This is a genomic window from Pseudonocardia sp. N23, assembly GCF_002583555.1.
Classification (GTDB): domain Bacteria; phylum Actinomycetota; class Actinomycetes; order Mycobacteriales; family Pseudonocardiaceae; genus Pseudonocardia.
The window spans coordinates 1-41,297 of record NZ_BEGX01000063.1 but is presented as its reverse complement, the minus strand read 5'-3'; the positions used below and the strand labels follow the sequence as shown (position 1 = coordinate 41,297).

General features: G+C 72.2%; 41 protein-coding genes, 1 tRNA gene and 2 pseudogenes. 15 read left to right on the top strand and 29 right to left on the bottom strand.

The window, feature by feature from the left end; genetic code table 11:
- From TOK_RS34240 to TOK_RS19315, 6 genes and pseudogenes are all read right to left on the bottom strand, one after another.
- Positions 1 to 448: pseudogene (locus TOK_RS34240) on the bottom strand (type IV secretion system protein VirD4); the annotation flags it as partial.
- Positions 445 to 807, bottom strand: coding sequence for a hypothetical protein (locus TOK_RS19335; RefSeq protein ID WP_098959407.1), 363 nt, complete (start codon positions 805 to 807; stop codon positions 445 to 447). The gene TOK_RS19335 and the pseudogene TOK_RS34240, both read right to left, overlap by 4 nt.
- Positions 804 to 1,232: a hypothetical protein gene (locus TOK_RS19330; RefSeq protein WP_098959406.1), complete on the bottom strand. Its 429-nt coding sequence runs from the start codon at positions 1,230 to 1,232 to the stop codon at positions 804 to 806. Before TOK_RS19330 ends, TOK_RS19335 begins: the two co-directional genes overlap by 4 nt.
- Positions 1,233 to 1,787, bottom strand: coding sequence for a WhiB family transcriptional regulator (locus TOK_RS19325; protein ID WP_098959405.1), 555 nt, complete (start codon positions 1,785 to 1,787; stop codon positions 1,233 to 1,235).
- Positions 1,784 to 2,008: a hypothetical protein gene (locus TOK_RS19320; RefSeq protein ID WP_098959404.1), complete on the bottom strand. Its 225-nt coding sequence runs from the start codon at positions 2,006 to 2,008 to the stop codon at positions 1,784 to 1,786. Before TOK_RS19320 ends, TOK_RS19325 begins: the two co-directional genes overlap by 4 nt.
- Positions 2,005 to 2,244 carry a helix-turn-helix domain-containing protein gene (locus TOK_RS19315; RefSeq protein ID WP_098959481.1) on the bottom strand — a complete coding sequence of 80 codons (240 nt, stop codon included), beginning with the start codon at positions 2,242 to 2,244 and terminating at the stop codon, positions 2,005 to 2,007. Before TOK_RS19315 ends, TOK_RS19320 begins: the two co-directional genes overlap by 4 nt.
- A 132-nt stretch (positions 2,245 to 2,376) precedes the next feature.
- Here TOK_RS19315 and TOK_RS19310 point away from each other — a divergent pair, with 132 nt between their 5' ends.
- Both TOK_RS19310 and TOK_RS19305 read left to right on the top strand, forming a co-directional pair.
- Positions 2,377 to 2,742, top strand: a complete 366-nt coding sequence (locus TOK_RS19310; RefSeq protein WP_098959403.1) for a GntR family transcriptional regulator — start codon at positions 2,377 to 2,379, stop codon at positions 2,740 to 2,742.
- Positions 2,743 to 2,905: 163 nt separating this feature from the next.
- A complete protein-coding gene (locus tag TOK_RS19305; protein WP_141566450.1) occupies positions 2,906 to 4,288 on the top strand; it encodes a hypothetical protein in 1,383 nt (460 codons plus the stop codon).
- On the opposite strand, the gene TOK_RS19300 is transcribed toward TOK_RS19305, so the two are convergent.
- The 3 genes from TOK_RS19300 to TOK_RS19290 form a co-directional block, all read right to left on the bottom strand.
- The gene (locus TOK_RS19300) at positions 4,285 to 5,190 is read right to left on the bottom strand and encodes a phosphotransferase family protein (protein WP_141566449.1); all 906 of its coding nucleotides are present in this window, start codon (positions 5,188 to 5,190) and stop codon (positions 4,285 to 4,287) included. The two genes, TOK_RS19305 and TOK_RS19300, sit on opposite strands and share 4 nt — an antisense overlap.
- Positions 5,191 to 5,223: 33 nt before the next feature.
- Positions 5,224 to 6,564: a site-specific integrase gene (locus TOK_RS19295; RefSeq protein WP_098959400.1), complete on the bottom strand. Its 1,341-nt coding sequence runs from the start codon at positions 6,562 to 6,564 to the stop codon at positions 5,224 to 5,226.
- Between the two features lie 92 nt (positions 6,565 to 6,656).
- Positions 6,657 to 6,733 (bottom strand) — tRNA-Thr (locus TOK_RS19290).
- Between the two features lie 155 nt (positions 6,734 to 6,888).
- Here TOK_RS19290 and TOK_RS31810 point away from each other — a divergent pair.
- Positions 6,889 to 7,134, top strand: a complete 246-nt coding sequence (locus TOK_RS31810; protein ID WP_141566448.1) for a hypothetical protein — start codon at positions 6,889 to 6,891, stop codon at positions 7,132 to 7,134.
- Positions 7,135 to 7,235: 101 nt separating this feature from the next.
- On the opposite strand, the gene TOK_RS19280 is transcribed toward TOK_RS31810, so the two are convergent.
- The 4 genes from TOK_RS19280 to TOK_RS19265 form a co-directional block, all read right to left on the bottom strand.
- On the bottom strand, positions 7,236 to 8,387 hold the full coding sequence (locus TOK_RS19280) for a DNA polymerase III subunit delta' (RefSeq protein ID WP_098959398.1): 1,152 nt from the start codon (positions 8,385 to 8,387) through the stop codon (positions 7,236 to 7,238).
- Positions 8,384 to 10,402: a bifunctional MFS transporter/dTMP kinase gene (locus TOK_RS19275; protein ID WP_374754912.1), complete on the bottom strand. Its 2,019-nt coding sequence runs from the start codon at positions 10,400 to 10,402 to the stop codon at positions 8,384 to 8,386. The genes TOK_RS19280 and TOK_RS19275 overlap by 4 nt, the downstream gene beginning before the upstream one ends.
- Positions 10,403 to 10,676: 274 nt before the next feature.
- On the bottom strand, positions 10,677 to 12,146 hold the full coding sequence (locus TOK_RS19270; RefSeq protein WP_098959396.1) for a hypothetical protein: 1,470 nt from the start codon (positions 12,144 to 12,146) through the stop codon (positions 10,677 to 10,679).
- A 430-nt stretch (positions 12,147 to 12,576) separates the two neighbouring features.
- The gene (locus tag TOK_RS19265; RefSeq protein ID WP_253258494.1) at positions 12,577 to 14,934 is read right to left on the bottom strand and encodes a transglycosylase domain-containing protein; all 2,358 of its coding nucleotides are present in this window, start codon (positions 14,932 to 14,934) and stop codon (positions 12,577 to 12,579) included.
- A gap of 169 nt (positions 14,935 to 15,103) precedes the next feature.
- On the opposite strand from TOK_RS19265, the pseudogene TOK_RS19260 reads away from it, so the two are divergent.
- A pseudogene (locus tag TOK_RS19260) lies at positions 15,104 to 15,391 on the top strand (WhiB family transcriptional regulator); the annotation flags it as partial.
- Between the two features lie 434 nt (positions 15,392 to 15,825).
- Here TOK_RS19260 and TOK_RS34730 read toward each other — a convergent pair.
- The 3 genes from TOK_RS34730 to TOK_RS19245 all read right to left on the bottom strand — a co-directional run bounded on the left by TOK_RS34730 (position 15,826) and on the right by TOK_RS19245 (position 18,726).
- A complete protein-coding gene (locus TOK_RS34730; RefSeq protein ID WP_098959394.1) occupies positions 15,826 to 16,305 on the bottom strand; it encodes an excalibur calcium-binding domain-containing protein in 480 nt (159 codons plus the stop codon).
- A gap of 241 nt (positions 16,306 to 16,546) precedes the next feature.
- Positions 16,547 to 17,725 carry an ArsA family ATPase gene (locus TOK_RS19250; protein ID WP_253258493.1) on the bottom strand — a complete coding sequence of 393 codons (1,179 nt, stop codon included), beginning with the start codon at positions 17,723 to 17,725 and terminating at the stop codon, positions 16,547 to 16,549.
- Complete coding sequence (locus TOK_RS19245) at positions 17,722 to 18,726, bottom strand: ArsA-related P-loop ATPase (RefSeq protein WP_098959479.1); 1,005 nt, start codon at positions 18,724 to 18,726, stop codon at positions 17,722 to 17,724. The genes TOK_RS19250 and TOK_RS19245 overlap by 4 nt, the downstream gene beginning before the upstream one ends.
- 133 nt (positions 18,727 to 18,859) lie before the next feature.
- Here TOK_RS19245 and TOK_RS19240 point away from each other — a divergent pair, with 133 nt between their 5' ends.
- From TOK_RS19240 to TOK_RS35410, 4 genes are all read left to right on the top strand, one after another.
- Positions 18,860 to 19,039 (top strand): DUF4177 domain-containing protein, encoded by a 180-nt coding sequence (locus TOK_RS19240; RefSeq protein ID WP_098959478.1) that lies wholly within the window; start codon positions 18,860 to 18,862, stop codon positions 19,037 to 19,039.
- A gap of 3 nt (positions 19,040 to 19,042) precedes the next feature.
- Positions 19,043 to 19,498, top strand: a complete 456-nt coding sequence (locus TOK_RS19235; protein ID WP_098959393.1) for a RidA family protein — start codon at positions 19,043 to 19,045, stop codon at positions 19,496 to 19,498.
- A 2-nt stretch (positions 19,499 to 19,500) separates the two neighbouring features.
- On the top strand, positions 19,501 to 20,109 hold the full coding sequence (locus tag TOK_RS19230; RefSeq protein WP_098959392.1) for a hypothetical protein: 609 nt from the start codon (positions 19,501 to 19,503) through the stop codon (positions 20,107 to 20,109).
- A 1,165-nt stretch (positions 20,110 to 21,274) separates the two neighbouring features.
- Positions 21,275 to 21,952 (top strand): pentapeptide repeat-containing protein, encoded by a 678-nt coding sequence (locus TOK_RS35410; protein WP_374754911.1) that lies wholly within the window; start codon positions 21,275 to 21,277, stop codon positions 21,950 to 21,952.
- A gap of 1,601 nt (positions 21,953 to 23,553) precedes the next feature.
- Here TOK_RS35410 and TOK_RS19220 read toward each other — a convergent pair.
- On the bottom strand, positions 23,554 to 24,447 hold the full coding sequence (locus tag TOK_RS19220; RefSeq protein ID WP_098959390.1) for a Gfo/Idh/MocA family protein: 894 nt from the start codon (positions 24,445 to 24,447) through the stop codon (positions 23,554 to 23,556).
- An 81-nt stretch (positions 24,448 to 24,528) separates the two neighbouring features.
- Between TOK_RS19220 and TOK_RS19215 the strand changes: the two genes are divergently transcribed.
- Positions 24,529 to 25,365, top strand: a complete 837-nt coding sequence (locus TOK_RS19215) for an NUDIX domain-containing protein (protein ID WP_098959389.1) — start codon at positions 24,529 to 24,531, stop codon at positions 25,363 to 25,365.
- Entirely contained in the window at positions 25,362 to 26,162 is an 801-nt protein-coding gene (locus TOK_RS19210) for an MBL fold metallo-hydrolase (RefSeq protein ID WP_098959388.1), read from the top strand. The genes TOK_RS19215 and TOK_RS19210 overlap by 4 nt, the downstream gene beginning before the upstream one ends.
- Here the strand turns inward: TOK_RS19210 and TOK_RS19205 are convergent.
- From TOK_RS19205 to TOK_RS19195, 3 genes are all read right to left on the bottom strand, one after another.
- Entirely contained in the window at positions 26,125 to 27,375 is a 1,251-nt protein-coding gene (locus tag TOK_RS19205) for an MFS transporter (protein ID WP_098959387.1), read from the bottom strand. The two genes, TOK_RS19210 and TOK_RS19205, sit on opposite strands and share 38 nt — an antisense overlap.
- A 41-nt stretch (positions 27,376 to 27,416) precedes the next feature.
- Positions 27,417 to 28,091, bottom strand: a complete 675-nt coding sequence (locus tag TOK_RS19200) for a Crp/Fnr family transcriptional regulator (protein ID WP_098959386.1) — start codon at positions 28,089 to 28,091, stop codon at positions 27,417 to 27,419.
- 142 nt (positions 28,092 to 28,233) lie between these two features.
- Positions 28,234 to 28,488: a hypothetical protein gene (locus TOK_RS19195; protein ID WP_098959477.1), complete on the bottom strand. Its 255-nt coding sequence runs from the start codon at positions 28,486 to 28,488 to the stop codon at positions 28,234 to 28,236.
- A 157-nt stretch (positions 28,489 to 28,645) separates the two neighbouring features.
- Here TOK_RS19195 and nth point away from each other — a divergent pair, with 157 nt between their 5' ends.
- The 4 genes from nth to TOK_RS19175 are packed head-to-tail and all read left to right on the top strand — an operon-like array spanning position 28,646 to position 32,019.
- Positions 28,646 to 29,470 carry an endonuclease III gene (gene nth, locus TOK_RS19190; protein WP_098959385.1) on the top strand — a complete coding sequence of 275 codons (825 nt, stop codon included), beginning with the start codon at positions 28,646 to 28,648 and terminating at the stop codon, positions 29,468 to 29,470.
- The gene (locus TOK_RS19185; protein ID WP_172457654.1) at positions 29,467 to 30,105 is read left to right on the top strand and encodes a TlpA disulfide reductase family protein; all 639 of its coding nucleotides are present in this window, start codon (positions 29,467 to 29,469) and stop codon (positions 30,103 to 30,105) included. The genes nth and TOK_RS19185 overlap by 4 nt, the downstream gene beginning before the upstream one ends.
- A complete protein-coding gene (locus TOK_RS19180) occupies positions 30,102 to 30,809 on the top strand; it encodes a CoA pyrophosphatase (protein ID WP_253258492.1) in 708 nt (235 codons plus the stop codon). The genes TOK_RS19185 and TOK_RS19180 overlap by 4 nt, the downstream gene beginning before the upstream one ends.
- Before the next feature lie 13 nt (positions 30,810 to 30,822).
- Positions 30,823 to 32,019: a MarP family serine protease gene (locus tag TOK_RS19175; RefSeq protein WP_098959384.1), complete on the top strand. Its 1,197-nt coding sequence runs from the start codon at positions 30,823 to 30,825 to the stop codon at positions 32,017 to 32,019.
- Between the two features lie 336 nt (positions 32,020 to 32,355).
- On the opposite strand, the gene TOK_RS19170 is transcribed toward TOK_RS19175, so the two are convergent.
- The gene (locus tag TOK_RS19170; RefSeq protein ID WP_098959383.1) at positions 32,356 to 33,636 is read right to left on the bottom strand and encodes an adenylosuccinate synthase; all 1,281 of its coding nucleotides are present in this window, start codon (positions 33,634 to 33,636) and stop codon (positions 32,356 to 32,358) included.
- A gap of 76 nt (positions 33,637 to 33,712) precedes the next feature.
- On the opposite strand from TOK_RS19170, the gene TOK_RS19165 reads away from it, so the two are divergent.
- The gene (locus tag TOK_RS19165) at positions 33,713 to 34,423 is read left to right on the top strand and encodes a hypothetical protein (protein ID WP_253258491.1); all 711 of its coding nucleotides are present in this window, start codon (positions 33,713 to 33,715) and stop codon (positions 34,421 to 34,423) included.
- Between the two features lie 5 nt (positions 34,424 to 34,428).
- Here TOK_RS19165 and TOK_RS19160 read toward each other — a convergent pair whose 3' ends face one another.
- From TOK_RS19160 to TOK_RS19125, 8 genes are all read right to left on the bottom strand, one after another.
- Complete coding sequence (locus TOK_RS19160; protein ID WP_098959382.1) at positions 34,429 to 34,917, bottom strand: DUF3830 family protein; 489 nt, start codon at positions 34,915 to 34,917, stop codon at positions 34,429 to 34,431.
- Positions 34,914 to 35,711, bottom strand: a complete 798-nt coding sequence (locus TOK_RS19155) for an MOSC domain-containing protein (RefSeq protein WP_172457653.1) — start codon at positions 35,709 to 35,711, stop codon at positions 34,914 to 34,916. The genes TOK_RS19160 and TOK_RS19155 overlap by 4 nt, the downstream gene beginning before the upstream one ends.
- On the bottom strand, positions 35,711 to 36,517 hold the full coding sequence (locus TOK_RS19150) for an MOSC domain-containing protein (protein WP_172457652.1): 807 nt from the start codon (positions 36,515 to 36,517) through the stop codon (positions 35,711 to 35,713). Before TOK_RS19150 ends, TOK_RS19155 begins: the two co-directional genes overlap by 1 nt.
- A 43-nt stretch (positions 36,518 to 36,560) precedes the next feature.
- The gene (locus tag TOK_RS19145; RefSeq protein WP_172457651.1) at positions 36,561 to 37,364 is read right to left on the bottom strand and encodes an ABC transporter substrate-binding protein; all 804 of its coding nucleotides are present in this window, start codon (positions 37,362 to 37,364) and stop codon (positions 36,561 to 36,563) included.
- A 170-nt stretch (positions 37,365 to 37,534) separates the two neighbouring features.
- Positions 37,535 to 38,356 carry an amino acid ABC transporter ATP-binding protein gene (locus TOK_RS19140; RefSeq protein ID WP_098959378.1) on the bottom strand — a complete coding sequence of 274 codons (822 nt, stop codon included), beginning with the start codon at positions 38,354 to 38,356 and terminating at the stop codon, positions 37,535 to 37,537.
- Positions 38,353 to 39,333 (bottom strand): amino acid ABC transporter permease, encoded by a 981-nt coding sequence (locus TOK_RS19135; RefSeq protein ID WP_172457650.1) that lies wholly within the window; start codon positions 39,331 to 39,333, stop codon positions 38,353 to 38,355. Before TOK_RS19135 ends, TOK_RS19140 begins: the two co-directional genes overlap by 4 nt.
- A 334-nt stretch (positions 39,334 to 39,667) precedes the next feature.
- On the bottom strand, positions 39,668 to 40,300 hold the full coding sequence (locus TOK_RS19130; RefSeq protein WP_374754910.1) for a lysophospholipid acyltransferase family protein: 633 nt from the start codon (positions 40,298 to 40,300) through the stop codon (positions 39,668 to 39,670).
- Between the two features lie 476 nt (positions 40,301 to 40,776).
- Positions 40,777 to 41,187 carry a DUF3151 domain-containing protein gene (locus TOK_RS19125; RefSeq protein WP_098959375.1) on the bottom strand — a complete coding sequence of 137 codons (411 nt, stop codon included), beginning with the start codon at positions 41,185 to 41,187 and terminating at the stop codon, positions 40,777 to 40,779.
- Between the last annotated feature and the right edge of the window lie 110 nt (positions 41,188 to 41,297).

The window sequence follows — 41,297 nt, the reverse complement described above, 5'->3', positions numbered from 1 at the left end:
TGAGGGTGACGTCCTCGACCGAGGACCACACCCACAACAACCCGCTGCGGCACAGGCGAACCGCGACTTCCGGCACAGGCAGGCGCCACCGGTTTCGTCGATCCATCCGAGCCAGCGACGGTCGGGCCGAACCGGCGCGGCGGCGCATCGCTACTGAGCCCGCGAAGCGCACGATGTCCAGACTCGAGGCAACCCCGGACTTGCGGCGCGAGCGGGAGCCCCACCGGTTCACCGTCGCCGACGACCTAGTCCACCGGTGCCACACCAACACGGCTCCGGCTGCGCCGACGACCAGCAGCAGCGGGAGCCCGACCGCCAACACCAACGCCGTGAGCGGGAGCAGGGCGAACAGGCCCAGCCCGGCCGCCAGCACCTTCGCCCCGCGCTTTGCTGCCATCACTGCACCGGCGACCGCGGCGAGTGGGAACAGGACTGTCCAGAGGCTCATCGGGCCACCCCCACCGCGGCGGCGACCGCGTCGGCGATCGCGCGGGCGTTGGCCGGGCCCATGCGGGACAGCCGGAACCGGTCCTCTCCAAGGGCGATCGCGAGGTCGAGCACCGCGATCTCGCTGGTCGATGCCCGAGCGAATGCGCCGGTGTCGAAGGCGGTGCGGGCGTCGGTCCAGTCGATCCAGCACGTCCCGTCGCGGTCGCGCTCGATGCAGGCGTCACGAAACTCCGGGCGGGCCGGCCAGGTGCCGTGGGCGATCAGCAATCCGACCGCTGCCGCGACCTGCGGGCTGTGCCCGCGCGCCCACCGCCGCAGGCCGACGACCGCCGAGGTAGCCGATGCCGGCGCGCTCACCGGGACACCTCGACGATCCCGCCGGACGTGACCTGCTGGTCGGTCGGGGTGTCGTGGACGCCGATGTGGCCGATCCGGGACCACAACGTATTTGCCACCCGATCCGCCGACCGCAGCCGCGCGGCGAGCTCGTGCAGGTCCAGTGCCGCGGTGTCGAGGCGCTCGCGGGGGTCGACCACGCCGCTGTCGTCGTAGACGGGGCGGGTGTCGCCGTAGTGGGCGACCTGCCAGGCCAGCACCTCAGCCAAACCCGTGACCGCGGCGAGGGTGTCGACCAGGTCCGCGGTCATCGCGTAGAAGTCCGCGTGGTCGGGCTCGGCAGTGCGCTGGGCGTGGACCGCGGTCCGCCAAGCCTTGGCGCCGGCCGCGGTGTGAACGACGGCCTCGGGCCGCGGTCCGTCATGATGTAGCGGATTGGGGTTCATCTAGTCTTCGTGTCCTTCCGGTGCTCGGTTGCCTGCCAGGGCCTCGATTGCTGTGGAGATTCGGAGGGGAGTTCCGGTAGCCGCCGGACTCCCCTCCTCCACGCCTGGGACGGACGTGCTCGGGTTGGGGTTTCGAGTAAGTCGCGCGTCGGCGTGCCAGCGGTGTGCCGTTCGGTGCGCCACCCCGAAACGGCGAACCAACTGCGAAGTGCTCGCGCCAGTCGCCGCCGCTTCACGGCCCGCCGCGGCGCGCTCCATAACCCCGACCCGCGGCATCAACTCGACGGGAACGAACTCCAAGTCGACGCCCTTTCCACGCCGCAGCTGTGCTCGCTCTCCGGGCGTCATGCCTCCGGCGATGCCGTCTGGCAGTGAACGCAGGGCGTGGTCCAGGCACCGCTGCCGGACTGCGCAGGCCGCGCATACCTGCTTCGCCGCGGCTACCTGCTCTTCGAATGCCCCACTGCGGTCGGTCTCGGGGAAGAAGAGTTCGGGGTCCACCTGCGCGCACAGAGCTTCGGTGCGCCAGTTAGCGGTCTCGTGTACGGCGGTCATCCGTCAGCTTCCGCTCCGTGCGTCAATGCGGGCGTCGCCGAGTCATCCACCGTTGACACGAACGACGCGATCGCATCCGGCAGACCGCGACCAGCCGGGGTGGCGACGAAGAGGACTAGGGCGACCAGCGAGAACACCACTGCACCTGTAGACACTCGACACCTGGCGCAGATCACCACACCAACGATCGCGAACAGGATCAGCACACCCGCACTGCTCACGCCGAGCTCCCTAGGGACGTCTCAGCGGATGGATCCGGGATTGCACTCGTTGCGCCCTCGACCAAGGCGTCGATGACGCGGGCAGGGACGAGCCACCGGCCCCTGATGCGCACCGCTGCAAGCTCGCCCGAGCTGATCGCTCGGTAGACCGTCATTCGGGACATCTTGAACATCTGGGCCACCTCCTGGACGTCGTAGAACGTCGGGGCGGCCGGTGCGGCCTGCTCAGCAGTCATGCCTTCCTCCTTAATCACCGTATGTACATGGTATTCCTTATGCATAAGGTGCACAAGGTCGTCTCGGGGGCTCGCGGCCTGCCGCCACAGTCAGACGGCGCCGACTGCGTACGCTCCGCTCGGGAGGGATAGATGACCGATCAGTCCGGCACGCCGAAGTACCAACAGGTCGCTGCTGAGCTCCGTCGCTCGATTCAGACCGGCACCTATCCGGTCGGCAGTGAGCTGCCGTCGACCGCGCGCCTCACGGAGGCATACAACGTGTCGACGACTGTCGTGAGGGCAGCCATTCGCGAACTGCGACAGGAAGGCCTGGTGCTCGGCCAGCCCGGTAAGGCCGTCTACGTCACCGCTAGGCCGGCTGACGATCCAGACGAGCCTGCGTCCGACTTGGCCCGCGAGCTTCGCGAGCTGTCGATGAGCGTCAACACCGCGATCCGCGAACTGAATGCGCGCGTTGCTGCATTGGAGCGACGGACGGACCTGTCCGACTCCTGAGAGTTGCCACGCGCCCGGCAGCCCCGAGGACCTGGTCACCGACAGGTTGATCTTCATGCAACACAGCAAACAGTGACGGGGCCGCGACTTACAGTGTGCTCATGGGGTGCATCTGTGCACAGGGGGTGCACAGGGGTGCATCGCGGCCCGCGGGAGGTCCTCCATGAGCCGATCGAATGCGCCGAACCTGGCATTTGCTCGGGCATTGGATCGGGCAGCGATCAGTCACAAGGGACTCGCGCGCCGAATTCGCGACCTCGCCGCACAGCACGGAGAGCGAAACGCTGCCGACCACGTGTCCGTCAAGCGCTGGCTGGACGGAACGCAACCTCGCACAGAGACGGCGCTGCTGATTGCGGCCGCACTGTCGGAGCGCCTGGGCCGCGCGCAAACGCCTGCCTCCCTGGGCTTCACGGCTGATGCCAACCGGCCCTCGACATCGAGTGTCGTCGATGTGTCAGCTCAGTACCCCCACGACGTCAACGACGCGTCGAGGTCTCTTGCGGTGGTCGCGACGGCCGACCTAGACAACCCGGACGATCCCGGCCTGATGTCCTGGGATGCCGATGCTGCACGCTCAGCGATCGGCTCCTACCTGTTCGGCCACGGGTCAGACGGCGAGAGCCTCGAGGCAGCCAAGAGCCCAGTCGATGCCGACGCCATCCGGCGGACGACGGCACATCTGATGGCTCTGGACTTCCAACTGGGAGGCGGCCATACCAGAAAGCTGCTCCTGTTCTACTTCAGAGATCAAGTCCTGCCGTTGTTCAATGCGTTGCCAGTCCGCCAACGTGGTGAACTGTTCGTTGCGACAGCCGAGCTCGCTCAAATGCTGGGATGGAGTGCGTACGACGCAGGACGCCACGGGGCGGCGCAGCGCTACTTCGCCTCTGGTCTCAGACTCGCCCGGGCATCCGGCGACACGGTGCTGGGCGCACGACTACTCGCAAACATGAGCCACCAGGCCAACTACCTCGGACGGTTTCATACAGCCGTCGAGCTGGCCAGGGCTGCCCAGCATGCCGCGAATGGATCTACGTCGTCCAGGACAACCGCGATGTTCCACGCCATGGAGGCTCGCGCACTCGCCTCGCTGAACGATGGCGTCGGCTGCGCCGCAGCGCTTCATCGCGCCGAAAGTCTGCTTGACCGTGCTGACATCGGCGACGATCCGGAATGGATCAGCTATTTCACCGAGGCTGAGCTGTCCGGCGAGGCCGCCCACTGTTTCCGCGATTTGCGCCGACCAGCGGAGACCGGCTACTTCGGCGGCCTTGCCGTGGCGCCTATTGAGACACCGCCTCGTACCCGCGCGTTCATCGATATGGTGATGGCCGCTGGAGCGCTACAAGGAAACGATCTCGACGAAGCCGTTGCACTGGCCCGAGGCGCGATTGAGCTGGCTGGACCACTCCAGTCAAGCCGGTATCAGCACTATGTTCGCGACTTTCTGCGTTCGGCTGCGGACGCACATCCGCGTTCACCCCTGGTCGTCGAGCTCACGGCCGTCGCGGCCCCGCTCCTCGCTCGACGGATGCCCGCTTAAAACGCATGCCACGCAAGACTGGGCCTACCTTCACGGATGACAGTCATCCTTCGGTCGAACTCGGCACGTATGGAGGGCTTCTCGTCGACATTCTGCATCAGCCAGGTCGTCATCTTCAACTCCTGGATGCGGCGCAGCACGCCGAAGCCAGCCCAATCTGTCACGTCGAACCCGTACTCATCGACGAAGGCTGTATACTCGGCAGCTGACCAGAACTTGGCTGTGACATACTCCGTAGCAGTGACAGAGAGATCCCATTCTGGCTGACCGAAGCCAAAGCGCTCGAAGTCGATGAGAACCGGATCGCCATCAACGATCATGAGGTTCTGAACGTGCGCGTCGCCATGCGTCACGCACGCGGCGAGAGGAAAAACGAGTTCGTCGAGGTGGCTTCGAAGAGTCGCAGCCAATCGGCGAAGATATGCCTTGTCGTCGTCGTCGACAGCCGCAAGTTCGATTCGTCGCTGAACTCGCTCAATCGGTGAGACTGATTCAAGCGAGAAGTCTGTTGGCTGCGGCAGAGAATGTAGTCGACGTAGGACAGTCGCCAGTTCTCGGACATCTCTATTCGCACCCCTCCGACCGTCGATGTTCTGCCAGAATGTTACGGGGTGGCCATGGACTTCAATGGGTTGCGCAACCTGCCAGGTCTGAGCTGCAGCGACACCACTTGACTCCAACCAGCTGGAAACAGCCACCTCTTTGGTTGCGTCGGCCCATCTGTCCATATCGCGCGCTATTCGCACGACGACCGGCGCGCCGGCGAGACGGAAGATTGCGTTCTCGCCTAGCCTGAGCAACTCTGCGTCGTCGTGTTGCTCGCCGATCAGGGCGCAGGCCTCGCGGAGGACGCCGGCCGCCACATCGCTGCTGAACACCGGTTGGGGCTTGCTACCGCTCACGCTCCAACCGTACGTACGACGCGGGTCTGCGCATCACCCACCGCTGAGTGATCTGCGTGGGCGCGGGCGTCGAGCTGCAAGCGCCGAGGCGGCACGCTGATCCGCCTCGAGTACGAACGCGGTATAGGTCCGCAGCGTCGTTGCCCCTCCGCCGGCGTGACCCAACCGACCTGCGACCGTCCGAATGTCAACGCCGGCGGCGATCAACTCGGTCGCCGAGTAATGCCGAAGACAGTGCAGGTGGGTGCGTATCCCGAGCCGAGTAGCCATCCGGCCGTACCGCTGCGTGACGGTGTCTGGACTGGTTTGGCGGCCGCAGTCCGGAACCGGCGAGAAGACGAAACCGTCGCGGCGGACCTTGGTGTCGACAGCTCGGGCACGGTCGTCGCACCGTCCACGGTGCTCGACGAGCACCTCGACCAGCTCCGGGTCGAGCGTCACTCGTCGGTGTTGATGCGTCTTCGGGTCCTTTTCCCATTGGACGCCCGCGATCTGCCCGATGCTGCTTCGGAAAGTTGCGACGCCTGAGCTCAGATCGAGGTCATTCCACCGCAGCCCGCAGACTTCACCTCTCCGAGCGCCTGTGGTCATCGTGAACCAGACGAATGTTCCCCAGTCAGGGTCCTTCCAGGCCTCCGTCAGCAGATCGGCGGCTTCATCAGCTGACGGAGGTGCTGGGTTGGGGCGTGGCACGGACGGCGCCTCGACCTGATCGATCGGGCTGGTCGAGATCCATCCCCAGCGGACACCGCGGCGGAACGCACCGCTGAGAATCGCGTGCACGACTCGGATGCTGCCCGCCGACAGCGGCGTGCAGACGTGCTGGCGACATACGCGCTCACACCATCGGCACGGTGCCGAGGACTCGCCGTCCTTCGCGCACCTGCGCCGAGAGCTGTGCTCGTCGCAGACGTGCTCACGCTCTGTCCGGTGCTGGACGAACTTTCGACCGCGGCAATGGTCGCGGCACCTCCGTAAGGACCCGTAGAGCCCCTCGACGGTCTCGACCTTCACTCTGCCGACCGCCAGCCGGCCGATCGTCGGCCGAACGTGTTTCTCGATCTTCGAGACGTAGCCGGCTCGTGTCTTGCGTTCGATGTCGAGGACGTCGAGCCACCGATCCAGAAGCTCGTTGACGGTCGCCTCAGTCCGCGGGCTTCGCCGGTCGTCGACCTGGTTCAGCAGCCGTGTTTGGACCTTCTGCGCCTCGCGCTCCGTCTCACGCCGGGTAGCTCGGGCAGCCACGGTCTCCCGGAGTCGAATCTGCTTACCCGTGAGCTGATCGACACCTGCATAGACGCTGACACGAGCAGACCCGCTGGACAGCCACGTGATGTTCCCACGAGCACGTCTACGAGGTCCGGTCGATGCCACGTGGCGGAGGTTAGCTCCCGCTCGTGCCACAAACCGTGCCACGCGACACGCCGACGAACGTACTGCGAAGGTCAGAAAAAGTCTCTGACCTGTGGAGCCGCCTTGGGGAGTCGAACCCCAGACCTACGCATTACGAGTGCGTCGCTCTAACCGACTGAGCTAAGGCGGCGTGGTGCGTGACCAGTCTACCGACCACCTCACCCCCTCCCGCAGCCCCCCGTCCATCACCTCCGACCTGCGGACATCGCCACGAAGGCAGCGGTGTCGTAGGAGGTGCGCAGGCCCGAGATACGGTCGTCGGACAGCGTCAGGAAGGTCGATCCGGTGTACGTGATGGGGGTGCCGTCGGCCAGCGTGCCGCGGGCCTCCCACTCCGGCCCGGCACCGGCCGGGTCCGTGCTCTCCACGGCGTTGTGGAAGACGGGTCCGCGCCTCGCTGAACTGGGCGCGGTGCTGCTCCCGGCACGCGCGGGGATCGTCGACGCCGCCACCGCCGTCGGACCGGTACAGGACGGCGCCGTCGGTGTGAACAGCTTCGCCAGCTCGTCGGCGGCACCGCTCTGCTCGTAGCTCCGCAGCTCGGCGACGAAGCGGCGGACGGTGCGTCGGCGATGTGGTTGTCCTCGAACTGCCCGGAGTCCATCGAGGCGTCCTATCCGGGGGGTTCGACGTCAACCCTTGTGCAGCGACAGCAGCATGTTCTCGACGGCGATCTCGGGTTTGACGTTGGCGTTCAGCGCCTCCCGGCACGCCAGCACGGCTTCGAGGCGTCGCAACGTCGCCTCGGGGGTCCACTCGCCGGCGGCGCGCCGGATGTCGGCGAGGCGGTCGGGGTTGGTCAGGGGGACCCGGGCGCCGCTGCGGGTGACGAGGACGTCGCGGAAGAAGCCGGCGAGGTCGATGATCGAGCGGTCGAGGGCGTCGCGCTGGTTCCGGGTGCTCCGCGACTTCTGCTTCTTCTCCAGCTCCCGCTCCGCGGCCTTCGCGCTGCGCGCGGCGGCGGCGACGCCCTTGCCGACACCACCCGCCCCCATGGCGACGGCGAGCTCCTCACGCTCGGCGACGTCGCGGGTCTCGGCGATCTCCGTGGCCTCGGCCTTGGCCGCGACGACGAGCTTGCTCGCGTAGGAGAACGCGTCACCGATGCCGCGGACCTTCAGCGGCAGGTCGAGCGCCTCCGCGCGGCGGCGGCGGGCCTCCTCGTCGCGGGCCAGCCAGCGGGCCCGCCCGACGTGCCCGCCCGACACGCTCGCAGCCCAGGTGGCGGCCTCCGGGTCGAGGCCGTCGCGGGTCGCGAGCACCTCCGCGATCGCCTCCACGGAGGGCGTGCGCAGTGGGATCGGGCGGCAGCGCGAGCGGATGGTGATGGGCACGTCGTCGGGGTGGTCCGAAGGCGCGCACAGCAGGAACACCGTGTCGGCGGCGGGCTCCTCGACGGCTTTGAGCAGGGCGTTCGCGGCGCGCTCACCGAGGCGGTCGGCGTCCTGGATGATCAGGATCTGCCAACGCCCGCTGCTGGGCCGCCGGGCGGCCAGCTGCACGAGCCGGCGCATCTCGGCCACCGAGATCGAGAGCCCCTCGGGGACGACCTCGCGGACGTCCGCGTGCGTGCCCGCCATGACCGTCCGGCACGACGCGCACTCCCCGCACCCATCCAGCGGGCACTGGAGCGCGGCCGCGAAGGCCCGGGCGGCCGTCGACCTGCCGGAGCCGGGCGGGCCGGTGAACAGCCACGCGTGGGTCATCGACGCGGGGTCGGTGACCGCCGTCGTCAGCTCGCCGACAGCCCAGGGCTGGCCGACGACGTCGTCCCAGACGCTCACGTCGGCGCCGGGTCGTCGTCCCTGGACGGGACCACGGTCCGGGTGGAGACGGGCTCGGTCGGCTGCTCCGCGGACGTCTTCTGCAAGGGCACGGTCGGGCCGTGGGCGGCGCCGGCGGGTGGGCGCATGAGGGGCCGGAGGCCGTCTATCACCCGGGCGGCGACGACATCGGCGGGCGCGTCGGCGTCGACGACCACGTAGTGGTGGGGCTCGGCGGCAGCCATGCGCGTCAACAACTTCTGTACCCGCACGTGCTCCTCGCCCGCCACACCGGCCGGGGGCGCCGAGCCGTCGGGGGCGCGGTCGAGCAGGACGGACACGTCGGGACGCAGCCGACCCGTCGCCCAGGCGACGATGTTCTCCAACTCGCTGCTGTCCAGCGCAGCGTCGTCGCGATCCGACTCCACCCCGTACTGCGCCAGCGGGCTGGCCAGGAACCGGTCCATGACCACGACCGCGCCGCTGCGGAGCGCGGGCCGCACGACGCGTTCCACCGTGTCGGCACGCACCGCCGCGACCGCCAGCGCCTTCGCCCGGGCGCTGGAGTGCTGCGTCTCGGCCTCGACGACGCGCAGCCGGTCGTCCCCCGGTTCGACGACGTCGTAGCCGTCGACCCGCAACGTCGCCACCAGGCGCTCGGTCTGCTCCGCGGTCTCCACGGGCGTGGCGCCCTCGACCGCGATCAGCACACCCGAACCGGTACGACGGTCGCCGCGGCGCAGGGCGGCAAGGAGATCGGGCAGCAGCGGCTCGGTGCGGCGGTCGTCCATCTGCCGGTACGCCAGCATGCCCACGACGGCCGCGACCAGGCCGCCCGCGAACATCACCGTGCGGGTGCCGTCGATGACGAAGGGGTAGCCGAAAAGGTCGATCCGCCGCGCGCTGACCAGCCCCACCAGCACCGGGACCAGCGACATCGAGCCGAGCAGGACGACCCGCACCAGCGACTGCACGAACGCGACCACGCGGCCGCGGACATCATCGGCGACCTGCGCCCCGATGATCGTCAGGCCGGTCAGGAACGCGATACCCGCGAACCCGCCGACGAGGCCGACGGCGACGATCGCGACGAACAGGTGCGGCGCGAGCGCCACCAGGGTGAGCGCGACGCCGGCCGCGACGATCGCGGCGCCGAACAGCCGGTTGTGCGGCAACCGGCGCGAGAGCCGCGGCGCGACGCCCATGCCACAGGCCAGCCCGACGAAGATCCCGCCGAACAGCACGCTGTACGCGGCGTCGCCACCGCCGAGGCTCGCCGAGTACAGCTTCGCCGATGCGATGACCGCACCCCCGGCCGCGAACGCGCCGATGATCCCGATGACGAGCCCGCGGATCAGCGGCGTGCTCCCCACGAAGGCGAACCCGCCCCGCAGCAGCGACAGCAGGCCGGCCGGGCTGTCCCCCTGCCGCTCCGCCGTGCGGCCGGAGATCTCCTTGATCCGGAACCACACCGTCGTCGCCGTCAGCAGGTAACCGCAGCCGTTGATGACCAGTGCGACGTAGACCGTCGTCAGCGGGGACGTCGTGTCGATCAACGAGCCCGCGCTGGAGATCACCGTGAACAGGCCGACAGCGGTGAGCACGGCCACGCCGTACGTCATGACCAGGGCCAGCTGGTTCGCCGTCTCCACCTGGTCCGGGCGGCGCAGCAGGTTCGGGACCGACGCGTCCTTCGACGGGATCCAGAACAGCGAGCAGATCTCGATCAGGAACGTCGCCGCGAACAGCCACCACAGCGAGCCGACCAGCGGGATCGAGATGAACAGGCCGAAACGCAGGATGTCGCACACGACCATGACGTGGCGTCGGTCGAACCGGTCGGCGAGCGCACCCGCGAGCGGACCGAAGACGAGCGCGGGCAGCAGCTTCGTCGCGACGACACCGCCCAGCGCGAAGCTCTGCGCCTGGTAGCCGGAGGTCAGCTGCGTCGCGAGCGAGGTCAGCGCGAGCAGCGAGAGCCAGTCACCCGTCGACGCGACCGCCGTGACCAGCCAGAGCCTGCGGAACGCGGGGATCGACAGGACGCTGCGGACACGATGCGACGTCGGGGCCGACAGCGCCGGGTCACCGGCCGGAGTGGCCTCGGAACCGATCGCTCCTCACCTCCTCGGCGAGCCCGTCCAGGCTGGCGGGACCTGAACCGACATCGGGGAGCGAATGCCGGCCATCCAGTGACCCGAGAGTAGACGGAACACCTGGCGGCGCGGCGCCCCGGTCGCGGTACGCGGCTCAGTGATCCCTCAGCGGTCACGGTCCGTCGCTCACCGTGCAAGCGACGACCGCTCGGCGTCACGGACTCAGCAACGCCACGATCAACTGCACGAGGATAAGCAGGAAGACGCCGACGAAGAACCACGTGAACAGCCGCGTCCCCAGCCTGCTCCGCGAGTGCCGCGTCAGGCCGAGGATGCTCGGCTCCTCCTCGATCGGCGGACGGTGCGGTTCGCGTGGCGCGGGCCCGCTGTCCGGACGAGTGGGCTGCGCGGTCTCGGGGTGGGCGCGACCCGGCGCGGTCTCGGGGTGGGCGCGACCCGGCGCGGTGTCGGCGCTGGGCGGCGTGTCTGGTGTCGACGCGAGAGCCTGCGACGTCGCGGCCAGCCGCGCCTCCGCGCGCGCCCGGAGCCGGGCCCTCGGACCGCCGCGGCGACGGTCCGCCGGGCCGCCTCCCAGCTCGTCGACGGGGTGTTCCTTCCGGCGGTCGGGCCGGCGGTCGTCCTGGTCATCGGCCGGGCGCTCCCGCAGGGCGTCGCCCGAACCGCCGCCGGGGCGGCCGCTCGCGGGCTCGCCCGGGCCGGAGCGGGGGGTCCGGTAGGGCGCCTCGTCGGGTCCGGCGGGGGCCCGATCCGACTCCTCGCCGGGAAGGCTCATCGGGGCGTCGGCCGACGGACTCCTCGTCGTCGGCGCGGTGCCCGCCGAGTCGGCAGGCCGGCGGGAGACGGAACCCGCCGGCACGGTGTCCGCCTCCGGGTCGGCGCGCGATGGACCGGCGCGGGTCGGGGTCGAGAGACCGGCACTCGGCCCGGGCGCGCTGTCCGGGTCCGGCGTGCTGTCCGGGTCGGGCGCGTCGACAGCTCGGCCGACGATGCCCGTTCCCGCCGCGCCTACCCTTGCCCGGCCGGCGCCGCTCGAACCGTCGACGACCCGGGAGCCGTCGACGAGGCCCGCCCGAGGGCTCGTCGTGCCGACATCCGTCGGCGCCGAACCGTCTCCAGGGCCCGACCTCGCCGGCATGCCCGGAGCGGCCGCACCCGTTCCGTCGACGGCCGGGGCGGTTCCGGTACCCGAACCGTTCGCGTCCGTTCCATCCGCGTGCGACGCGTTCCGCGCGCGGCCGGGTGCCACGGCGCCGCCCGTCGACGGAGCCTCCGCCGGGGGTACTCGCGTCGCGGATTCCTCCGACGCCGGCGCGGCCGGCCCCTGGCTGCGGGTTCCACCGGGTGCGCCCGGCCGACGGGCCCGGGCCTCCGCGCGGGCCGTGGCCCGGGCTTCGCGTGCGCGTTGCGCCACGAGCCAGGCGACGGTGCCGGCGGGGGGCATCGGGATGTCGGGACCGTCGTCCGGATCGAGGTCGTCGTCCAGGTCACCGAGGTCACCGAGGTCGATGTCGCCGCCGGCGAGGCCGGTGACGCGGCCGGCCGGATCGATGAACGGGAGATCGAGGGCGGGAAGCTCGAAGCCGGGCGGGTCGGGCTCGTGCGCGAACGGGACGTCGACGGTCCCGTCAGGGCCCCACAGCGGATCCGCAGCCCCCCTCACCATGTCGGGGAATGCTAGGTCGCGATCCGCCCTCGGTCGACGCGTGACGACGGCGCGTCGCACCCTGCGCCCCCTGCGGTGCGGCCGCACCGCCTGCAAACGGTGCAGCGGGTCCGAAACGGGTGCAGCTCCGCGGTCGCTGCGCGAGCTCCCTGGTCGCCAGGCGGCTCACTCGGTCGTCACGTCCCCTACAGGGCGTACGCCGCACCAGGAACCCGGGCGCGAGCCGTGAGCGCGGAGACTCGGCGGTACCCGCGCCGCACACCCACGGCCGGCGCAGGCTCCACGGTCGTCGACCGCCGCGCACGCAGGGTGCGCGCCGAACGGACTACCCGTGCGACGCCGACCCACGTCCGACACATGCACGGCGGGCCCGGTCGTTCCGACGGCCCCGACGGCTCCGACCGCGGCGACGGGCACCGACGTCCGAGCGTCAGCCGCCGGGTCCCGGTGGGGCGGTGGTCGGTGGGGGCGGCGGCTCGTCGCCGGGCGCGGGGGGCGCCTCGGGGACCGTGCCGCTCGACACCTGCAGGATGATCGTCTCGCCCGGCAGCGCGGTGCCACGCGGGCTCTGACCGACGACGGTGCCCCGCGGCGCGTTGTTGTCGACCACCCGCGCCGACACCCGCCAGTTGGCCCGCTGCAGGACGGCGGTGGCGTCGTTCTGGCTGCGGCCGACGACGTCGGGCACCCGGGTCTCGGCACCGCCGGTGAGATAGCGCTCGGCCGGCGGTGGAAGCGGGAGGACGGGCTGGCCCTCGAGGATCGGCGTCACGGCACCGAACCACGTCTCCGCCGGGGTCTTGCCACCGAAGATGTTGCCGCTGCGGCAGGCGAAGGGGGCGCCGGCACCGTCGCACAACGGCTTGGGCGCGCTGGAGTTGTCGAAGGTGATGACCGCCCCGGACAGCTGCGGGACCGCCCCGACGAAGGCCGCCGACTTGTGCTGCTGGGTGGTGCCGGTCTTGCCGAGCATGGGGCGGTTCCAGCCGACCTGTCGGGCGGCGGCCGCGGACGTACCGCTCTGGTCGTCCCTGCTCAGGGCGTTGACCAGGGTGTTCGCGAGCTCCGGCTCGACCGCCTGCTCGCAGCCGGCCTCCGTGACGGGGACGACCGTGCCCGCGGCGTCGGTGACCGACTCGATCGGGCTGGGCGGGCACCACTTGCCGGAGCTGTAGAGGGTGGCGCCGACGTTGGCCAGCTCCAGGACGCTGGTCGGCGTCACACCGAGGGTGAACGACGCCAGCTTCTGCGCCTTGGTGACCTCCGCGATGGAGCGGTCGGTCTTGCGGCGCGTGTTGGGGTCGACGAACGGCGTCGTGGCCAGGGATTTCATGCCCAGCCGCACCGACATGTCGACGACGTCGGGCACCCCGGTGAACTCCTCCAGCTTCACGAACGCGGTGTTCGGGGAGGTGGCGAGCGCGTCGGTGAGGGTCATGCGCTCGGGGTAGTTGCCCGCGTTGGCGACGGGGATGGGGCGGCCGCCGCCGTCGGTGTAGATCGGGGAGGCGTAGCCGCTCGGCGGCACGGCCAGGGTGTAGTTGATGCCGAGGCCCTTCTCCAGGGCGGTGGCCGCCGTGAAGATCTTGTAGACGGACCCCGCGCCGAGGTTGACCGGCTCGTACGGGAGGCCGTAGCTGGTCTGCTGCTCATCGGCCTTGAGGCCGAAGGTGCGGCTGGAGCCCATCGCGAGGACGCGGTGCTTGTCCTGACCGGGCTGCACCATGGCCATCACGTTGGCGACGTTGGGCTGCGACGGCGGCACCTCGGCGTCCAGGGACGCCTTCATCTTCTGCAGCATCCCGCGGTCGAGGGTGCTGCGGATCGTGTAGCCGCCGCGGTTGAGCTGGTCGACCGGGAAGCCCGCCTCGCTCAGGTACTCGACGACGTACTTGCAGAAGAAGCCGGCGTCACCCGCGCCGATGCAGCCGTTGGGCTGGACGTTCAGCGGCGACGCGAGCCCCAGCGGGCTGGCCAGGGCCAGCTTCGCCTGCGCGTCGTCGATCATTCCCTGGTCACGCATCTGGGCGATGACGAGGTTGCGACGGTCCGTCGCCGCCTGCGCGTTGGCTGCCGGGTCGAACGCCGTGGTGCTGCGGACCATGCCCGCCAGCAGCGCGGCCTGCGGAACGGTGAGCTGCGCGGCGGTGGTGCCGAAGTAGGTACGCGCCGCCGACTCGATGCCGTACGCCCCGTTGCCCCAGAACACGATGTTCAGGTAGCGGGTGAGGATCTCCTCCTTGGAGAGGGTGCGCTCCATCTGGAGCGCGATCCGCGCCTCCTTGAGCTTGCGTGCCGGCGTCTGCTCGGTGGCCTTGAGCCGCTCGCTCGTGGTCTGCGCCTCGACGTAGAGCATGTAGTTCTTGACGTACTGCTGCGTCAGCGTCGAGGCACCCTGCACGACGTCGCCCGACGCCGAGTTGGCGATGACCGCGCGCATCGTGCCCTGCCAGTCGACGCCCTGGTGCTGGTAGAAGCGCCGGTCCTCGATCGCGACGATCGCAGCCTTCATCGCCGGCGAGATCTGGTCGGCCGTGACCGACTGCCGGTTCTGGTCGAACAAGTAGGCCAGCGGCTGGCCTGTGGAGTCGAGGATCGTCGTCCGCAGGGGGAGCGCGCCGTCGAGAAGATCGGTCGAAGAATTGTTGACGCCGTCGCCCGCGTCGTTCGACAGCACTCCGAGGCCTGCCGCGAACGGGAAGGCCATGCCGGCGGCCACGACACCGGCCAGCAGGCACAGCCCGAGCAGCATGCCGATCGGCCGACGGACGTGGGGAGGCAACCTCACGAGAAGCACCCTACGCGGACACCCGTGACGCTCCCGTCAGGCGGCGCACCCCGAAAGTTGAGTAGAACTACTCACTTACCGGTGGAACCGGATCACCCGAGGATTCGTCTCAGCGAGGTCGTGCAGGACAGCACGGCCACGAACGACTGGACGATCGGGGGTCGCCGCGATGACCGTGACGACGGGTACGAGCAGCGGGAACAGCACGTGGAACTGGCGGGTGGCCGCCCGCTGCCGGACGACGGACGGCGACGAGCTGTTCGTCTCGGGCGCGGCTCAGCGGGAGGCTCGCGGGTTCTGCTTCGCGTGCCCGGTGCGCACCGAGTGCCTCGCGCACGCGCTCGACGAGCGGATCGAGTTCGGGGTGTGGGGCGGGGCGACGGAGCGCGAGCGCCGCGCGATGCTGCGTGCCCGCCCCGGTGTGCGGTCCTGGGCAGCGCTGCTCGGGGAGGCGAGGCTGGCGCACTACACCGCGGAGACGACGTCGATCCGCGCCGCCGCCGCTGCCGCGAGCACGGCTGGTGTCGGCACTGCCGACGCCGACGCCGCCGACGCGCGGCCGGGCCGGGGTCACGCTGTCGACGGGCGCGCAGGCCGGACCCGGGCGAGCGGCAGCCGGGTGGGCGGCTCCCGCGTCACCCGGAGCCGCACCACCTGCGCCCGGACCGCCGACACCCAGGCCACTGCGGCCGAGCCCGTCGCCAGTACGTGTCCTCCCCGGAAGCCGACACGCACGGCCTGACCGACGGCCGTGCCTTCGCGGAGGCCGGTGCACATCAGGGTTGCCACAACCTCGCCGAGTTCGACCCCGGACCGGGGATCTTCATGATCGAATCAGTCTCACGCCGGACTCGGCGGGGCCGGGAGCCCGGTACGGCGCGGGGCGGCGCGCTACTTCTCGCAGCCGATGCCGTCCTTGTCACGGTCGAGATGCGTGCCGTAGCCCGGCTGACCGATGCGGATCGGCGCCTTCCCGGCGGCCTTCACGGCCGCGCAGTTCGGGTAGTACGCCGACCCACCGCCGGACCCGCTGCCCCCGGACGAGGTCGCCGTCTTCTTCGGCGCCTGCGGAGCCACCAGTCCCTGGGGGACGGCTGTCTTCACGGCGACACGGGTCGTCGGCACCGGGACCTGGGCCGGGACCACCGGGACGACCGCCGAGGTCGTGGTGGTCGGCGGCGCGGAGGTCGTCGTGGTGGGGGTGGGGGTGGGGGTGGGGCTCGTGGACGTCGTCGTACTCGTCGTGGAGGACGAGGCGAAGGAGCGCGGCGTGGTGGGCTCGGAGCTGCAGGCCTGCAGGAGGAAGCCGGCGGCGAGCGCCAGGGCGGCGACTGCGGCGGCACGGCGGCGGGGAGCGGGGCGGAGGATCATTCGGGTCCGTTTCATCAGGAGACGAACGGATTTCGGAGCTGGACACCGCAGCGTTACGCGAGGTTTGCTCCGGATCGACGACGCCCCCACGCCGCCGCGCGCCGCGCCCCGCTGCTCCGCACTGCCGAGCTCGACACCGGACTGCCGATCACCATGGCCGAAGCAGTCTCACGTCGAACTCGGCGGCTGTCGCCCACGTCGGGACCCGGCCGGCGTCGAGTCCGGCGGGTTCCGCGGACGGTCAGCGGGCTTCGCGGAGGGGGGCGGGGGTGAGGTCGTCGTCGGCGGCCGCGAGGCGGTCACCGATGCCGCGCAGGCCCTCGATGTCCGAGACGTCGCCACCCACGGCCGGGACCCGGGACACGGCGACGGTCGGGTGCGCACCGGCGAACCCGGCGAGCAGGCGGTCCTCCCGCTCGGAGAGCTCGGCACGGTCGGCGTGCAGCCGTAGGACGGCCGTCGCGAGCCGGGCGCCCTGCCCGGTGGCCGACTCGGCGGCGGCCCGGGCGCGGGCGGCGGACAACGGCGCGAGGACGGGGTGGGTCCGGTTGAGAACGAGCCCGGCCAGCGGCATCTCCTCGACGGAGAGCCTGTCGACGAAGTAGGCGGCCTCGCGCAGGGCGTCGGGCTCGGGAGTCGCGACCACCACGAACGCGGTCCCCGGCGAGCGGAGCAGCGCGTAGGTGGCGGTGGCCCGCTCGCGGAAGCCGCCGAACATCGTGTCGAACGCCTGCACGAACGCGGAGGCGTCGGTGAGCAGCTGGCCGCCGAGGATCGTCGACACCGCTTTGGCGAACAGCCCGAACCCGGCACCGACGATCTTGCGCAGGCCCCGGCCACCGGCCCGGGCGGGCGAGGACAGCAGCCGGATCATGCGGCCGTCGAGGAAGTTGGACATGCGCTGCGGGGCGTCGAGGAAGTCGAGCGCCGACCGCGACGGCGGGGTGTCGACGACGATCAGGTCCCAGTCGGTCGTCGCCGACAGCTGTCCGAGCTTCTCCATCGCCATGTACTCCTGCGTTCCGGAGAACGACGAGGAGACGGTCTGGTAGAAGGGGTTTGCGATGATCTTCTCGGCCCGGTCGCCCTCGGCGTGGGCGTGGACCATGTCGTCGAAGGTCCGACGCATGTCGAGCATCATCGCGTGCAGCTCGCCCGCGCCCTCCCCGGCGACGACGTCGACGCGGATCGGCTCGTTGGACAGCTCCGAGAGCCCGAGGGCCTGGGCGAGCCGCTTCGCGGGGTCGATGGTGAGGACGACGACCTTGCGGCCGCGTTCGGCGGCGCGCAGCGCGAGAGCGGCCGACGTCGTGGTCTTGCCGACACCGCCGGACCCGCAGCAGACGACGATCCGGGTCTCGGGGTCGTCGATCAGGGCGTCGATGTCGAGCCGCTCGATGCGGCGTTCACGCGGTGTCACGCGGGGACCTCGTCGGCGTGGCGGACGCCGACGCCCTGTTCGGTGAGGGTGTCGGCGAGCTCGTAGAGGGAGCCGAGGTCGATGCCGCCGAGGACCTGCGGCAGCTCGATGCGGCCCAGCTGTGGTCCGGTGGCGGCGTCGAGCCGGGCGAGGGCGGCGCTCTCGGCGGCGACGCGCACCGCGTGTTCGACGGTCTCGGCGACGAGACCGTCGACGACCTCGGGGGGCAGGTCGAGCCCGGCGGCGGCGAGGCCGTTGCGGACGCGTGCGGCGTCGACACGACCGTCGGCGGCCGGGGCGACAGACCGGTCGGGCAGCCACTGCTCCCGCACCTTGTTGACGATCACGGCGCCGGTGCGCAGGTCGGCGGCGGCGAGGTCGTCGGCGGCCTCGAGCGTCTCCGTGACGGGGAGCTCCTCGAGGAGCGTGACCAGGTGCACGGCGGTCTGCGGGGAGTGCAGCAGCCGCACGACGCCCTCGGCCTGCTTGTGGATCGGCCCCGCCTTGGCGAGGTCGGCCATCGCCTTGGTGACGTCGAGGAAGTTGACGAGCCGGCCGGTGGGCGGGGCGTCGAGGACGACGGCGTCGTAGACCCGCTGCCCGTCGCGGACCCGGGAGACGCACTCCTTGACCTTGCCGGTGAGCAGGACGTCGCGAAGGCCGGGCGCGAGCGTCGTCGCGAACTCGATGGCGCCCATGCGCCGCAACGTCCGCCCGGCGACGCCGAGCCGGTAGAACATCTCGAAGTACTCCAGCAGCGCGGCCTCGACGTCGACGGCCAGGGCGCGGACCTCACCGCCACCGGGTGCGACGGCGATCTTGCGCTCCTCGTAGGGCAGCGGCGGGGTGTCGAACACCTGGGCGATGCCCTGGCGCCCCTCGACCTCGACGAGCAGCGTGCGCCTGCCGCCCTCGGCCAGCGCGAGCGCCAGTGCGGCGGCGACGGTCGTCTTCCCGGTGCCGCCCTTGCCGGACACGACGTGCAGGCGCACGTCGGACATGGCGGTCGGCCAGGCGGGGGTGGTCACGTGTCCAGGGTACGGAGCGTCCCGGGGCGCGCGCCCGGTGAGCACGCCCACTCGCGCTCGGAGCCGACTTCGGACACGGCCCGTGACGGAACTAGAGTCCGTGGCCATGAGTGCGTCCGGATCCACCCGGTGGGAGTACCTCACCGCTCCCCTGCTGATCCACAACACCAAGGCGATCCTCGACAACTTCGGCCGCGACGGCTGGGAGCTCGTCACCGTGACCACCGCGGGCCAGCCGGGTTCCGAGCAGCTCGTGGCGTACTTCAAGCGCCCGCTGGAGGGCTGAGGGTTGGCACACTCCGACAAGCTCCGTGAGCTCGGGATCGCCCTTCCTGCCGTGCCCCCGCCCGCCGGCTCGTACGTGCCGGCCCGCCGCTCGGGCTCGCTCGTGTTCACCGCGGGTCAGGTCCCGATCGTCGACGGCAAGGTCGCGGCGACCGGCAAGGTCGGCGCCGAGGTCAGTGCCGAGGACGCCTACGGCCTGGCACGCGCCTGCGCCCTCAACGCGCTCGCCGCCGTCGACGCTCTCGTCGGCATCGACTCGATCACCGCAGTGATCAAGGTCGTCGGCTTCGTGGCCTCGGCTCCTGGCTTCAACGGTCAGCCGAAGGTGATCAACGGCGCGTCCGACCTGCTGGGCGAGGTGTTCGGCGAGGCGGGTCTGCACGCCCGGTCCGCCGTCGGGGTCGCCGAGCTGCCGCTCGACGTTCCCGTCGAGGTGGAGCTGATCGTCGAGGTGGCCTGACCGTGGCCGGGCAGGCCGTCGCCGCGTGTCACGAGCTGCTGCTGCATCTCGCGGGGCGGCTGCCCGACGACGTCACCTGGCGCCTGCGCGACTGGCTGGCCGACGACACCGACCACGGCCGCTCGGCCGTGGCGGCGACCCTGCCGCGCGCCCTGCTGCGCAACCGGGTGGGCCTCACCGACCGCGAGCGCTCACTGCTCGTGACAGCGGCGGGTGACGACGGGGCCGTTCGCCGCGCCGTCAGCGCCGTCCTGCCGATCCAGTCGGCGGAACGGCCCCCGTTCGAGTTCCGTTCGGCGCCGGACGGCTACGACGCGGCGACGCTCGGCGTCCTGGCCGTCGTCCGCGGGACGGCGGGCGTCGACGAGGTGCTGCGGAGCGTCCGTTCGGGACCGTTCGGCGAGCGCACGGTGCTCGTCGTCCTCGGCGGGGACCGTCCGTGGGCGTTGGCGGGCACACTGCAACGGCTGCTGAGGGCACACGGCGACCGGACCCCGTGCGTCGAGGTGCTCCCGGTCGACCTCGATCCACCGCCCTACCACAAGGCCGCGATCGTGGGCTCCGCCCAGATGTGGTCGTCGACCGGCGCCGCGGTGGGCGCGTCGACCTGACGTGCGTCCGGCGGGCACGGTGAAGGAGGACAGGTGGCGGAACTTCCGGCCACGGCCCTGACCACCCACGAGCTGCTGCTCGCACTCGCCGGACGGGTCGACGACGATCTGCTGGCCACGTGCCGCGAGCTCGTCGCCGTCGGTGAGGACGCGCCCGCGTTCGAGCTGCTCACGGCCGCGCTCGTCGCCGAGGCTGCACAGCTGCCGCCGCGGGTGCGCGAGACGTTGGTCGCCGCCGCTGTGCGCGTGCGTATCGACCTCGACGCCGACCGCCTCCTCCCCACGGCCGCACCCGAGAACGGCACCCGCCACCGCTTCCGCGGCGACGCCGACGTTCCCGGCCTGTCGGCGCGCGTCGCCGAGGCGCTGTCGGCGCACCGGCCCGGTGGCGGGCACAGCTGGCTGACGTGGCGCAGCACCCCCGCCGGCAGTGCGCCGGGCCCGCTGCCGCACCCGGTCCTGCTCGTCGAGATCCCGGGGACACCGGGTCCCGAGGATCATGCCGCCGACGTCCTCGCCTACCGCCTGTCGGCGACGTTGCAGCGGGTCGGGCTGTCGGTGGGTGTCGAGGTGTTCGTCGCCGGGTCGGCGCTGCCCGCCTATCACGGTGAGGCGCTCAGCACGGCACGTCCGGTGCCGTCGCCCGCACTGGCCGCGCCCGTCGATGCGCCCGTGCCTCCTGCGACCGGGCTGATCGCCGTCGTCCCTGCGGTGTCGCGGCCGGGGCGTCCGATGCAGCAGGTTCGCCCGGTGGCGACCGACCTCAACGGCAGCGTCGGCCGGGCCGACGCGCCACCGACGGCCCCCATCGAGACCAACGGTGTGCCCCACCCTGCGGGCCCGGCCCCGATGACCGGACGCCGCCGCGCCGAGGACCGCCCGACGCACGTGGCAGGCCCGATCGAGCCGCGGGACGAGCGGCCGCCCCTGGGCGACAGCGGCGGCCACGCGGCCGTGCGGCGCGACGCGTCCGGGATCGACGGGCCGGGGACCGGCGGCCGGCCGGTCGGCGGGCTCGCCAACGGCGCCCCGGCCTGGTCACCCGCCGACGACCTCGCGCACGGGTTCGCCTCCGACGAGCTCGCCCGCACCGACCTCGCCCGCACCGACGACCACGACCGCACGGACGACCGCCCTCGCGACGACGGCTCTGCTGACGGCGACCGTGCCGGGATCCCTGACCGGCACCGGCGGGTCGACCCCGGACCGGGCCCCCGCACCGACGACGCCCGCCGCGGGGGTGCACACGAGCGCGGCGGGGCTCCCGGGTTCCCCCAGCGGAACGAGGCACCCGGGTTCGACGCGCGCGACGCCGAACCGGCCGATCTCGTACCGCCCGAGTCCGGCCCTCCCGCGAGCGGACCTTCCGCGTTCGATCCTTCGGCGTTCGACCCTTCGGCGTTCGATCCTTCCGCGGGCGGACCTTCGGCGTTCGATCCTTCCGCGGGCGGACCTTCCGACGGCGAACCTCTCGCGTTCGAGTCGTCCGCGGGCGCACCTTCCGTGGTCGACCCCCGCACCGCGCCCGATCCCGTCGCGGGCCGTGCCGACCCGCGCGACGCGGAGCGCGGCGCGCGCGCCGGGGCTCCCGATCAGGACGTGCTCGACGAGCCCAGGGAACGCAACGGGAACGCGTCGCCGAGCAGGTCACCGGAGCGCGGCGCCCGGCCGACGCATGCCGCGGCGCCCGCCCGCGACACCCCACCCGGCGATGGTCCGCGCGACGGTGCCACCGGACGCGATCCGCGCGACACCGGTCCGGCACACGACCCTCGTGCGGGGGAGCGCGGACGCGACCCCTACGACGCGCCTGCCCCGTTCGCACCCGCCGACGAGCCGGTGACGGCCGCGTTCGCGCTGCCGACCGGCCCCGGAACGCCCGTCACCGATCCGGCCGCCGCCTCCGCCCCCGACCGCCCGGACCCTGCCTTCGGTCCCGGTACCGGCCGGAACGGTCGCGACACCGGCGCATCCGAGCCCGGACACCGCCGGCTCCCCGCCGCACCCGCCACACCCCCCGCGGGCCACCGCGCTCACGAGCGGGTCGCCGACGACGCATCGGCGCCCGCCGAGACCGGACCCCGCCCCTACTACGGTGCGTCGCCCCGGACCAACGGTGCCGTGCCCACCGACGACCCGGCAACGACGCCACCCGAACACCGTGGCTTCGCGCCCGACGCCCCGCCCGCCGGATCGCGGCCCGTCGCGCCGCTGTCGCGGTCGGGTCCCGACGGTTTCGCCCCGCCCGAGGACGACCCCGCCCCCCGGTCCCGCCGCCGCGCCGCGGAGCTCGACGCCCCTTGGGCGCCACAGCTTTCTCCTGCCGCGGACGACCGTCGTGAGGACGACCGCCGGGTCGAACGGGTGCTGCGCGTCGTCGGTTCCGAGGACGCCGCAGCCGCCGGGGCTCCGACACCGCTGTCGGGTGTGCCTGAGGTCGACGCCTCGGACGACGACCCGCCACTCATGGCGGAGATGAACGACCCGCTGATGGGCCCGCTGCGCACGCCGTTGCTCGATCCGCTGCTGGAGCCGACCGGCAGCTTCCGTGCCGTGTCCCCGGACGCCGAGCCTGCCGCCCACCACCGCACCGACGACAGCCGCGCCGACGACGGCAGTGCCACGCCCTCGCAGGGGCTGCCGCGACGGACCGATGCGGAGCCGTCGCTCCCGCGGAGGTCGTCGCACGCGGCCCGGTTCCTGCGCCCCTTCGGCGGCGACGGCGACTCCGCGATCTCGGGCGACGACCTGTTCGCCGACTCGGTGCCGCGCCGGGTCACGAGCGTCCGCGAACGCGCGGGAAACGGGTCGGAACTGCACGTCGACCCGAACGATCCGCTCGGTGTGGGGGACGTCGTGGTCGACGAGCCCGCACCCGCCGCGCACGCGCGCCCACGGCCCGCCGAGGTGCGGCCCCGACCGGTGCCGATCCCGACCGTCGGCACCCGGAGCGACGACGCCGACCCGGCCTCCGACGACGAGCCCACCGCCGGCACCCATCCGGCGCCCCGGCCGGCCCCGCGCCCGGCGCCGCGCCGGGTCCGCGCGGTCCCGGACATCCCGCCGACGGGCACGGCACGGGACCACACTGCGGCACGGGACCACACCGCGGCACCGGACCACACTGCGACACCGGACGCCGGCCGGCCCCACGCCACGGCACCCGCGCCGGCGGCACCCGAGGCGACGCCACCCGGGCCGACCGAACCCGAGGCTGCGGCAACCGAGGTGGCACCCGAGTCGACACCCGGTGCCGGCGCGGGCACCGACAGCGCGGCCGTCGTCGATCCGATGTCGACCCTCACCGCGACCGAGCGCGACCTGCTGCGGCTGCTCCACGCCGAGCTCGAGGCGCGGGAACGCCCGCACAGCAGCCGGGACAACGGCGCGGCCGGTGGCCAGGGAAGCAGCAGCCCGCCCGACATCGCGGGCTGACCGCGCGGCTCAGCCCGCGGCCGCCGCGACCTGCTCGGTGACCCGCTGCAGGTGCAGGCCGCGGGCGGCGGAGCAGGGGCCGTCGGTACGGCCCGCGGCGATGTCCGCGACGAACTCGTCCAGCAGCGTCGTGTAGGGGACCGTGGCGTCGTCGGGACGGCTGGTCAGGACGTGCCGGCCCGCACTGCCGAACATGCCGATCTCGAACTCGGTGGGATCGATCGCGACGGTCAGCGACATGGCGACGCTGCTGCGAGCCCCGCCGGCGTGGGCGAGGCCGAATGTCCACAGGCCGGTGTCACCGTCGCGGTGCGCCCGGTCGACACCGGTCACGGGCCCGAGCGCGGCGTCGAGCAGGTCGATGACGTGGGGGCCGACGTCGAGCAGCGCGCCGTGCCGGCCCCGCCACGCCGACCCGGCGAAGGGGCCTCCGAGCAGGGCTCCGGAGAACCAGCGGCCGACGCCGACCGTGTCGGGACCGGCCGGGCCCTCCGGAAGGGATGCGACCCAGGCACGGACGGTGGCGTCGAAACGCAGGGTGAGCACAACCGTCGACACCACGCCCGCGTCCGCGACGGCCTGCGCGACCCGTTCGGCGGTGGCCAGGTCGTCGGCCAGCGGCTTCTCCAGGACGACGTGCTTCCCGGCGGCGACGGCCCGCGGCGCGAGCTCGCCCTGCACCGCGGGCGGTACCGCGAAGGCGACCGCGTCGACGTCGGCGAGCAGGTCGTCGAGCGACGTGTGCACCCGCGCGGACGTGCCCTGCGCGACCTCGGCGGCGGCCTCGGGCCGTCGCGCCCACACACCGGCGAGCTCGGCGGCGGGGTGCGCCTCGATCGCGGCGGCATGGACGGTCGTCGCCCAGGGGCCGGCTCCGACGAGTCCCATCCGCAGTCGGTCCATGGGCGACATCCTGCCCGGACATCGGCGGCGTGGCGCCGCTCATGCTGCGGCGCGCCGCGGCGGGCGTCTAACGTCCGTTCGATGAGCGCCGGTGCCACGTCCACTCGCGAACCCGTGGTCCCCCGGCCTGCGGCCACGGTCCTGCTGCTGCGCGACGACCCCGACGGCCGGCTGCAGGTGTTCCTGCAGCGCCGGGTGAAGGGCATGGCGTTCGCCGGTGGGATGACCGTCTTCCCGGGCGGCGGCGTCGACGCCTCGGACCGCGCCGACGGGGTCGCGTGGGAGGGACCCGAGCCCGGGTGGTGGGCGGACCGGCTGCGCTGCACCACCGACGAGGCCGCCGGGTTCGTGCTGGCCGCGGTGCGGGAGACGTTCGAGGAGTGCGGGGTGCTGCTCGCCGACGGCGCCGCCGTGGACGCCGCCACGCTCGCCGAGGCCCGCGACGACGTCGCACAGCGCCGCCGGCCCTTCGGCGACGTCCTCGCCGGTCTGGGGCTGCGCATCCGCGCCGACCAGCTGCGCGCCTGGGCGAGATGGATCACTCCGATCGTGCAGCCCCGTCGCTACGACACGGCGTTCTTCACCGCGATCGTCCCGCCGGGCCAGGAGGCCGACGCGCAGACGACGGAGGCCGTCGAGGCGGCCTGGTGGACGCCCGCGGCGGCGCTCGAGGCGTTCCGTGACGGCGAGATCGGGCTCATGCGCCCGACCCGGACGATCCTCACCGACATCTCCGCGTTCCCGGACTCGGCGGCGCTGCACGCCGCGGCGCCCGGGGACGCGATCGTCTCGATCCTGCCGATGGTGGTCGAGGGCCTTTCCGACGTCCTGCTCCCTGGCGACGACGGCTACGACCTGGACGTCGCATCGGGCCGCGCACACGCCGACGGCCACGCACCCGCTGGAGGGCACCGATGACCGCCACCCATCCCGCCTACGACGTCCTGCGTCCCGTCACGCCGCTGGCGTCGGTGCTGCTGGCACGCAACCCGTCGCCGATGACGTTGGAGGGCACCAACACCTGGGTGCTGCGGGCGCCGGGTGAGGAGCGCTGCGTCGTCGTCGACCCGGGCGAGGACGACCAGGAGCACCTCACGCGGGTGGCCGGGCAGGGGCCGGTGGAGCTGGTGATCCTCACGCACCATCATCACGACCACGCGGGCGGTGCGCGCCGGTTCGCCGAGCTGACGGGCGCGCCGGTGCGGGCCCTGGACCCGTCGCTGGTGCTGGGGTCGGAGGCGTTGGCGCACGGCGACGTCGTCGCGGCAGCGGGCGTCGAGCTGCGCATCCTGGCGACCCCCGGGCACACCGCCGACTCGATCTCCATCGTGCTCGACGGCCCTGGCGAGCCCGGGCCCGCGGTGCTGACCGGCGACACCATCCTCGGGCGGGGAACGACCGTCATCGCCGAGCCCGACGGCTCGCTCGGGCCGTACCTCGACTCGTTGCGACTGCTGCGTGAGCTGGCCGACGGCACCGACGTCCTTCCCGGGCACGGCCCCGAGCTGACCGACGCACCCGCTGCTGCCCGCACCTACCTGGCGCACCGCGAGGAGCGGCTGGAGCAGGTCCGCCGCGCGTGCGAGACGCTCGGCCCGGACGCGACGCCGCGGCAGGTCGTCGAGATCGTCTACGCCGACGTCGACACGGTGCTGTGGCCTGCCGCGGACAGCTCGGTCAAGGCACAGCTGGACTATCTGCGGGCAGGGCGCTGACCTCGGCGGGCCGAGTCCTGACGGCGCCCCGGCCCAGCCACACCACAGCCGCGAGCAGCACCCCGCCCGCGCCGCCGACGAGGAACGCCGCGTGCGGCCCGACCACCTCGACGACCACACCCGCCGACGACTGTCCGGCCGCGATGCCGACCGTCGCCGCCGTCACGACCCAGCCGAACGCCTCGGTGCCCGTCCCCTCGGCCACCACCGTGTCGATCGCGACGGAGTGCGCCGTCGTCTGCGGGGTGATGAGCACCCCGGCCAGCAGCATCACCAGCCCCGTCGCCAGTACCGAGCCCGTCGCCGCCGCGGCCGCCATCGCGCCGACGACCAGCGCGAACCCCAGCAGCAGGACGGGCAGCCGCAGGTGCAGCGTCCGGGGCCACGGCCGCGCCGCATAGCCGAGGCCGCCGAGGACCGACGTCACCGACCACGCCGAGAGCAGCACCCCACCGAGCGCCGCCGACCCCGCCGCCGCGGTCACCGCCGGTACCCCGACCTCGACACTCCCGACGACGACGCCGAATCCGAGCGAGGCGATCGCAAGCACGCGCATGCCGGGGCTCGCAAGGACCCCGAGGAACGAACGGCCGCCGGCGCGGGGGCCACCGCGGACCGTGCGCACCACCGGACTGCAGGCGAACACCACGGTGCCGACGACCATCGCCGCCACCGCCGCGACGGCACCCGTCGCGGGCCACGGAGCTGCGACCAGGAACGCCGCGACGGCGGGACCGAGGATGAAGAACACCTCGAGGCTGATCGCCTCGTAGCCGTAGCCGGCCTCGCGGCGTGGTCCGGGCGGTAGCAGTGCCGTCCACAGTGAGCGGGACGCCCCGGGCAGCGCCGGCATCGTCGCTCCCGACAGCGCCCCTGCTGCCACCAGCACACCGACGGGCCTGCCGGCCGCGATGAGCACCAGCAGCAGCGCGGACGTCGCCCCGAACAGGGCGGCGACGACGAGCAGGACGCGCGAGGGACCTCGACGGTCCATGATGCGGCCCTGGCCGACCGCGCCGAGCGACACCCCGATCAGGATGCCCGCCGACACCAGCCCCGCCGACGCGAACGACCCCGTCGTCCGCTGCACGTACAGCAGGACGGCGAGCCCGTACATCGCAATGGGCAACCGGCCCAGCGCCGATCCCGCGACCGGCAGCGCGGCCCCCGGGGTGCGGACGGCGGCGCGGTAGTCGGCGAGCGTGACGGACACGCCCCCACCCTCACACGGCGGGGACGTTCCGTACCAACGGGTTAACGGGCGCGGCGGGCGAGCCGCTCGGGCTCCAGGATGAGTACGCTCTTGCCCTCGAGCCGCAGCCAGCCGCGGTGGGCGAAGTCGGCCAGCGCCTTGTTGACGGTCTCGCGGGAGGCGCCGACGAGCTGCGCGATCTCCTCCTGCGTCAGGTCGTGCGTGACCCGAAGCAGACCCGACTCCTGCGACCCGAACTGGCGCGCGAGCTGCAGCAGCGACTTGGCGACACGGCCGGGGACGTCGGTGAAGATCAGGTCGGCGAGCATGTTGTTGGTGCGGCGCAGGCGACGAGCCAGCACACGCAGCAGCTGCTCGGCGATCTCGGGACGCTTGCCGATCCACTCGCGCAGGGCGCCGCGGTCCATCGTGAACGCGCGGACCTCGGTCACCGCGGTGGCCGACGACGTGCGGGGGCCCGGGTCGAAGATGGACAGCTCGCCGAACATGTCGGACGGGCCGGCGACCATCAGGAGGTTCTCGCGGCCGTCGGGCGACTTGCGCCCGATCTTCACCTTGCCGCTGCCGATGATGTACAGCCGGTCGCCCGGCTCACCCTCGGAGAAGATGACATGCCCGCGGGGGAACTCGGCAGCCTCGAGCGCCTGGGCGAGCACCTCCGCCGCATGTGGTTCCACGCCCTGGAAGATCCCGGCGCGGATCAGAACCTCGTCCACGTTCCCGCTCCTCATGTCATCCCCGCCCCACGGCGCGGATCATCGGCGCGCCAGTCTAGGGGGTACGGCTCCGAACTGCGACGAGGCGCCACCCCGATGACCACCCCTATGGGGGTCGAACCGTACCCGTTGGCGATCGTCCTCAAGAGGCGATCTTGCTCTGCGCCTCCGGCTTGCGCTTGCCAGGACGTCTGTTCCGGAGCCGGAAGAGCTCCAGCGCACGGGCCGTTCCCTGCCGGAACATGGCCCGCACCTCCTCCGGGCGGGGACGCTCGAGCATCTCGTCGAGTTCGTCCTGGGGCACGGTGGCGTCGCGCAGCCGGGACTCGACGCGCTCCATACCGAGCGCGAAGAACATCACCAGCAGCGGCACGAGGACGGACAGCCAGGCAGTCATGACGGGGGCGATGATTCCGCACCCGCGTCCGGACGCGCGCACCGGGGGCGCGATCCGCGCGTGCCGTGATGGATCTGTGACCTGCGGCGGCGGTGGACCGCGCCGGGCCCCGGGATCCGGTCGGAACCTGTCGGTGGCCGCCCGTAGTCTCGACGGTGTGAGCACCCCCGCCCGGACCCTCCCGGACCGGCGCAGCGCGGCGCGGCTCGCGGCCCGAGTCGCCGCCGGGGAGACCCAGATCGGCCGGGCCCGGCGCCTCGGACGGACGCTGCGCGCCCTCGCCGTCGCCTACCCGGACGCGCACTGCGAGCTCGACTTCACCACGCCGCTGGAGCTCGCCGTCGCCACCGTGCTGTCGGCGCAGACCACCGACGTCCGGGTCAACGAGGTCACCCCCGCCCTGTTCGCGCGGTACCGCACGGCGGTCGACTACGCGGGTGCCGACCGGACGGAGCTGGAGGAGCTGATCCGGCCGACCGGCTTCTACCGCAACAAGACGTCGTCGCTCATCGGGCTCGGCCAGGCCGTCGTCGACAGGTTCGGCGGCGAGCTCCCGGACCGCCTCGAGGACCTCGTCACGCTGCCCGGCATCGGCCGCAAGACCGCGAACGTCGTGCTCGGCAACGCGTTCGACGTCCCGGGGATCACCGTCGACACCCACTTCGGCCGCCTCGTCCGCCGCTGGGGCTGGACCGCCGAGGAGGACCCGGTCAAGGTCGAGCACGAGGTCGGCGCGCTCGTCCCCAAGCGCGACTGGACGATCGTGTCGCACGAGGTGATCTTCCACGGCCGCCGCGTCTGCCACGCCCGCAAGCCCGCGTGCGGCGTCTGCACCCTCGCTGCCGACTGCCCGTCGTTCGGCGACGGCCCGACCGACCCGGAGAAGGCCGCCGCACTGGTCAAGGGACCCGAGCGCGACCACCTGCTCGCGCTGGCCGGCTTCGGCGTGCTGCGTCCGGACGAGCCGGACCCCGGCACGTGAGCCGCGGGCGGCCGGCAGCGTCGCGCGCCGAGATCGTGACGACGGTCGTCGTCGTCCTGCTCGTCGTGCTGGGGGTGGTCGCACTGTGGCCGCGGGACTCGTCTCCCTCCGCCGGCTCGTCCGCCGCGCCGGCCACGGCCGTCTCCGACCTCGCGGCCCTGCGCACCCGCGCCGCCCTCCCCGCGTGCCCCACGCCGAACGGCACCCCCGCCGCCGGACCGCTCGCCGGCATCACCGTGCCGTGCCTCGGCACCGACGGCGTCCTCGACCTCGGCGCCGCCCTTGCCGGCAGGCCCGCCCTGCTCAACGTGTGGGCGTCCTGGTGCGCGCCCTGCCGCGCGGAGCTCCCCGCGCTCGCCGCGTACGCGGCCCGTCCCGGAGCGATCGCCGTCGTCGGTGTCGACGTCCGCGACCAGCCCGAACCCGCCCTGACCCTGCTGGCCGACCTCGGCGTCCGGCTCCCCTCCGTCACCGACCCCGACGGCAGGCTCGCCGCCGCCCTCTCCCTGCCGCCGGCGGTCCCGATCAGCTACCTGGTCGCCGCCGACGGCCGCGTCACCCCGATCCTGCCGCCCGTACCGTTCGCCACCGCCGACGACGTCGCCGCAGCCGTCGCCGAGGGGACCGCCGCGTGACCGAGGACCTGCACCCCCGCCGGGCGCCCGGCTGGCTGCGGCCACTGCTCGACGGCGTCCGCGACTTCGACCCGATGGACGTCGGTGCCCGCCGCATCCCGCCCGCGCAGGGCGGCAGGCGCGCCGCTGTCCTCGTCCTGTTCGGCCACGGCCCCGACGGACCCGACGTGCTGCTCGCCGAACGCTCCTCGGACCTGCGCAACCACGCCGGCCAGGTCGCCTTCCCCGGCGGCGGGATCGACCCCGGCGACTCCGGGCCCGTCGGCGCCGCGCTGCGCGAGGCCGAGGAGGAGACCGGGCTCGACCCCGCAGGCGTCGTCCCCCTCACCACCCTCGCCGACCTCTTCGTGCCGCCGTCGGGCTACGTCGTCACCCCGGTCGTCGCGCACTGGGCCGAACCCTCCGCCGTGCACGCCGCCGACCCCGGCGAGACCGCCCGCGTCGCGCGTGTCCCGCTCGCCACCCTCGCCGACCCCGCCAACCGGGTCCGCGTCCGGCACCCCTCCGGCGGCAGCGGCCCGGCCTTCCAGGTCGAGGGGCTGCTCGTGTGGGGCTTCACCGGGGGCTTATTGTCCGCGCTGTTGCATGCAGGGGGATGGGAAGTGCCGTGGAAGGCCGTCCGCACGCTGGACCTGGCCGAAGCACTCGCCGCGCGCAGCGGTGCCATGGGGGACGACGCGGGGCAGGAGGTCGCCGGGGGATGACCGGGATCTCCGCATGAGCTGGGTCGACATCCTCGTCGTACTGCTCGCGATCGTCGCGGGCGTGTCCGGCTGGCGCCACGGCATGGCCGTGGCCTTCCTGTCGTTCGTCGGCGTCCTCGGCGGCGCCATCCTCGGCGTGCGCCTCGCCCCGCTGATCGTCTCCGGCATCGAGGCCCAGAACACCCGGGTGATCGTCAGCATCGTCGTCGTCGTGCTGCTCGTCGCCCTCGGCGAGACCACCGGCGTGTTCTTCGGCCGGCGCATCCGCGACCGCATCACCGGCGAACGCGTGCTCAAGGTCGACTCCTCGCTCGGCGCACTGCTGCAGGCCTTCACGGTCGTCGTCGCCGCCTGGCTCGTCGCGCTACCACTGGCCTCGGCCAGCTTCCCCGGGCTCGCCGCCAGCGTCCGCAGCTCAGAGGTCCTGCAGTCCGTCGACTCCGTGATGCCGTCGGGCGCCCGCGCCCTGCCCGCCGAGCTGCGCCAGCTCCTCGACGACTCCGGATTCCCGGACGTCCTGTCCCCCTTCGCGCAGACCCCCATCACCGCCGTCGGCCCACCCGACTCCGCCCTCGCCCGCAGCCAGATCGTCCGCGACGTCGGCGGCAGCGTCCTCAAGGTCCGTGGCCGCGCCCCCTCCTGCCAGCGCCAGCTCGAAGGCACCGGCTTCGTCGTCGGGCCGCAGCGCGTCATGACGAACGCGCACGTCGTCGCCGGCACCAACCAGACCTCCGTCGAGGTCCTGGCGCGCAACGGCCGCACCCGCACCCTCAGCGCGACCGTCGTCTCCTACGAGCCCGAGGTCGACGTCGCCGTCCTCGCCGTGCCCGACCTCGACGCCGAGCCGCTGCAGTTCGCGCCCAACCCCGCCAGGCCCGGCGACGACGCGATCGTCCTCGGCTACCCGCTCGACGGGCCCTACACCGCCACCGCGGCCAAGGTCCGCGACCGCATCCAGCTCCGCGGCCCCGACATCTACGACGCCGGCACCGTCACCCGCGACGTCTACACGATCCGCGCCACCGTCCGCTCGGGGAACTCCGGCGGCCCGATGATCGCCCCCGACGGCCAGGTCCTCGGCGTCGTCTTCGGCGCCGCTCTCGACGACTCCGAGACCGGCTTCGTCCTCACCGCGGAGCAGGTCGCCAACGCCCTCAACACCTCCGGGGGCCTGACCCGCAAGGCGGACACCGGAACCTGCGCCTCCTGACCGACCGAGCTGGTGCGCCGTCGCGCCACGAGCGTTCCGCTCGAGCACGCAGGCGGCCACGCGCCGTGCGGGCAGAACGTGTGCCGTCGGCGGCGGTGTGCGTGGGCGCGGGGTGACCGGCTGCCGCATGTACGACGTGCGGGTGAAGCCCCTGCCCTGCACTCGCTTCGGGCCCCCCGCACCCGCTGCAAGGGGTGCAGGGGCTGGACGGGGTGCGGGAGCAGCCGAGACGCCGCGCGGCGAGGGCAGACCAGGGGCCGGGGTGATCGCCGTTCCCGGGACGCGGACGCCACCTCTGACGCCCATGTCCCACCGACGACCTGCGGGGCCGAAGGCTCAGACCTCGCGGGTGATCGTCTCGTCGCGGCCCGGGCCCACGCCGATGGCGCTGACCGGGGCGCCGGTGAGCTCCTCGATGCGGTGCACGTAGGCCTGCGCGGTCGGGGGGAGCTCCTCGAAGGTGCGGCAGGCCGAGATGTCCTCGAACCAGCCGGGCATCTCCTCGTAGACGGGGAGGGCGTGATGGACGTCGGTCTGCGTCATGGGCATGTCGTCGACGCGCTTGCCGTCGACCTCGTACGCCACGCAGATCGGGACGGTCTCGAGGCCGGAGAGAACGTCGAGCTTGGTGAGGAAGAAGTCGGTGATGCCGTTGACCCGGGCGGCGTAGCGACCGATGACGGCGTCGAACCAGCCGCACCGACGGGGCCGGCCGGTGGTGACGCCGACCTCGCCGCCGACCTTGCGCAGCCACTCCCCGGACTCGTCGTCCAGCTCGGTCGGGAACGGACCGGAGCCGACGCGGGTGGTGTAGGCCTTCAGGATCCCGATGACGCGGTCGATGCGGTTGGGCCCGATGCCGGAGCCGACGGCTGCACCGCCCGAGGTCGGGTTGGAGCTGGTCACGAAGGGGTAGGTGCCGTGGTCGACGTCGAGCAGCGTGCCCTGCGAGCCTTCGAGGAGGATCGTCTCGCCGGCCTCGAGGGCCTTGTTGAGCAGCAGCCGGGTGTCGGCGATGCGGTGGCTGAAACGCTCGCCGCAGGCCAGCACGGAGTCGACGACCTCGTCGATGTCCAGGGCCCGGCGGTTGTAGACCTTGACCATGATCTGGTTCTTGAGCTCGAGCGCGGCCTCGACCTTCTGCCGCAGGATCTTCTCGTCGAGCACGTCGGCGACGCGGACGCCGACGCGGGCGACCTTGTCCTGGTAGGCGGGCCCGATGCCGCGGCCGGTCGTGCCGATCTTGGCCTTGCCGAGGAAGCGTTCGGTGACTTTGTCGATGGCGATGTGGTACGGCATGATCAGGTGCGCGTCGGCGCTGATCATGAGGCCGCCGGTGTCCACGCCGCGGTTCTCGAGCCCGGTGAGCTCGTCGAGCAGCACACCGGGGTCGACGACGACGCCGTTGCCGATGACGTTGCGCACCCCCGGCGTGAGGATGCCGGACGGGATCAGGTGCAGTGCGAAGTCCTGCCCGTCGGGGAGGACGACGGTATGGCCTGCGTTGTTGCCACCCTGGTAGCGGACCACCCACTGGACCTGGCCACCGAGAAGGTCGGTGGCCTTGCCTTTGCCCTCGTCGCCCCACTGGGCTCCGATCAGCACGATCGCCGGCATGTGACACTCCAGTCCTGGACGCGCGTAGCGACCGCGGCACGCTTTCGTGCCGCGGCGGGGAGGGTAACCGATCAGGGTGAGCACGATCGATTCCTCGGTGATGCTGCTGACCGTGGGGGACGGGGCCACGGGCAGGCGGCTTCCGCTCCACGGTAGTCGGCCCGGGTCGCGGCTCCTCCGGGTGCCCGCGGCTCTGGCCTCGGTCCCGGCGGTGGTGGTGCCGTCGCGGCCGGGTCGCGGCGACCTGGATCCGGTGCTGGAGGAGCAGCGGCCGGGCCGGCTGATCGTGTCGGGAGACGACGCGGACCTCGCGGCGGTGTTGGTCCGATTGCTCCGGAAGGACCTGCTCGCGACGGTCGAGGTCGCCTTCGTGCCGACGAGCCGGCGGTCGGCGGCAGCCGCTGCCTGGGGTCTGCCGCAGGACCGGGCGCAGGCGGCGGCGCTGGCGCTGGACGGGGCGGTGTCGGCGGTGCCGTTGATACGTGACGACTCCGGCGGGGTGCTGGTCGGTCGCGGCGAGGTGCGCAACCTGCGCGGCGAGGCGTACTGCGACGACACGCTCGTCGTCAGGGGAACGGTGCGCCGGCTCGTGGCGACCCCCGGCCCGGAGGGGGTGTCGTCGCAGCGCGGGCGCGGCGTCGTCGCGGCGACGGGTCGCGCCCTGCAGGTCGGGTGCGCGGGCGCGAAGGTCGTCGTCGACGGTGTGGAGCATCCGCGGGTGGTGCCGCGCTGGGTCTGGTACCGCCACACCACGGACTGGCTGCTGGTGCGTCCCGGCGGGCCCTGAACCGGTCACGTCCGGCGGAAGACCAGCTCCTCGACGCCGCGGCGGACCATGCCGCTGCCGACCTCGGCGAGCGTGTCCCGGTCGGCGTAGTGGACCGAGGCGAAGCGGTTGGCCGGTGACCAGCCCCATGGCATCAGCAGGCGGGTGTCGGGGCCGTAGCAGAGGGAGATGTCGTAGACGTCGCCCTCGAACCCGCCGAACTGGCGCGACGGGCAGAACTGGTACATCACATCACCCGGAGCGGGAAAGGCGCTGTGGTTCTCGGGAGGGATCCCGTCGAAGATCTCGATGTCGCGCGCGACGTCCACGGGCACGTGCATGCCGAGCTCGCGGCCGCTGAAGATGGCGTGGCAGGCCTCGAGCGGGACCTCGCGCCCGGCGAGCTCCCAGACCGCTGCACAGGTGGCGGGGGCGCGGCCGTCGAGCAGGTCGGCGTGCACCGTCACCCCCGCCCAGGTGAGGTCGATCGCGACGGTGCGGGTGCTGCTGCTCATCGTGGGTTCTCCTGTGGGTCGGTGGGGTCGTCGACGGGGGCTCCGACGACGACGGTTCCCGGGGTGACGACGACGGCGTGGACGCCGAGCAGGGGTTTGTGAGGTGTTCCGTCGGGCGGGGGCGGCCGCCCGTCGAGCAGGGCCCGCATGGTGTTCCAGGAGTGCGCGCCGGTGGCGGGGTCCTGCTGGGTGACGACACATCTCGGGACGAGGCCGACGATGTGCACGACCGCGTCCCCGATCCGCAGGTCCCGGCCGACCCAGGTCTCCTCCTCGCGGGGACGGCACCCGCCGATCTCGATGCTCATCCGCGCGGCCCGGCGGTCGATGCAGGGAGGCGCTCCGAGGCGCAGCCGCACCCAGTCCAGGGTCGCGGCGGACACGAGGGTGACGGGGTGCTTGTCGACGCCGAACGACGGCCGCACGACCCGCACAACGTGCAGCCCGCGGCCCGCGTAGGCGCTGAGGGCGGCGGCCCACGGGCCGTGGAGGAGCCGGCCCTGCACATCATGGTCGAAGAACCGCGTGGAGACGGCCTCACCGAGCCGGTCGGCCCGGCCGGTGACCACACCGCGGCCGGGGACGGCGACGCCGAGCTCGTCGCGGTCCCGGTCGTAGGTGGCCTGCAGCCGCACCAGTGGGCCGTACCGGCGGCCGTTCACGAGCCTGCCGTCGTCGTCGACCAGGTGGAACAGCCGGTCGTCGACCAGCCCGTGCTCGGACACGGCGGACCGCCACAGTGTGTGCAGCCGCGTGCCTTTGAGCGGTGTCGACTGGATGTGGTTGACGAACATCACAGGTCGGCCGCCGCGAACTCGATCTCGTCCCCGAGCGACAGGGTTCCCGGCTGTTCGACCACGGCATAGACGCCGAACATGATCTGCCTGGCCTCGGGCGGCTGGACGACCGGCCATCGGTACCGGCTGTCACGGCTCTTGCGGTACTCCAGCAGGGCGCGGAGCGCGTCGAAGCTGCGCAGGCCCGTTGCGGGGTCCTGCCTGACGACGGAGCACCGGGGCACCGTCTCCAGCACCCGGAGCGCGACGGTGCCGCCGCGCAGGACTCCGCCGGTCCAGGTGTCCTCCTCGTGGGGCCGGCATCCGCTGACCTCGATGAGCATCCGGAACCGCCGGGCGTCCACCTCGAGCGCGTCCTCGCTACGGGTGCGCAGGAAGTCGAGCGACGCCGAGGAGACGATGCTCAGCGGGTGCCGGTCGCTTCCTGCGCCCGGTTCGACGACGCGCACGAGGCGGAGGTCCCGACCGGCGTGCCGGGTCAGCGCGGCGGCGAACGGGCCGTCGACGACCTCACCCATGGTGTCGTGGCTGAAGAAGTCGGTCCTCACCTGCTCGCCGCCGACGCGCACCGGCGCGGCGACGGTCTCCCCGCCGGGGAAGGTGAGGGTCAGCCGTCCATCCGCGGGGTCGAAACGGCTGCCGATCTCGGCGAGCGGCCCGTGCTGGCGACCGTTGACCACTCGCCCCCGGTCATCGACGAGATAGAACAACCGGTCGCTCGCGGCCCCGCCCAGGCCGAGCTCGAGGGTTCGGCGCTCGACGATTCTGGTGCCTTTCACCGGTGTGGTCAGCAGCCTCGACACGAACAGCACGGTGCGGATGCCTCGCCCTTCTCCCGGTCGCCCGTCAGGCCGGCACGGCGCTGGGGTCGGTCGTCGCGAGGTTGATCCCCGGCTTGTCGAACTCGACGTCGGAGACCCCCCACCCACTCATGATGCGGTGGTACTTCCCGTCGGCCTGGATCGACTTCAGACCTGCCAGCAGCGCGTCCAGGAGAACGGTGTCGTCCTTGATCGTGGCGATCCCGAGCAGCACCGTCGGGATTCCGTCGACCTTGAACGTCCGGAACGCGTTGTCGGTGGCCTTCTGCAGTTCCGGCACCGCGAGCGGTGAGCGGAACGCGACGTCGACCCGGTCGGAGCGCAGGGCCAGGGTGCTGGCGGTCTGGTCGGCGAAGGTGGTCACAACGGGTTCGGCTCTCCCCGCCGCACGGCACTTGTCGGCCACGGTCTTCGCGTAGTCGACGGTCGTGGACCCGTTCTCGGTCGCGAGCCGCTTCCCGCAGACGGTGAGCATGTCCCCCGAGACGCCCGCCTTGTTGTCGGCGAGCACGACGAACACCTGGTAGTGCTTCATGTAGTCGACGAAACTGACGACCTTCTGTCGTTCGGCGGTGTCGGTGAGACCCGACATGACCACGTCGAACCGGTCGGCCTGAAGCCCCGGGATCAGCCCGTCGTATCCCACCGGGACGAACTCGGTACGCAGTCCGAGCGCACCCGCGATCGCCGTGATGAGGTCGGGGTCGTAACCGACGATCTCTTTCGTCCCCGGCTTGTAGAACTCTGCGGGAGCGAAGTCCGGGGCGATTCCGACACGCAACGTCCCGCGCTTCCCGATGTCGTCGGGCAGCGCGGCCGGCGACTGCACGGTTCCGGTCGGAGTCGAATTCGTCGACTCGTTCGCGGCGTTGCCGCCCGAGCATGCGGACAGGATGAGTGCGAGAACGAGGGCCGATCCCACGGCACCCGTTCGACGGACCATCCGGGAGGTTCTGGTGAGCATTCTCCGAAGCCTTTCGCTGTGCCGACGGACGGAATTCACGCAGAGTTGATCCTTCGCAGGAACCCGATGGTGCGCGGATGGCTCGGCGAGTCGATCACCGCTGCTGCAGTGCCGCGCTCGACGATCCGGCCGTCGGCCATGAAGGCGACGACGTCTGCCACCTCTCGGGCGAACGAGATCTCGTGGGTGACGATCACCATCGTCATCCCCTGTTCCGCCAGGTCACGGATGACGGCCAGTACCTCTCCGACGAGCTCGGCATCCAGGGCGCTGGTCGGTTCGTCGAAGAGCAGCAGCGCAGGGTCGAGCGCCAGCGATCGGGCGATCGCCACCCGCTGCTGTTGGCCACCGGAGAGCTGCGCAGGATAGGCGTCGAGCTTGTCGCCCAGACCGACGCGATCCAGCAGTTCGGCAGCCGTTCGCCGCGCCTCGGCACGCGAGCGCCGCAGCACCCGGTACTGCCCGTAGGCCACGTTCTGCGCGGCGGTCATGTGGGCGAACAGGTTGAAGTGCTGGAAGACCATGCCCATCCGCTGGCGCTCGCGGGCGAGGGCGCGTTCGCGCTGCCGGTACAGGACGCCGCGCTGCATCTCGAACCCGACGAGCCGGCCGTCGATGTGCACGGTGCCGGCGTCACGTTCCTCGAGGTGATTGATGCAGCGCAGCAGGGTGCTCTTGCCCGACCCGGAGGGGCCGATCAGTGCGACGATCTCGCCCGCGTTGACGACCAGGTCGATGCCACGCAGCACATGGGTCTCAGCGAACCATTTGTGGACGTCGACGATGCGCAGCAGCGGTTCGTCCGCGGGTGCGCCCGGCGCGAGGTCGCTTCCGGGCCCCGGTGCGGTGGCGCTCACCGGAAGCTCGCCGTCAGCCGGGTGCGTGCGGCGGTCACCCGGCCCGAGCGGGACTCGTAGTCGAACCTGCGCTCCAGGAAGTACTGGCCGATGCTCGCGACCGAGACGATGAGCAGGTACCAGATGCAGGCGACGATCAGCAACGGAATGACCTCGTACGTCTGGCCGTAGATGAACTGGGCGCGGGTCAGCAGGTCTCCACCACCGATCACGGCGACCAGCGAGCTGCCCTTGATGAGCGTGATGAACTGGTTCCCGGTCGGCGGGATGATGACGCGGATCGTCTGCGGCACGACGATTCTTCGTAATGCCTCGTTGCGACGCATTCCGATGCTCAGGGCCGCTTCCGTCTGGCCGCGGGGGACCGAGAGGATGCCGGCCCGCACGACCTCTGCCATATAGGCGCCCTCGTTGAAGCTGAGCCCCAACAGCGCGGCCGTGAATCCCGTGATCAGCGTGTTCGTAGTCCACTCGGCGCCGAGTCCGGTGAACGGTATCCCGATCCGGATCGTCGGGAGAAGCAGCGCAAGGTTGTACCAGAAAAGAAGCTGGACGAGGATCGGCGTTCCGCGGAAGAACCAGATGTAGCCCCCGCTGAGGGCTTTGAGCACCGGGTTTCCCGACTGCATCCAGTACGCCGCCACGCCGCCGAGCACGATCGCGATCAGCTGGCTCAGCACCGCCAGCTCGAGCGTGACGAGCACGCCCGCGAGGATGGCCGGATTGAACAGGTACTCGCCGACGACGTGCCAGCGCAGCTTGTCGTTGCCCGCGATGCCGACGAGGACCGCCACGAGCAGCCCCAGCAACACCACACCGAGCAGTCGCACGCCCCACCGCGGATGGGACCGCGGCCGTAGTCGTGCGGGCTCGACCGAGACGGGCGTAATGGGAACACGATCGGTACCGGTATTCACCCTGGACTCATTTCTCTGGTGCCGCCGGACGGCGATTGCGCTCGCGAGGGCGTCGCGCACGATCCGGCTGTCCCGAGGCCGGCTGTGAAGGCAGCGGGTCCGGGTCAGGCGGAACGGAGAAAATGATCAGCAGCTCAGCGCGAGCAGAAAGAACACCGGTGATGATCCGATGTGCGGGCGCGCGGAAGTGCGATAGGAGTGGAGCAGCTAACCGACCGAAGGGCCGTGGCTGGAGGGTGCGAGCCATGCGCCCGCAACGCGGCCGACGTCCACGACGATCCTCCTGCTGCTCGGCGACGTTTCCGATCGGAATCGTGGCGCTGAGGTTCCCGCACCGATCACATCGTTGTCAATCGTCGATCACGGCTGGCGGCACACCGGCACGCCCTGGGCGTCAGGCAGCCTGGGCGTCGGGGCGGCGGTGGTAGGAGTCGACGTACTCCTGCTCGCTGAGCTGCGCGATCGCGTCCATGATCTCGTCGGTGACGGCGCGGCGGATCGCGGGCGAGTTCTCGAGGCCCTCGTAGCGGGAGAAGTCCAGCGGCGCCCCGAAACGCACGGTGACGGGCGCGATCCGCGGGATCCGCACCCCGACCGGCTGCACCTTCTCGGTGCCCAGGAGGCCGACGGGGACGACGACGGCGCCGGTGGTCAGCGCGAGCGTCGCGACGCCGGTGTGGCCGCGGTGCAGGCGGCCGTCGAGGGAGCGGGTGCCCTCGGGGTAGATGCCGAAGGCGCCACCGGCCTCGAGGACGCCGCGGCCGGCGTCGAGGGCGGCGAGGCCCGCCTTGGCGTTGCCGCGCTCGACCGGGACGTAGCCGAGCGCGGAGAGGAACCGGGCGCCGAAGCGGCTCTTGAGGCTGTGGCCGGTGAAGTACTCGGCCTTGGCCAGGAACGCGACGGGGCGGGGCGCGACGAGCGGGATGACCGCGGTGTCGACGGCCGCCCGGTGGTTGGACGCGAAGATCACCGGTCCGGTGGCGGGCACCCCCTCGATGCCTTCGGCCTTCGGGCGCCACAGGAGCATCGCGAGCGGACGGATGATCCACCTGATCAGGAACTGCACTGCTGTTCGACCTCTCCCCAGGAGTCGACGGATCCCCGACATCGGCGTCGCCGCCCGATACATTCTCCCCCACGCATCGTGACCGACGGGTCACCGGCGTGGAACGACCCGTCGACGGTCACATGTCCCGGTGCGGCGGCGCGAGCGCCGTCCGGGGAACGTCCGGGGGAATCGGGGCGTTCCCGGGCACCGGACGGACCTGCGTCAGCCCGGGGAGCGGACGACGGCGAGCGCCTCGGGACGGGTGAGGCCGGTGGCCTGGAGCAGGTCGGTGGCGAGGGAACGGACCTGCGCGAGCGTGACCTGTTCGGACGTGCCGGGCTCGTCGGCCGCGGGGGCGGCGCACAGGACATCGACGGTCGCGGCGCGGGCCCGCCTGCGGGCGAACCGGTCGCGCCGCGCCGGGCGGCCGGGACCGCCCGGCGCCGCGGGGTCGTTCAGGACAGGCCGAGCTCGCCCGCGGCGGCCGGGTCGGAGTCGGCCAGGAAGGTGCGGATGCGCTCGACCTCGTCCGTCTCACCGATCGCCTCCGATGCCCGCTGCAGCGCGGCGAGGGCACGGAGGAAGCCGCGGTTGGGCCCGTGCGACCACGGGATCGGGCCGAAGCCCTTCCAGCCGTTGCGGCGCAGCTGGTCGAGTCCGCGGTGGTAGCCGGTGCGGGCGTAGGCGTACGCCGTCACCGGCTCACCGGCGGCGAGGGCGCCCTCGGCGAGGGTCGCCCACGCGATGGTCGAGGCGGGACGTGCGGCGGCCACACCCTTGGGGTCCGCGCCGCCCTCCAGCTCGGCCACCGCCGGGTCGACGGGAAGCCGGGTGGGTTCGGGGCCGAGCAGGTTGCCATGGGTCATGACGCCAATCCTGCCCCGGGCCCCCGGCGACCCGTCAGCGCAGGGTGCGCCCGACCGACTTGAGGGTCTGGCAGGCCTCGACGATCCGGTCGGTCATCGACTGCTCGCCC

Coding starts and splice junctions, on each gene's coding strand:
- TOK_RS19175 (WP_098959384.1), top strand. CDS start 30,823: ATGAGCTGGGTCGACATCCTCGTCGTACTGCTCGCGATCGTCGCGGGC.
- TOK_RS19210 (WP_098959388.1), top strand. CDS start 25,362: ATGACCGCCACCCATCCCGCCTACGACGTCCTGCGTCCCGTCACGCCG.
- TOK_RS19215 (WP_098959389.1), top strand. CDS start 24,529: ATGAGCGCCGGTGCCACGTCCACTCGCGAACCCGTGGTCCCCCGGCCT.
- TOK_RS19310 (WP_098959403.1), top strand. CDS start 2,377: ATGACCGATCAGTCCGGCACGCCGAAGTACCAACAGGTCGCTGCTGAG.
- TOK_RS19155 (WP_172457653.1), bottom strand. CDS start 35,711: ATGTTCGTCAACCACATCCAGTCGACACCGCTCAAAGGCACGCGGCTG.
- TOK_RS19195 (WP_098959477.1), bottom strand. CDS start 28,488: ATGACTGCCTGGCTGTCCGTCCTCGTGCCGCTGCTGGTGATGTTCTTC.
- TOK_RS19315 (WP_098959481.1), bottom strand. CDS start 2,244: ATGACTGCTGAGCAGGCCGCACCGGCCGCCCCGACGTTCTACGACGTC.
- TOK_RS19245 (WP_098959479.1), bottom strand. CDS start 18,726: ATGTCCGACGTGCGCCTGCACGTCGTGTCCGGCAAGGGCGGCACCGGG.
- TOK_RS19325 (WP_098959405.1), bottom strand. CDS start 1,787: ATGACCGCCGTACACGAGACCGCTAACTGGCGCACCGAAGCTCTGTGC.
- TOK_RS19220 (WP_098959390.1), bottom strand. CDS start 24,447: ATGGACCGACTGCGGATGGGACTCGTCGGAGCCGGCCCCTGGGCGACG.
- TOK_RS19330 (WP_098959406.1), bottom strand. CDS start 1,232: ATGAACCCCAATCCGCTACATCATGACGGACCGCGGCCCGAGGCCGTC.
- TOK_RS19240 (WP_098959478.1), top strand. CDS start 18,860: ATGAGTGCGTCCGGATCCACCCGGTGGGAGTACCTCACCGCTCCCCTG.
- TOK_RS19170 (WP_098959383.1), bottom strand. CDS start 33,636: ATGCCGGCGATCGTGCTGATCGGAGCCCAGTGGGGCGACGAGGGCAAA.
- TOK_RS19270 (WP_098959396.1), bottom strand. CDS start 12,146: ATGGTGAGGGGGGCTGCGGATCCGCTGTGGGGCCCTGACGGGACCGTC.
- TOK_RS19305 (WP_141566450.1), top strand. CDS start 2,906: ATGAGCCGATCGAATGCGCCGAACCTGGCATTTGCTCGGGCATTGGAT.
- TOK_RS19130 (WP_374754910.1), bottom strand. CDS start 40,300: ATGCTCCTGTGGCGCCCGAAGGCCGAAGGCATCGAGGGGGTGCCCGCC.
- TOK_RS19160 (WP_098959382.1), bottom strand. CDS start 34,917: ATGAGCAGCAGCACCCGCACCGTCGCGATCGACCTCACCTGGGCGGGG.
- TOK_RS19125 (WP_098959375.1), bottom strand. CDS start 41,187: ATGACCCATGGCAACCTGCTCGGCCCCGAACCCACCCGGCTTCCCGTC.
- TOK_RS34730 (WP_098959394.1), bottom strand. CDS start 16,305: ATGATCCTCCGCCCCGCTCCCCGCCGCCGTGCCGCCGCAGTCGCCGCC.